This is a genomic window from Sphaerisporangium sp. B11E5 (assembly GCF_039871875.1).
Taxonomy (GTDB): Bacteria; Actinomycetota; Actinomycetes; order Streptosporangiales; family Streptosporangiaceae; genus Sphaerisporangium.
Genome location: NZ_JBDPMD010000012.1, coordinates 1 through 57,671 on the forward strand (window position 1 = coordinate 1; position 57,671 = coordinate 57,671).

At 71.7% G+C, this 57,671-nt stretch carries 46 protein-coding genes (1 of these 46 running past the window's edge); 25 read left to right on the top strand and 21 right to left on the bottom strand.

Translation table 11 applies throughout. From position 1 onward, the window contains the following. Positions 1-240: 240 nt before the first annotated feature. Together ABGB17_RS14205 and ABGB17_RS14210 are read right to left on the bottom strand one after the other, a co-directional pair. The gene (locus ABGB17_RS14205; protein WP_347629386.1) at positions 241-1,128 is read right to left on the bottom strand and encodes a serine/threonine-protein kinase; all 888 of its coding nucleotides are present in this window, start codon (positions 1,126-1,128) and stop codon (positions 241-243) included. Positions 1,129-1,252: 124 nt separating this feature from the next. Further along, complete coding sequence (locus tag ABGB17_RS14210; RefSeq protein WP_347629388.1) at positions 1,253-1,666, bottom strand: hypothetical protein; 414 nt, start codon at positions 1,664-1,666, stop codon at positions 1,253-1,255. Positions 1,667-1,925: 259 nt separating this feature from the next. On the opposite strand from ABGB17_RS14210, the gene ABGB17_RS14215 reads away from it, so the two are divergent. Continuing rightward, positions 1,926-2,135, top strand: coding sequence for a ubiquitin-like protein Pup (locus ABGB17_RS14215; protein ID WP_347629390.1), 210 nt, complete (start codon positions 1,926-1,928; stop codon positions 2,133-2,135). Positions 2,136-2,397: 262 nt separating this feature from the next. Here ABGB17_RS14215 and ABGB17_RS14220 read toward each other — a convergent pair whose 3' ends face one another. The 6 genes from ABGB17_RS14220 to ABGB17_RS14245 all read right to left on the bottom strand — a co-directional run bounded on the left by ABGB17_RS14220 (position 2,398) and on the right by ABGB17_RS14245 (position 10,693). Continuing rightward, positions 2,398-5,124 carry an alpha-mannosidase gene (locus ABGB17_RS14220; protein ID WP_347629392.1) on the bottom strand — a complete coding sequence of 909 codons (2,727 nt, stop codon included), beginning with the start codon at positions 5,122-5,124 and terminating at the stop codon, positions 2,398-2,400. A gap of 101 nt (positions 5,125-5,225) precedes the next feature. Next, the gene (locus ABGB17_RS14225) at positions 5,226-6,497 is read right to left on the bottom strand and encodes a CehA/McbA family metallohydrolase (protein WP_347629394.1); all 1,272 of its coding nucleotides are present in this window, start codon (positions 6,495-6,497) and stop codon (positions 5,226-5,228) included. Beyond that, positions 6,494-7,546, bottom strand: coding sequence for an ABC transporter ATP-binding protein (locus ABGB17_RS14230; RefSeq protein WP_347629396.1), 1,053 nt, complete (start codon positions 7,544-7,546; stop codon positions 6,494-6,496). The genes ABGB17_RS14225 and ABGB17_RS14230 overlap by 4 nt, the downstream gene beginning before the upstream one ends. Continuing rightward, positions 7,543-8,415 (bottom strand): carbohydrate ABC transporter permease, encoded by an 873-nt coding sequence (locus tag ABGB17_RS14235; protein ID WP_347629398.1) that lies wholly within the window; start codon positions 8,413-8,415, stop codon positions 7,543-7,545. The genes ABGB17_RS14230 and ABGB17_RS14235 overlap by 4 nt, the downstream gene beginning before the upstream one ends. Then, positions 8,412-9,314 carry a sugar ABC transporter permease gene (locus ABGB17_RS14240; RefSeq protein ID WP_347629400.1) on the bottom strand — a complete coding sequence of 301 codons (903 nt, stop codon included), beginning with the start codon at positions 9,312-9,314 and terminating at the stop codon, positions 8,412-8,414. Before ABGB17_RS14240 ends, ABGB17_RS14235 begins: the two co-directional genes overlap by 4 nt. Continuing rightward, on the bottom strand, positions 9,311-10,693 hold the full coding sequence (locus ABGB17_RS14245; RefSeq protein ID WP_347629402.1) for an extracellular solute-binding protein: 1,383 nt from the start codon (positions 10,691-10,693) through the stop codon (positions 9,311-9,313). Before ABGB17_RS14245 ends, ABGB17_RS14240 begins: the two co-directional genes overlap by 4 nt. A gap of 223 nt (positions 10,694-10,916) precedes the next feature. Here ABGB17_RS14245 and prcB point away from each other — a divergent pair, with 223 nt between their 5' ends. From prcB to ABGB17_RS14265, 4 genes are all read left to right on the top strand, one after another. After that, on the top strand, positions 10,917-11,753 hold the full coding sequence (prcB, locus tag ABGB17_RS14250) for a proteasome subunit beta (protein WP_347629404.1): 837 nt from the start codon (positions 10,917-10,919) through the stop codon (positions 11,751-11,753). A 39-nt stretch (positions 11,754-11,792) separates the two neighbouring features. Then, positions 11,793-12,572 carry a proteasome subunit alpha gene (gene prcA, locus ABGB17_RS14255; RefSeq protein WP_347629666.1) on the top strand — a complete coding sequence of 260 codons (780 nt, stop codon included), beginning with the start codon at positions 11,793-11,795 and terminating at the stop codon, positions 12,570-12,572. 61 nt (positions 12,573-12,633) lie between these two features. Further along, the gene (pafA, locus tag ABGB17_RS14260; RefSeq protein ID WP_347629406.1) at positions 12,634-13,992 is read left to right on the top strand and encodes a Pup--protein ligase; all 1,359 of its coding nucleotides are present in this window, start codon (positions 12,634-12,636) and stop codon (positions 13,990-13,992) included. 247 nt (positions 13,993-14,239) lie between these two features. Continuing rightward, positions 14,240-15,187: an FKBP-type peptidyl-prolyl cis-trans isomerase gene (locus ABGB17_RS14265; protein ID WP_347629408.1), complete on the top strand. Its 948-nt coding sequence runs from the start codon at positions 14,240-14,242 to the stop codon at positions 15,185-15,187. An 832-nt stretch (positions 15,188-16,019) separates the two neighbouring features. On the opposite strand, the gene ABGB17_RS14270 is transcribed toward ABGB17_RS14265, so the two are convergent. Beyond that, positions 16,020-17,087: a DUF3866 family protein gene (locus ABGB17_RS14270; protein ID WP_347629410.1), complete on the bottom strand. Its 1,068-nt coding sequence runs from the start codon at positions 17,085-17,087 to the stop codon at positions 16,020-16,022. 39 nt (positions 17,088-17,126) lie between these two features. On the opposite strand from ABGB17_RS14270, the gene ABGB17_RS14275 reads away from it, so the two are divergent. From ABGB17_RS14275 to ABGB17_RS14305, 7 genes are all read left to right on the top strand, one after another. After that, a complete protein-coding gene (locus ABGB17_RS14275; protein ID WP_347629412.1) occupies positions 17,127-18,071 on the top strand; it encodes a WYL domain-containing protein in 945 nt (314 codons plus the stop codon). Between the two features lie 100 nt (positions 18,072-18,171). Continuing rightward, on the top strand, positions 18,172-19,134 hold the full coding sequence (locus ABGB17_RS14280; RefSeq protein WP_347629414.1) for a WYL domain-containing protein: 963 nt from the start codon (positions 18,172-18,174) through the stop codon (positions 19,132-19,134). Positions 19,135-19,213: 79 nt separating this feature from the next. After that, positions 19,214-19,402, top strand: coding sequence for a hypothetical protein (locus tag ABGB17_RS14285; RefSeq protein ID WP_347629416.1), 189 nt, complete (start codon positions 19,214-19,216; stop codon positions 19,400-19,402). Positions 19,403-19,467: 65 nt separating this feature from the next. Next, positions 19,468-19,809: a Sec-independent protein translocase subunit TatA gene (gene tatA, locus ABGB17_RS14290; RefSeq protein WP_347629418.1), complete on the top strand. Its 342-nt coding sequence runs from the start codon at positions 19,468-19,470 to the stop codon at positions 19,807-19,809. A 43-nt stretch (positions 19,810-19,852) separates the two neighbouring features. Continuing rightward, complete coding sequence (gene tatC, locus ABGB17_RS14295) at positions 19,853-20,716, top strand: twin-arginine translocase subunit TatC (RefSeq protein ID WP_347629420.1); 864 nt, start codon at positions 19,853-19,855, stop codon at positions 20,714-20,716. A gap of 49 nt (positions 20,717-20,765) precedes the next feature. Continuing rightward, entirely contained in the window at positions 20,766-21,653 is an 888-nt protein-coding gene (locus ABGB17_RS14300) for a YegS/Rv2252/BmrU family lipid kinase (RefSeq protein ID WP_347629421.1), read from the top strand. Positions 21,654-21,712: 59 nt separating this feature from the next. Continuing rightward, on the top strand, positions 21,713-24,457 hold the full coding sequence (locus tag ABGB17_RS14305; RefSeq protein ID WP_347629423.1) for a DEAD/DEAH box helicase: 2,745 nt from the start codon (positions 21,713-21,715) through the stop codon (positions 24,455-24,457). On the opposite strand, the gene ABGB17_RS14310 is transcribed toward ABGB17_RS14305, so the two are convergent. After that, entirely contained in the window at positions 24,439-25,860 is a 1,422-nt protein-coding gene (locus tag ABGB17_RS14310; protein WP_347629425.1) for an amidase, read from the bottom strand. The two genes, ABGB17_RS14305 and ABGB17_RS14310, sit on opposite strands and share 19 nt — an antisense overlap. Before the next feature lie 149 nt (positions 25,861-26,009). After that, positions 26,010-26,915: a 5'-3' exonuclease gene (locus tag ABGB17_RS14315; protein ID WP_347629427.1), complete on the bottom strand. Its 906-nt coding sequence runs from the start codon at positions 26,913-26,915 to the stop codon at positions 26,010-26,012. A gap of 88 nt (positions 26,916-27,003) precedes the next feature. Here ABGB17_RS14315 and ABGB17_RS14320 point away from each other — a divergent pair, with 88 nt between their 5' ends. From ABGB17_RS14320 to ABGB17_RS14330, 3 genes are all read left to right on the top strand, one after another. Beyond that, positions 27,004-28,116: a Xaa-Pro peptidase family protein gene (locus tag ABGB17_RS14320; protein WP_347629429.1), complete on the top strand. Its 1,113-nt coding sequence runs from the start codon at positions 27,004-27,006 to the stop codon at positions 28,114-28,116. A 123-nt stretch (positions 28,117-28,239) separates the two neighbouring features. Next, entirely contained in the window at positions 28,240-29,397 is a 1,158-nt protein-coding gene (locus ABGB17_RS14325) for an acyl-CoA dehydrogenase family protein (protein ID WP_347629431.1), read from the top strand. Then, a complete protein-coding gene (locus ABGB17_RS14330) occupies positions 29,394-31,547 on the top strand; it encodes a hypothetical protein (protein ID WP_347629433.1) in 2,154 nt (717 codons plus the stop codon). Before ABGB17_RS14325 ends, ABGB17_RS14330 begins: the two co-directional genes overlap by 4 nt. Here the strand turns inward: ABGB17_RS14330 and ABGB17_RS14335 are convergent. The 3 genes from ABGB17_RS14335 to fxsA form a co-directional block, all read right to left on the bottom strand. Continuing rightward, positions 31,526-31,987, bottom strand: coding sequence for a protein tyrosine phosphatase (locus tag ABGB17_RS14335; RefSeq protein WP_347629435.1), 462 nt, complete (start codon positions 31,985-31,987; stop codon positions 31,526-31,528). The two genes, ABGB17_RS14330 and ABGB17_RS14335, sit on opposite strands and share 22 nt — an antisense overlap. An 80-nt stretch (positions 31,988-32,067) precedes the next feature. Continuing rightward, the gene (locus ABGB17_RS14340) at positions 32,068-34,101 is read right to left on the bottom strand and encodes a hypothetical protein (protein ID WP_347629437.1); all 2,034 of its coding nucleotides are present in this window, start codon (positions 34,099-34,101) and stop codon (positions 32,068-32,070) included. An 84-nt stretch (positions 34,102-34,185) separates the two neighbouring features. Next, positions 34,186-34,371, bottom strand: coding sequence for an FxSxx-COOH cyclophane-containing RiPP peptide (gene fxsA / locus ABGB17_RS14345; RefSeq protein WP_347629439.1), 186 nt, complete (start codon positions 34,369-34,371; stop codon positions 34,186-34,188). A 335-nt stretch (positions 34,372-34,706) separates the two neighbouring features. On the opposite strand from fxsA, the gene fxsT (ABGB17_RS14350) reads away from it, so the two are divergent. After that, the gene (fxsT, locus tag ABGB17_RS14350) at positions 34,707-37,229 is read left to right on the top strand and encodes an FxSxx-COOH system tetratricopeptide repeat protein (RefSeq protein WP_347629441.1); all 2,523 of its coding nucleotides are present in this window, start codon (positions 34,707-34,709) and stop codon (positions 37,227-37,229) included. Between the two features lie 436 nt (positions 37,230-37,665). Next, entirely contained in the window at positions 37,666-40,197 is a 2,532-nt protein-coding gene (fxsT, locus tag ABGB17_RS14355; protein WP_347629443.1) for an FxSxx-COOH system tetratricopeptide repeat protein, read from the top strand. Here fxsT (ABGB17_RS14355) and ABGB17_RS14360 read toward each other — a convergent pair. Both ABGB17_RS14360 and ABGB17_RS14365 read right to left on the bottom strand, forming a co-directional pair. After that, entirely contained in the window at positions 40,157-41,509 is a 1,353-nt protein-coding gene (locus ABGB17_RS14360) for an HEXXH motif domain-containing protein (RefSeq protein ID WP_347629445.1), read from the bottom strand. The two genes, fxsT (ABGB17_RS14355) and ABGB17_RS14360, sit on opposite strands and share 41 nt — an antisense overlap. Next, positions 41,506-42,699 carry an FxsB family cyclophane-forming radical SAM/SPASM peptide maturase gene (locus tag ABGB17_RS14365; protein WP_347629667.1) on the bottom strand — a complete coding sequence of 398 codons (1,194 nt, stop codon included), beginning with the start codon at positions 42,697-42,699 and terminating at the stop codon, positions 41,506-41,508. Before ABGB17_RS14365 ends, ABGB17_RS14360 begins: the two co-directional genes overlap by 4 nt. 250 nt (positions 42,700-42,949) lie before the next feature. On the opposite strand from ABGB17_RS14365, the gene ABGB17_RS14370 reads away from it, so the two are divergent. After that, positions 42,950-43,267 (top strand): metalloregulator ArsR/SmtB family transcription factor, encoded by a 318-nt coding sequence (locus ABGB17_RS14370; RefSeq protein ID WP_347629447.1) that lies wholly within the window; start codon positions 42,950-42,952, stop codon positions 43,265-43,267. Between the two features lie 3 nt (positions 43,268-43,270). Then, the gene (locus tag ABGB17_RS14375; protein ID WP_347629449.1) at positions 43,271-43,780 is read left to right on the top strand and encodes an SRPBCC family protein; all 510 of its coding nucleotides are present in this window, start codon (positions 43,271-43,273) and stop codon (positions 43,778-43,780) included. A 199-nt stretch (positions 43,781-43,979) separates the two neighbouring features. On the opposite strand, the gene ABGB17_RS14380 is transcribed toward ABGB17_RS14375, so the two are convergent. From ABGB17_RS14380 to ABGB17_RS14395, 4 genes are all read right to left on the bottom strand, one after another. Continuing rightward, the gene (locus tag ABGB17_RS14380) at positions 43,980-44,969 is read right to left on the bottom strand and encodes a lytic transglycosylase domain-containing protein (RefSeq protein ID WP_347629451.1); all 990 of its coding nucleotides are present in this window, start codon (positions 44,967-44,969) and stop codon (positions 43,980-43,982) included. Positions 44,970-45,087: 118 nt separating this feature from the next. Then, positions 45,088-46,260: an ROK family protein gene (locus ABGB17_RS14385; protein ID WP_347629454.1), complete on the bottom strand. Its 1,173-nt coding sequence runs from the start codon at positions 46,258-46,260 to the stop codon at positions 45,088-45,090. 109 nt (positions 46,261-46,369) lie between these two features. Beyond that, on the bottom strand, positions 46,370-47,758 hold the full coding sequence (locus tag ABGB17_RS14390; RefSeq protein ID WP_347629456.1) for a ricin-type beta-trefoil lectin domain protein: 1,389 nt from the start codon (positions 47,756-47,758) through the stop codon (positions 46,370-46,372). Positions 47,759-47,953: 195 nt separating this feature from the next. After that, positions 47,954-49,741: a ricin-type beta-trefoil lectin domain protein gene (locus ABGB17_RS14395; protein WP_347629458.1), complete on the bottom strand. Its 1,788-nt coding sequence runs from the start codon at positions 49,739-49,741 to the stop codon at positions 47,954-47,956. Positions 49,742-50,095: 354 nt separating this feature from the next. Between ABGB17_RS14395 and ABGB17_RS14400 the strand changes: the two genes are divergently transcribed. The 4 genes from ABGB17_RS14400 (at position 50,096) to ABGB17_RS14415 (ending at position 54,738) form a co-directional block, all read left to right on the top strand. Further along, the gene (locus ABGB17_RS14400) at positions 50,096-51,655 is read left to right on the top strand and encodes a M28 family metallopeptidase (protein ID WP_347629460.1); all 1,560 of its coding nucleotides are present in this window, start codon (positions 50,096-50,098) and stop codon (positions 51,653-51,655) included. 33 nt (positions 51,656-51,688) lie between these two features. After that, positions 51,689-53,071 (top strand): VCBS repeat-containing protein, encoded by a 1,383-nt coding sequence (locus tag ABGB17_RS14405; RefSeq protein ID WP_347629462.1) that lies wholly within the window; start codon positions 51,689-51,691, stop codon positions 53,069-53,071. A 100-nt stretch (positions 53,072-53,171) separates the two neighbouring features. Then, positions 53,172-53,507 carry a YciI family protein gene (locus ABGB17_RS14410; protein ID WP_347629464.1) on the top strand — a complete coding sequence of 112 codons (336 nt, stop codon included), beginning with the start codon at positions 53,172-53,174 and terminating at the stop codon, positions 53,505-53,507. Next, the gene (locus ABGB17_RS14415) at positions 53,500-54,738 is read left to right on the top strand and encodes a sigma-70 family RNA polymerase sigma factor (RefSeq protein ID WP_347629466.1); all 1,239 of its coding nucleotides are present in this window, start codon (positions 53,500-53,502) and stop codon (positions 54,736-54,738) included. The genes ABGB17_RS14410 and ABGB17_RS14415 overlap by 8 nt, the downstream gene beginning before the upstream one ends. A gap of 4 nt (positions 54,739-54,742) precedes the next feature. Here the strand turns inward: ABGB17_RS14415 and ABGB17_RS14420 are convergent, their stop codons facing one another. Beyond that, the gene (locus tag ABGB17_RS14420; RefSeq protein WP_347629468.1) at positions 54,743-55,339 is read right to left on the bottom strand and encodes a TetR/AcrR family transcriptional regulator; all 597 of its coding nucleotides are present in this window, start codon (positions 55,337-55,339) and stop codon (positions 54,743-54,745) included. A 60-nt stretch (positions 55,340-55,399) separates the two neighbouring features. Here ABGB17_RS14420 and ABGB17_RS14425 point away from each other — a divergent pair, with 60 nt between their 5' ends. Together ABGB17_RS14425 and ABGB17_RS14430 are read left to right on the top strand one after the other, a co-directional pair. Then, positions 55,400-56,287, top strand: a complete 888-nt coding sequence (locus ABGB17_RS14425) for an alpha/beta fold hydrolase (protein ID WP_347629470.1) — start codon at positions 55,400-55,402, stop codon at positions 56,285-56,287. Positions 56,288-56,921: 634 nt separating this feature from the next. Further along, on the top strand, positions 56,922-57,671 hold the 5' portion of the coding sequence (locus ABGB17_RS14430) for an extracellular solute-binding protein (protein WP_347629472.1). 519 nt of this gene lie beyond the right edge of the window; 750 of the gene's 1,269 nt are visible here — the first part of the coding sequence; it begins with the start codon at positions 56,922-56,924; its stop codon lies beyond the right edge, outside the window.

The following is a 57,671-nucleotide window of genomic DNA, read 5'->3' on the forward strand; positions in this document are numbered from 1 at the left end:
GAGCCCGGGGGACACCGAGCCCGGGGGACACCGAGCCCGGGGGACACCGAGCCCGGGGGACACCGAGCCCGGGGGACACCGAGCCCGGGGGACACCGAGCCCGGGGGACACCGAGCCCGGGGGACACCGAGCCCGGGGGACACTGAACGCTGGGATGCCGAGCCCCTGGGGACGCCGAGCGCTGGGGTGCCGAGACCTGGGGACGCCGAGCTCGGCGTCCCCTGGGCCCATCGGCCTGATCTACATTGTAAAGGCGCCGGGCGGGAACAGCCCGCTGCCCGTCAATCGCATGGGCGGGACGGCGATGCCCTCCTTGCGGAGGATCTCCGACAGGAGCATCGCCGCCTGGTCGCTGGTGAGGCGTTCGGCCGGGTCGGGACGCAGCAGGCCCTCGATGAGCAGGCGCAGCGCGCCGGCGCGGCGGGGGGAGGGGGTGCCCTTCGAGGGGCGGGAGGAGAGCACGTCGCCGTCCTCCACGGCCGGAGGCCTGCCCTCCACCGAGAAGTAGAGGGTGGCGCCGAACGACCACAGGTCGGCCGCCGGGGTGGCGGGGCGTCCGCGCAGGCGCTCGGGGGCGATGTAGCCGGGCGAGCCGACGATGGGCATGGTGGCGGTGTGCGCGGTCTGGTCGTCGCTCTGGAGCACCGCGATGCCGAAGTCGCTGAGCACCACGCGGTCACCGGTGAGCAGCACGTTGCCGGGCTTGATGTCGCGGTGCAGCACCCCGGCGGCGTGGGCGTGCCGCAGGCCGCTGAGCAGGTGGAAGCCGATCCACGCCGTCCAGTGCACCGGCAGGCGGCCGAGGTGCCAGGCGGTGGCCTGCAGGGTCAGGGCCTCCACGAGCTCCATGACGATCCACAGCCTGCCGTCCTCCTCCAGCAGGTCGTGCACGGTGACGATCGCCGGGTGGCTGAGCCGGGCGGCGGAACGGGCCTCGCGCAGCGCGTGGCGGCGGGCGACGCGGACGTCACGCTCGTCGTCGCGGCGGGCCGGCCGCAACTCCTTGATCGCGACGTCGCGGGCCAGGCGTCTGTCGTGCGCGCGCCAGACGATCCCCATGCCTCCCTGCCCCAGCGGCGAGATCAGCCGATAGCGATCGCCGAGCAGTTGTGCGTGGTCCGCTCTCATTTCACCCGTTCACATGTCGGCATCGTGCCCCTGCCCCCATGACCGCTCCATTTTTCCCCCTGGAGCGGGATGCCTATGGGCGGATCACCACAGAATGCCACATGGCCCGGTATAACGATCTGATTTATGCCACTTGGATCAGGGCGATACCGAGGATCAGCGTACCGGCCGCCAGGCACAGGCCGCCCAGGGTGGTCAGCCAGATGAGCCGGTTCGGCCGGGTGTCGCCGGGTCTGACCACCGACAGGAAGAATCCCAGCGGCATCAGGACGGGTGCGGCGACGAAGAGCAGGCGCACCAGCGCCGCCGTGCCGTCCGCGAGGCGGGCCTGGTCGACATAGGTGAGGGCCACCAAGGCGAACAGCACGAGCACGCCCGCGTGGGCGTGGCCGGCCCGCCACAGGCCCCGCCGGACCGGGTTGTCGAGGTAGCCGGGGGTGCGGCGGCCGATGAGCGTCAGCAGCGACGCGCCGCCGATCGCGATGGTGGGGACGGTGACGAGCACCACTCCTGCGGTGCCGAGGGACGCGGGGGACATGGGACCCTTCCTCCGGTGGATAGTCCCTCTATCCAATCATTGGATAGTGACGCTGTCCAGCGTGGCGGATAGTGACCCTCCCCAGTTGTCAGGAATGAAGCTATTAAGGCTGATTTGCTATGCCGTGCAGGGGGGAGGTTGTCTGGCAGGAGAGGCCTCCTCCAGCCGGTCTCGCGTAGATCACCGGACGATCCGCGCGAATTGTCGTCCGGTTCGGGGAAGATATGAGTCAGATGCGTCCCCCAAGCGGAGGTACCACATGGCGACGAAGGACACCGGCGGGCAGAAGCACACCAGCCGGCAGGACAGCGAGGTCGAAGAGGCCGAGGCTCAGGGCGGTGCCGACGTCCAGGAGCGTCAGGACAAGCTGACGGACGACGTCGACAACATCCTGGACGAGATCGACGAGGTCCTCGAGGAGAACGCGGAGGAGTTCGTCCGCAGCTACGTGCAGAAGGGCGGCGAGTAAGGGGCGGAACGAAGGCTCCGCCCCGGGCGGCGCGCACCGGCGGTACACGGGTGCGGCGTCGCCCCACGGGCGGGACGCGGACGGTCGTCGCCGACACCCGCGTCCCGCACGGAGACCAGCGAAGGCCACGCCGCCGCCGTCCCGTGCGGCGGCCAGGAGCAGACCGGGCCGTACCCGCCCCGCGCGGCGGCCGGTGGAGTACCGGGTGGCATCCGATCCCGGTCCGACGCACGGAGCCGTGCCGGCCTGGTCGGCGCGGCGGTCAGGACAGGTGGAGGGTCGCCACCTCGAAGGGGCGCAGGGACACGCGCACGGTGCCGTCCGCGGCGGGGAGCGGGCGCAGGCGGCGGCCGAGACCGTCCGCGAGGCGGGCCTCGGTGAAGCGTCCCGCCACCACGGCCTCGGTGGCCGTGGGGCACTCGGCCACCAGACGCACCTCCAGCCATCCCTCGCGCTCGCGTAGCGCGCCGAGCACCACGCCCGCACCGCCGATCTCCAGCCGGGGCTCCGGAGGCGGCAGCGGGGCGGGCAGGGCGGCGGGAGCGGCACCGGGGACCGCGAGCAGGTCCAGCCGGTGGTCCTCGGCCAGGCGCGGCAGCCCCGCGCCGTCCCAGGTTCCCTCGTACAGGTGCACCGCGAACCGTGTGGTGAGCGGGCCGGGGCACTGAGCGTCCGGCGTGGCGATCTGCGGCCCGGCCGGTTCGTCCCGCAGGGGGTTGTCGTTGCGGGACAGGAACCCCACCGCGCGCAGCAGTGTCAGCGCCATCTCCCCGGCGGCCCCGCCGCCCGGCGGCGCGACCAGTTCGTACTCCATGACGTGGCCGAGCAGCACCGCCAGCCCTCCCGCTGCGGCGAAGCCCTCGGCGGGGAACGTGGGCAGCGGCTCCTCCCCGCCCCCGCCCTCCGCCGCCGTCCCGCGCCGCACCACCGCGTACTGCCCCTCGGCGAACGACTCCTCCGCCGCCCGCGGCAGCCCCGCGTGCCACCGCACCCGGTGGTCCCGGCACGGGTTGTCCACCGTCACGGCGAGCCGCACGTACGGCTCCCCGGCCCGCGACTCGACCCGTGTCGTCACGACCGCCACAGCGGTCTCCACCGCACGCCCGCGCCCGCCGGAGACCGCCCCAGGGATCCCCGGTGCCTGACGCCGGTCCTCGGCCCGCACCGGCCAGTCGTAGGTCCGGGTGACCTCGAGCACCCCCACGAGGGGGCCTTCCGCCGTGCGGGTCACCGTGACCGACGACGGGGTGGAGATCAGCCGGTCCTCGGCGGGTGGCGCGTGGTTGTAGGTGTCGCCGACGTCGCCGCCGTCCACGATCCGCCCCACCCCGCCGGCCCGCAGGCCGCCCGCGGTCGTCAGCTCCAGCGTCCCGTCCGCCATGACCTCCGCCCGCAGCAGGCCGTTGTCCAGTATGTGTCCCTCCACCCGGACCGGGGGGACGTCCGCGGTCGTGGGCGGTTCCTCCGGGACCGCGGCGAGGATCGTGCGGCCGAAGGCGGGGACCTCGACGCGGGCGGCGACGGTGACGACCGGCTCGGCGACCGTGCGGACCCGCCAGGGGCCGGGGCGGTTGGCGGCGGCGTCCAGGACGGCGGTCCTCAGGTCGGCGTACCGGTAGCCCGTGGTGGCGTGCCTGCTGACCACGACGGTGAACAGGTCGCCCTCGGCGTACCAGGACACGATCTCGTGGCCGAACAGCTCCCGCTCGTGCACCCGCCCGAGCAGCCGCGTGAGGTCGTCGAGCACCGACTCGTCCAGCAGCGTGGGCGCCCGCCCGAGCACCTGCGACGGCACCGCCCGCCCGTCGTGCCCCGCGAGCCGCCCGCGCGCCTCCGGCAGGTCGATCAGGACCAGCCCGGCCCGCGGGTACGGCGAGGGGTTGACCACGACGAGCCGGTCCCGCCCCGCCTCCCGGGCCAGCGAGGCGCTCACCATGTCCACCACCGCCTGCCCGATCTGCCCGGCCTCGGCGATCCGTGCCGCCACCTGCCGCGCCGTCTCGTCCGCCCCGCACCCGGTCACCGAGTCGTGCCCGCTGCACGCGATCACCCCCCGCCACGCCAGCTCGATCATCCGCCGCGCCGCCCCGTCGTCCGGCGCCCACAGGGCCGACAGGGGCTCGGCGTAGCGGGTGAGGGTGCGTTCGGCGTGCCCCATGGCGTGTTTGAGCGGGACGCGGGCGGACACCACGCCGGGGAGGATGTTGGCGCGGGCGTGGGACCGCAGTTCGCCCTCCACCACGGGAAGCCCCGCGGGCGGCGCGCCGGAGCGCAGGAACTCGTGCAGGGTCGCCAGCGGCAGGCCGGCCGCGGTGATGTCCGCCGCCGGCGCGGAGTGGTCGGCGCCGTACATCGCGAGCAGAGGCCCCTCCGGGCGCCAGGGGCGCATGGCGGCGGTGAAGGCCGCCACCCGCTCGGGAAGGGCCTCCGGGGGGCCGCTGAACAGGCCTACGGCGTTGCCGTAGCCGTCCGGGAGGTAGCGGGTGGGGATCACCGTGCCGTCGGCGCCCCTCCAGGCGAACATGTCCCGCCGGACGGACGCCGGGACACCCCGCCACAGGCACGCGACCGTGAGGCCCGCGAGGGTGAGGATCTGCGGCATCTGGGCGCAGTGGCCGAACTGGTCGGGCAGGTAGCCGACCTCCATGGCGCCGCCGAGGGCCCGCGCGCCGCGCAGGCCGTACTCCAGGTTGCGCATCAGGGTCTCGCCCGAGCAGAGGAACTCGTCGGACAGGATGAGCCACGGCCCGGCGGCGAAGCGGCCCTCGGTGACGAAGCGCTCGATGTCCGCCCGCCGCTCGGGGCGAATCTCCAGGTAGTCCTCGATCGCGGCGAGCTGCCCATCCATGGTGAAGCGGTACGCGGGGTCGGCCGCCATGGTGTCGAGCACCTCGTCCAGCATGCGGACCAGCCCCATGCGGAACCGCTGGAACGGCAGGTACCACTCGCGGTCCCAGTGGGTGTGCGGCACGACGACGATCTCAGTCAACGCGGACGCCTCCGATCGGGGTGCGCAGGGTCATCTCGCTCAACGGGCCCCTCCCGGACGGGTGCCGCAGGGTCAACTCGCTCAACGGGGACGCCTCCGATCTAGGTGCACAGGGCCATGACCTCGTTGCGGGTGGTCTCCAGGCGGTGCGGCCCCGGGGCGGCGGGTACGGTCACCCGGTCGCCGCGGATGACGCGGCGCGTGTCAGGGCCCCACAGGATCAGGCCGTCGGCGTCCACCGCGAGGAACTCGCCGCCGTGCCGCAGCAGCAGCGGCGCGTCCGGCCCGGCCGACACCGCGGTGCGCCCGGCCCTGATCCCGTCCAGCACGCCCCCGCCGCCCGGGTCGCCCGCGCCCTCGGGCGCCGCCGACAGCACCCACGTCGTCGGCGCGCCCGGCGGGTGGCCGCCGTCCGGCGAGTGGTAGTCGCCGCCGCCCACCAGCACCAGGTCGTCCCGCCAGGCCTGCGCCCAGGACAGCGGGGCGCCCCACGTGCGGTCCCACCAGCCCGAGTGCCAGACCTCGGCGACGGGCGGCCGCTCGGCCAGGGGGTGCCGCCACGCGCAGTCGGCGCCGAGGGGGTGGTTGACCGACAACACGCCGCCCCGCCCGGCCACGGCCCGCACCCAGGCGTCGGCGGGTTCGCGGAAGTCGATCCACCCGACGGGGCCGAACGCGTTGGCGTGCCCGAGGTCGGTGGTCACCTCCTGCCCCGGGATCAGCGTGAGCCCGGTGGCCGCCGACACCCCGGGCAGCCCGGCGTGGTGGCTGACGGTGTTGTGGTCGGTGACGGCAAGGAAGTCCAGCCCCTGGTCCCGGGCGAGCAGCGCCAGAGCGGCCACGGTGAGTGCCCCGTCGGAGTGCACGGTGTGCGCGTGCAGCTCCCCGGCCCGCCACCGCATCCCGTCCAGGCCCGGCAGCCCCCGCCGTACGGCGGCCGGCGGCGGGGCGGGCGCGGCGGCCGGCGGGTCGTCCGCGGGAGGCGGCGGCGGGGGAGCGGCGTGCGGCGTGACCGTGATCTCGTACGCCAGCCCCTCCAGCGGCACCCGGTACAGCCCCGTCAGCACCCGCCACACCCCGGGCTCGATCTCCCCGGGCAGGTACCCCGGCGTCGCCCACCGCGGCCCGATCGTGAAGGAGGCCCGCGCCCCGCCCGACCACCCGCGGAACCCGCCAGGCCCCGCGCACCCGAGGTCGAGCACCCCCGCCGCGCGGTCGTAGGCCAGCTCCACCGTCAGCGCCCGCGTCCCGGCGGGCGGCTCCACCGCCACCTCGTGCACCTGCCGCTCAAGGCGGTCCTCGATGGTCCAACGTCCCCGCAGCCGTATCGGCCCCGCCACGCTCACCGGGTCACGGTACCCTCCGGCGCTCATGCGCCCACCAGGAGGCCGTCGCGGTAGAACAGCGCGCGGGAGTGCCGGGGGACCGCCCACATCGGGGTGCCGGGGGAGGGTTCGGCGTCCTCGGGGACGACCGCCTGGAACTGCTGGTCGTCGTTCTCCAGGGTCACCAGGAAGGACGTGCCCAGGTTCTCCACCACCGATACGCGGCCGGGGAAGGCGTCCTCGCGGGCGGTGGGGGACAGGTCCATGTACTCGGGGCGCAGGCCGTACACGATCTGCGCGCCTTCCGGCAGGGACGCGGGGGCGGGCAGGGCCGCGCCGGCGACGCGGGCGGTGCCGTCCTCGACGACGCCGGGGAGCAGGTTCATGGGGGTGGAGCCGATGAAGGACGCGACGAAGGTGTCGGCGGGGCGCTGGAACACCTCGGCCGGGGTGCCGACCTGCCTGATGCGGCCGGCGGACATCACGGCGATCCGGTCGGCCATGGCGAGGGCCTCGCCCTGGTCGTGGGTGACGAACACCGTGGTGACGGCCAGCTCCCGTTGCAGCCGCTTGAGGAACGTCCGGGCCTCGAGCCGCATCCGGGCGTCCAGGTTGGACAGCGGCTCGTCGAACAGGAACGCCGCGGGGTGGCAGGCGATGGCCCGGGCCAGCGCGACCCGCTGCTGCTGCCCGCCGGACAGTTGCCCGGGGCGCCGCGCCAGCAGCTCCGCCAGGCCGAGCCGGGCCGCGGTCCCGGCCGCCTTGGCCTCCCGTTCCGCCCGGCCGACCTTCTTGATCCGCAGGGGGTAGGCGATGTTGCCCGTGACGTCCATGTGGGGGAACAGGGCGTAGTCCTGGAACACCATGGCCACGTCCCTGCGCCCGGGCGGCAGCGCGGTGACGTCCGCCGAGCCGATGACGACGCGCCCGGACGTCGCCGTCTCCAGGCCCGCGACGGTGCGCAGCAACGTCGTCTTGCCGCACCCGGACGGCCCGAGCAGCGCGAAGAACTCGCCGGCGGCGATGTCCAGGTCCAGGGCGTCCACCGCCCGGACGCCGCCGGGGAACTCCTTGGTGAGCCCGCGCAGGGAGATCATCGTTTGATCCCGCCGTGGAAGCGGAACCCGTACCTGCGGCTGACGAAGACGTACATGAGGACCACCGGGAGGGAGTAGAGCAGCGAGAACGTCGAGATGAGGTCCAGCCGGGGCGAGCCGCCCTCGGTGTACAGCGTGTAGAGGATCACCGCGCCCGGCGCCTTGCCCGGGTCGCGCAGCAGGATGAACGGCGTCAGGAAGCTGCCCCACACCGAGGCCACCGACCAGACCGCGATGGTGGCGAGGCCGGGCCGGACGACCGGCACCACGATGTGCCACAGGATCTGCAGGGGGGACGCGCCGAACACCCGGGCCGACTCCTCGTACGAGGTCGGGGTGCCGTCCATGAAGTCCTTCAGGATGAAGATCGCGGCCGGCAGCAGGCCGCCGGACAGGGTGAGGACCACCCCGAGGTGGGTGTCGATCAGGTTGAGCCGGGTCGCCAGCTCGAAGATCGGCACCATCGCCGCCGTCCCTGTCACCACCGAGGACAGCAGGAGCAGCACGTACAGCAGCGCGTCGCGCCCCGGCACCCGCACCCGCGACAACGCGTACGCCGCCAGCGCGGCCAGCACCACCACCAGCGCCGCGCTGGCGCCCGCCTGGAGCACCGAGTTGCCGAGCGAGCTGAGCACGTAGGGATTGTCGAGCAGCGCCTGGAAGTTGCGGTGCGTGAACTCCGGCATCGACGTGGTGATGGTCGGGTGGGCGTCGAACGGCGCGGCGGCCAGCCACAGCAGCGGCAGCGCGAAGAACCCCGCGACCAGCGCCAGGAACGTCGCCCGCCCCAGGGCGGCCACCGCGTGCCGGGCCCGTGCCGCGCCGGCGGGGGCGGCGGGGCGGGCCGGCGGGGCCGTGTCCGGGGTCACGGCGCCACCGCCCTTCGCTCCCGCAGCAGCCGCAGGTACACCAGCGCCAGCACCAGGTTGATCAGCAGCACCAGGAACGACACCGCCGCCCCGAAGCCGAGCCGCCCCCCGGTGAGCGCGACGTTGTAGATGTAGACCGGCAGGATCTCCGAGCGCCCCTCGGGACCGCCCGCGGTGATCTGGAACGTCGTGAAGTCGTTGAACGTCCACAGGCTGATCAGCAGCAGGTTGGTCAGCACGTGCCCGCGGATGCGGGGGAACACCACGTCGCGCAGTTGCTGGAACGTCGAGGCGCCGGCCAGGCGGGCGGTCTCCAGGTGGGACGGCGGCACGTTCGAAAGCGCCGCGCCGTACAGCATCATCGAGAACGCGGTGCCGCGCCACACGTTGAACACGATGATCGACAACATCGGGTGGTCGAGCAGCCAGGCGAACCCCGGGGTGTGCAGCAGCGCGTTCAGCGTGCCCGCGTCCCGGTCCAGCAGCGCGATCCACAGGAACGCCACCACCGAGGACGGCAGGATCCACGCCAGCAGCACCAGCCCCTCCACGACCCGCTTCACCGGCCCGGCGCGCCCGCGCAGCGCCCACGCGATGGCGAACCCCAGGCCCGCCTGCCCGGCGATCGCCGAGCCGAGCACGAACTGCACGGTGAGCCACAGCGAGATGTGGAAACGTTCGTCGCCGAGCGCGGTGGTGTAGTTCTCCAGCCCCACCACCTTCGGATCGGCGGCGGCGAGCCCGGTGAGCCGGAAGTCGGTGAGCCCGAGGTACACCGTCCACAGCGCCGGGAAGATCAGGAACACCCCGATCAGCACCAGCGCGGGCAGCACGAACCCGGCCGCCCTGCCCCGCCCGAGCCCCGCCGCGTCGGTGTCGTAAGGAGCCGTGGCCGTCATTGCGTGACGTTGGCGGCGCCGCCCACCAGGGCTTCCAGTTTCTTCTGGTACGCGGCGGCGGCCTCGTCCACGGACCTGCCGGAGACGATGTCGGCGGTGGCCTCCTGCAGTGCCACCGACACCTGCGGGTACACGGCCAGGCCGGGACGGAAGGAGGTGATGGGCAGCACCTTCTCCGCCATGAAGCCGAGCATCGGGTCGCCGCTCAGCACCTTGTCGTTGACGTCGGTGCGCGAGGTGATGCGGGCCTCCCCGGCGAGACCCCGCTCGGTGGCCGGCGCCGAATGCATGAACGCCAGCAGTTCCCAGGCCAGCGCCGCGTTCTCCGAGTGGGGGTTGAGCACGCGCACCGCCCCGCCGGACATGCTGACGAAGTCCTGCCCGCGCACGCCCGCGCCGGGCTGCTTGGCCGGGATGAGCGCGTACCCGACCTCGGCGTCGCGGTTTCTCATCGGCGCAACCCCGGCCGTGGGCTCGATCACCGAGCGCCAGAAGTAGTCGCCCTCGGCCAGCACGCCGATGCGGCCCTCGGCGAACTCCTGGAACGCCTTGTCACGCCCCTGGGCCTCCTGCTGGAGCTTGGGGTCGCCGAGGCCGCCGCTGTAGATCTGCCGGTAGAAATCGAGCACGTCCTTCAGGCCCTGCGCGGCCCCGGTCCACTTGCCGTCGGCGTACACGCCGAGGCCGGTGCCCGCGAGCAGCGGCAGCACCCCCTGCATGGTGGTGGCCTCGCCCATGGCGGTGCCCGCGTTGATCTGCAGCGGTGCCGGCACCCCCGCCTTCTTCAGCGCCGCGCCCGCGTCCAGGATGTCCTGCCAGCTCGTGGGCTGCCAGTCCGTGGGCAGGCCGGCCTTGGCGAACAGGGTCTTGTTGAAGTACAGCACGCGGCCGTCGGTGCCCTGCGGCAGGCCGTACTTCTTGTCCTCGAAGATGCCGAGGCCCTGCACGGCCTCGGGGATCTGGCTCCAGCCCTCCCACCGGTCGACCTGCGCGCCCGCGGTCTCCGTCAGGGGCTTGATGTAGCCGGCCTGGGCGAACTCGCCGACCCAGATGCCGTCGAGGTCGATCACGTCGGCCCCGGCGCCGGACTTCAGGTCCAGGGCGATCTTGGTCTTGTACTGCTCGTCGTCCACGCCGTTCGGCTGGAACAGCACGTGGACGGTCTTCCCCTTGGCCTTCTGCGCCTTCTCGAACTCGGGGATCAGCCAGTTCTTCGTCCAGTCGGCGGTCGCGGAGTTCTTGCCGCCGGAGATGGCGTTGGCGGTGATGGTCAGGGTGGTCTCGCCGGGGGCGGAGGATCCTCCCGAGCCGCAGGCGGCGAGTGTGGCGAGTGACAGCGCGGTGGCGGTGAGCGAGGTGAGCGTGCGCCCCGGTTTCATGGACGACCTCCTGGGGGGACGGTGGAGGGCATGCCTGTTGTCATGTCACGACAACTCGACAATTACACGCCCGCTGTTCCCGGTAAAGATGCTTTATGGGAGGGATGAGACGTGATGGGCGAAAGTGGTTCGCGCTGAGCTGATCGTGGGAAGTGCAGACACCACAGCACCACGAGTAGGGTCGGGGCGTAGGAGTCCGAAGAGGCGTTTGGGAGGGAGTCGCGTGTCAGCACAGCGGGACCGGTCGGACCAGTTGTTGTTCCTGGACACGGGATCGACGTCGTTCACCGAGTTCGTCCAGTCCTACGCGCCTGGCCTGCTGCCGGCCAGGTTCGAGACGACGGGTTCGATCGGAGATCTGATCCCGCACGCGACCACCATCGTCGCGGCGACGTTCGCCGGCGGTGTCGTGATGGCGGGCGACCGGCGGGCCACCGCGGGCAATTACATCTCGCAGAAGGACATGGACAAGGTCTTCCGGACCGACGAGTACTCCTGCATGGGCATCGCGGGCACCGCCAGCACCGGCATCGAGATGGCCCGGCTCTACTGCGTGGAGCTCGAGCACTACGAGAAGCGCGAGGGCCGCACCCTCTCGGTGGAGGGCAAGGCCAACCGGCTGGCCACCATGATCCGCGGCAACCTGCCGCTGGCGATGCAGGGCATCGTCGTGGTGCCGCTGTTCGCCGCCTACGACACCGAGGGCGGCGCCGGCCGCATCTTCTCCTACGACGTCGGCGGCGGCCCGTACGAGCAGAAGAGGTTCGCCGCCATCGGCTCGGGGTCGATCTTCGCCCGCGGCGCGCTGAAGAAGCTGTACCGCGACGGCGCCACCGCCGAGGAGACCGTGCTGGCCTGCGTGCAGGCGCTGTACGACGCCGCCGACGACGACTCGGCCACCGGCGGTCCCGACGTCACCCGTAAGATCTGGCCGGCCGTCGCCGTGATCGACGACGAGGGGTTCCGCCGCCTGCCCGACACCGAGGTCGAAAGCCACGTGCGCCAGGTGCTCGACGCCCGCATGGCCGACCCGGACGGCCCCACCGCCCCGCTGCGCTAGTCACAACCCACGGCCACGAGAGGATCACCACCGGTGTCCATGCCCTTTGGATATGTGTCCCCAGAACAGGAGATGCGGGACAAGGCCGATTTCGCGCGGAAGGGCATCGCGCGCGGCCGCAGTGTCGTGGTGCTGCAGTACGAGAACGGCATCCTGTTCGTCGCGCCCAACGCGTCGCGGGCCCTGCACAAGATCAGCGAGATCTACGACCGCATCGGCTTCGCCGCGGTCGGCAAGTACAACGAGTTCGAGGCGCTGCGGCTCGGCGGCATCCGCTACGCCGACATCAACGGCTACACCTACGACCGCGGCGACGTCACCGCCCGCGGCCTCGCCAACCTCTACGCCCAGTCGCTCGGCATGGTGTTCACCGAGTCGCGCAAGCCGTACGAGGTCGAGCTGGTCGTCGCCGAGGTGGGCGACTCCAGCGCCGACGACCAGATCTACCGGCTCACCTTCGACGGCTCGGTCACCGACGAGCACGGCTTCGTGGTCATGGGCGGCGTGGCCGACACGGTGGCCGGCCGCCTCAAGGACCGCTACCAGTCGGAGATGAGCCTGGAGGACGCGCTGGACGCCGCGCTCGCCGCGCTCACCGAGCCGGGCGGCGAGCGCCCGCCGGTGTCCCAGCTCGAGGTCGCGGTGCTGGACCGCAACCGCGAGCACCGCAAGTTCCTGCGCCTCGCGGGCCCGCGACTTGAGCGGCTGATCGGCGGCGCCACGTCCCCCGCGGGCGAGGAGGAACCGGGCGCGCAGGCGGAGAACGGCCCGGCCACGGCACCCCCCGAAGGAGAGATCGACACCGGCTCCGGAGAGTGACCTGCAGGAAACCAGGGGAAGATCTCTCCCGTCCGGCGCCGCAGGGGCATAGTGTGATGTGATGGATCGTCGCATATTCGGCTTGGAGAACGAGTACGGCGTCACCTGCACGTTCCGGGGACAGCGCAGGCTGTCCCCCGACGAGGTGGCGCGGTACCTGTTCCGCAGAGTCGTGTCCTGGGGCCGATCGAGCAACGTCTTCCTCCGCAACGGCGCCCGGCTGTATCTCGACGTGGGCAGCCATCCCGAGTACGCCACCCCCGAGTGTGACAACGTCGTGGAGCTGGTCACCCACGACAAGGCGGGTGAGCGCATCCTGGAGGGTCTCCTCGTGGACGCCGAGAAGCGGCTGCGTGAGGAAGGCATCGCCGGAGACATCTACCTCTTCAAGAACAACACCGACTCGGCGGGCAACTCCTACGGCTGCCACGAGAACTACCTCGTGGGCCGGCACGGGGAGTTCGGGCGGCTCGCCGACGTCCTCATCCCGTTCCTGGTCACCCGGCAGATCATCTGCGGGGCCGGCAAGGTGCTGCAGACGCCGCGCGGCGCGGTCTACTGCGTGTCCCAGCGTGCCGAGCACATCTGGGAGGGCGTCTCCAGCGCCACCACCCGGTCCCGCCCGATCATCAACACCCGCGACGAGCCGCACGCCGACGCCGAGCGGTTCCGCCGGCTGCACGTCATCGTCGGCGACTCCAACATGAGCGAGGCCACCATGCTGCTCAAGGTCGGCGCCACCGACCTCGTGCTGCGCATGGTCGAGGCCGGCACGGTGATGCGTGACCTCAGCCTGGAGAACCCGATCAGGGCGATCCGTGAGGTGTCCCACGACATGACCGGCCGCCGCCGGGTGCGCCTCGCCAACGGGCGCGAGGCGTCCTCGCTGGAGATCCAGCAGGAGTACCTCTCCAAGGCGCGCGACTTCGTGGAGCGCCGCGGCGGCGACGCCATCACCCGGCGGGTGCTGGAGTTGTGGGAGCGCACGCTGCGGGCCGTGGAGACCGGCGACCTCGACCTCGTGGCCCGCGAGATCGACTGGGTGACCAAGTTCCAGTTGATCGAGCGGTACCGCGAGAAGTACGACCTGCCGCTGTCCTCGCCCCGCATCGCCCAGCTCGACCTCGCCTACCACGACGTCCACCGCAAGCGGGGGCTGTTCTACCTGCTGCAGCGGCGCGGCGCCGTGGAGCGGGTGGCGTCCGACCTGAAGATCTTCGAGGCCAAGTCGGTGCCGCCGCAGACGACCCGGGCCCGGCTGCGCGGCGAGTTCATCCGCAAGGCCCAGGAGAAGCGGCGCGACTTCACCGTCGACTGGGTGCACCTGAAGCTCAACGACCAGGCGCAGCGCACCGTGCTGTGCAAGGACCCGTTCCGCAGCGTGGACGAGCGGGTGGACAAGCTCATCGCCGGCATGTGAGCCGGCCCCGATGGCGCCCGGTGGTGAAAGTTTCACCTGTTCACCGGCGGGCGCCACAGGGGCGCGGTGACGTCCCGCGGGGCTCCTGCCTGCGGTGATGTCATGTCCGTGTGCCTGATGGCGACCGGAACGCGAGATGTTGACAAGGCGGGGTCAGGCTTCGGCAAGATCACTCGCGGCGGCGGTCTTGGTGGGCACGGCGTTCGGGTAGTGTGACGCGGACGTGTCGTCTTCCCGAGGGATACCCATGCGCCGACTGGCCGTACTCGCCGCCGCAGTGCCCTTGCTTCTCGCCGCCGCCTGTGGATCCGGCGGCGGTACGGCGGCCAAGCCGACCACTCCGGTGTCCGGGGTGAAGGTGGCCGGCGACTTCGGCAAGAAGCCTCAGGTGACGTTCCCCTCCGGCAAGCCGCCCGGCACCTCCTCCTCCGAGACGATCAAGGAGGGCCAGGGAGACCCGGTCAAGGCCGGCGACCTGGTGGTCACCAACCTGACGGCGTGGAACTGGGACGGCACGAAGAACGCCGCCACCGGCTCCACCTACGACGACGGCGCCCCGCAGCTCATCAAGGTCGACCAGAAGCTGCCCTCGGTGATCCACAAGGCCTTCCAGGACGCCAAGCCCGGCGGCCGCTTCCTCGCCGTCGTCGCCAAGGACAGCCTCTCCCCGCAGCAGGCCCAGCAGGCCCAGTCGCAGGGCGCCGACACCTCCGCCGCCAGCGTCTTCGTCGTGGACGTCATGAGCGTCGCCACCGCCAAGGCCGCCCAGGGCCAGGCCGTCGACCCCGGCCTGGCCGGCGTGAAACTGGAGAACCCCGGCGGCGACAAGGCCCCCACCCTCACCACCAAGACCTCCCTCCCCGCCCCCAAGACCCTGGTCAACAAGACCGTCATCAAGGGCACCGGCCCGCTCGTGAAGTCCGGCCAGACCATCCTCGTCCAGTACACCGGCAAGATCTGGGGCACCGACCTCCAGTTCGACAGCTCCTGGGAACGCGGCGAGCCGGTGATGTTCCCCATCGGCGCAGGCAAGGTCATCAAGGGCTGGGACCAGTCCCTGGTAGGCGCCACCGTAGGCAGCCGAGTCCTGGTCTCCATCCCCCCGGCCCTCGGCTACGGCAAGAACGGCTCCGGCGAAAAAATCAAGGGCACCGACACCCTGGTCTTCGTAATCGACGTCCTCGGCGTCTACTGACCCACCCCACCGGAGCGGAAGGTCCCCCACCCGCCCCGCTGACCCACTCCGCAGGGACGGGTGGCTCCCGCCCGTCCCACTCCGCACGGCGGTAGGCCCCTCCCGTCCCGGTGACCAGCTCCGCAGGGGCGGGTGGCTCCCGCCCGTCCCACTCCGCACGGCGGGAGGCCCCTCCCGTCCCGGTGAACGGCCCTCGATCGGCGCCGCGTCGGCGGGATCCACGTACGGCGAATCCGGCGCCCTGTACGGGGGTGCGCCCGTCTGTCGTCACTGCCCGGCGGGATCGCCCCGGCCTCGGTGAACGGCCCCCTGATCGGCGCCGCGTCGGCGGGGTCCACGTACGGCGAATCCGGCGCCCTGTACGGGGGTGCGCCCGTCTGTCATCACTGCCCGGCGGGATCGCCCCGGCCTCGGTGAACGGCCCCCTGATCGGCGCCGCGTCGGTGGGGTCCACGTACGGTGAATCCGGCGCCTTGTGCGGGGGTGCGCCCGTCTGTCGTCACTGCCCGGCGGGATCGCCCCGGCCTCGGTGAACGGCCCCCTGATCGGCGCCGCGTCGGTGGGGTCCACGTACGGTGAATCCGGCGCCTTGTGCGGGGGTGCGCCCGTCTGTCGTCACTGCCCGGCGGGATCGCCCCGGCCTCGGTGAACGGCCCCCTGATCGGCGCCGCGTCGGTGGGGTCCACGTACGGTGAATCCGGCGCCTTGTGCGGGGGTGCGCCCGTCTGTCGTCACCGCCTGGGCGGGATCGCCCCCGTCCCGGTGAACGGCCACCGATCGGCGCCGCGTCGGCGGGGTTCACGTACGGCGAATCCGGCGCCTCGTACGGGGGTCAGGGCAGGAGGGACGCGGTGTGGCGGCCCGCGGCGGCGGCGGTGAGGAAGGATGCGGGGTCCTGGGGCAGGCTGCGGCCCATCGTGGACAGGCGTACCGGGGACTTCTCCAGTGCCTCGTACAGTCCGTCGACGGGCACGTGGACGAGTTCGTGGCGGGAGCCGAGCGGGGCGGCGGCTTCGATGACGCGCTTCCCGAAGGGGCCGGGCAACTCGGGGACCACGACCTGGGCGGGGGCGAGCGCCACGCGGCCGTAAGCCGTGAGCGAGTGGTGGGAGACCCCCACGTGCCGCTCCCGGGCGTCGCCTTCACTCACCCGGAGAGACGCCACGGGGCGCCCGGAGAGCACAGAGGCGGCGTTGACGGCCTCCCCGGCGGCGACGCCGGAGAACCCCCACCGCGTCCCCGTCCCGAGATTCCCGGGGCCCTGGGCGACGACGGCGACCTCGGCGGACAGGACGTGCCGGGCGGCGAGCAACCCGGTGTGCAGGGTCACCGCCTCCACGTCCCCCCCGAACGCCTGGCCGGTGGACACGACCCCGCACAACCACCCGATCTCCCGCAGCCGCGCGGCGGCCATGGAGAACCACGCGGGCAGCGCGCCACCGTCCGTCATGACGTAAGCCACCCGCACCCCGGGCCGTGCGGCGAACAGCCCGCACAGGACGGCGGGCAGGGCCGAGTGCAGGTCGGCCACCACGACGGGCATCCCGTGAAGGGAATCGGCCTCCCGCAGGACCTCGTGATGGGGCGACCCCTGCTCGTCCGCCCCGAGGACCGTCGCCTGCAACGGCGTGTACCGCGCCTTGACCAGGTGCCCCGGACCGGATGGATCTTCCGGCAAACGCTCCGGAATCGCCACGACCATGGCGTACCCTCCCGTACCAAGGCCCATGGCGAGCGCGGTGGTGTTGAGCAGCACCGTGTCGCCGGGCTCCGGGCGGCCCACCAGAGGGGGGTAGGCCAGCGCCCGGCAGTCCCCCTCGGGCAGGGTCACGTCCAGTTCCACCGCCCCCGGCCACTCACGCCGGATCGCGATCACCTCGCCCTTGCGCCATCTGATCACGCCGGAAAGGGTAGCGTTTTCCCCGGGAAAGGAGGCCCGATGTCCCGCCGGAAGACCGAGCGGCTGCTGAACCTCGTCATCTGCCTGCTCGCCACCCGGCGCCCGCTCAGCGCCGAGCAGATCCGTCACGCCGTGCCGGGCTACGACTCCGGCAACGACGAGGCCTTCCAGCGCATGTTCGAGCGCGACAAGAACGAGCTCCGTGAGATCGGCATCCCGATCGAGGTGCACCGCGACCCCTGGGAGGACGAGCCGGGGTACCGCATCGTGCGCCAGTCGTACGAGCTGCCGGAGATCACCCTTGAGCCGGACGAGGCCGCGGTGCTGGGCCTCGCCGCCCAGGTGTGGCAGCGCGCCACCCTGGCCGAGGCCGCGAGCGGGGCGCTGCTGAAGCTGCGGGCCGCCGGTGTGCAGACCGACGAGGAGGCCGCGGGCCCGCTGGAGCTGCGCGTCGACACCCGCGACCCGGCGTTCCCCGCCCTGTGGGAGGCGGTGCGCGACCGCCGGGCCGTCCGGTTCGACTACCGCACGGCGGGCAGTGAGGTCGTGCTGACCCGCACCGTGGAGCCGTGGGGCGTGGTCAGCCGCCGCGGCCGCTGGTACGTCGTCGGCCACGACCACGAGCGCAGGGCCCCCCGGGTGTTCCGGCTGAGCCGCATCTGCGGGCCGGTCACCCCGGTGGGCCGCCCCGGCGTGGTGACCGTGCCCGCCGGGGTGGACATCAGGTCCATGGTCGGGTACCGCGACAGCCTCCTGCCGGAGCGCACGGCCACCGTGCGGGTCCGCGAGGGCACCTGCCAGTGGCTGCGCCAGGCGGGCGACGTCGCCCCGGGCAAGGAGGGCTGGGACACCGTCTCGCTCGTGTTCTCCGACCCCGAGTGGCTGGCCGGCTCTGTGGTCGGCTTCGGCGCCGACGCCGAGGTCGTGGACCCCCCGGACGCCCGCGACGCGGTGATCCGCCGCTTGAAGGGAGCCATGGCGTGACCGTACGCCGGCGAGGGGCGGTCACCCGGCGGCGTGGAGACGCCGGTGTGACCGCGGGACGAGACGGCGCGGACGTCCGCCGCCGAGGGAAGGTGCGGTCGTGAGCACCGCCGACCGGCTGCCGCGCCTGCTGGCGCTGGTGCCGTACCTCATGTCGCACCCGGGGGCACAGGTGCCCGAGGTGGCCAAGCTGTTCGGCCTGACCGAGAAGCAGCTCGTCGACGACCTGCAGCTCGTGTGGATGTGCGGCCTGCCGGGCCACACCCCGGGCGACCTCATCGACGTCTCGTGGGACGGCGGCGAGATCCTGATCGACAACGCCGACACCATCGCCCGGCCGCTGCGCCTCGGCGTGGACGAGGCCAGCGCGCTGCTGGTGGCGCTGCGCATGTTGTCGGAGCTGCCGGAGTTCGCCGAGGGCGACGCGCTGGCCCGTGTGATCGCCAAGCTGGAGCAGGCGGCGGGCGAGGGCGCGGCGGCGGTGAGCAGCCAGGTCGCGTTCCAGCCGGACGCCACCGTGGACGCCACGGCCGCGGCGACCGTCACCGACGCGCTGCGCAGGGGCCGCCGCCTGTCGCTGCGCTACTACGTGCCGGGCCGCGACGAGATCACCCCGCGCGAGGTGGACCCCACCCGGCTGATGATGGTGGACGGCCGCTCCTACCTGGAGGGCTGGTGCTACCGCGCCGACGGCATGCGGCTGTTCCGGCTGGACCGGGTGATCGGCGTCACGATGCTGGACGTCGCGGCCGACCCGCCGGCGGAGGCCGAGCCGATCGACGTCACCGACGGCGTGTTCCGCCCGTCGCCCACCGACGAGCTGGTGGAGCTCGAGCTGACCGCCGGGGGCCGCTGGGTCGCCGAGTACTACCCGTGCGAGGAGGTCACCGAGCTCGGCGAGGGCCGCCTGCGGGTCACGCTGCGCGCCCGCGACCAGGGCTGGCTCGTGCGCCTGGCGCTGCGCCTCGGCGACAGCGGCCGGGTGGTCTCCCCGGCGTCGCTGGCCGCCCGCGTGCGCGACCAGGCCAAGAGCGCCCTGTCCCGCTACGAGTCCGTCGGCTGAACCCCGCGGGTGTCCCCGGGCCACGGCCTCCCGGGTTCCGCCGCTCACCCGGCGGCGGGTTTCGGTACAGTGCCGGGTCATGACGTGGATCTACGCCGCGGTGGCCCTCGGCGTCGCCGGCCTGGTGCCGCTGGTGGTCCTGACCGCCCGTCTGCTGGTGTCCGCCCGGCGGCTTGCCGGTGAAATCGAGCGGGCCGCCTCCCGTCTTGAGCCTGTACGGGACCGTCTGCGGGCCGCGATCGCCGCCTCAGGACGGCAGGAGGGGTGAAGGAAGTCGCCTCGGGAGCGTACGATCGTTGCTGAGACGCACGTCGCCCGGCATAAGGAAGTGTCATGCCCACTCTTGGCCCTATGGAATGGATCCTCATTCTTCTGGTCCTCATCCTCCTGTTCGGCGCGAAGAAGCTGCCCGACACCGCCAAGGCGCTCGGCCAGTCGCTCCGGCTGTTCAAGAAGGAGACGACCAAGCTGAACGAGGACGACGACGCCAAGCAGGCGCAGACGCCGGCCCCGGCGCAGGCGACCGTCCAGCAGCAGCCGTCCCTGCCGCCGGCGGGCCCCTCGGTCGAGGATCGCCTGCGCACGCTGGAGGAGGAGAACGCCCGCCTGCGCACCACGGCCCAGACCCCGAGCGCCCCGAGCTCCCCGGCTCCCAAGGACCAGGGCTCCGCCTGATCCGTCCCCCCGCCCGACCGCTCGCGAGATCAGGACGCCCTTCATGGCACTGCTGAAACGGTCACGCCCGGCCGATGACGGCCAGGCCACTCCACCGGACTCCGACGGCCGCATGCCCTTGATGGAGCACCTGCGCGAGCTGCGCAACCGGCTCGCCAAGGCCGTGCTCGGCCTGGTCGCGGGCACCGTGGTGGGGTTCCTGTTCTTCGACCGCCTGTGGGTCTTCATGACCGGCCCGTACTGCCGGCTGCCCCAGGCCCACGAGCTCAAGGCGGGGGAGTGCACCCTGGTGGTCCAGGGTGTCTTCGAGGGGTTCATGGTGAACCTCCAGGTCGCCCTGATGTTCGGCGTGGTGGTCTCCGCCCCGATCTGGCTGTACCAGTTGTGGGCTTTCGTGACCCCCGGCCTGTACCGCAACGAGCGGCTCTACTCCCTGAGCTTCCTCGGGTTGTCGGTGCCGCTGTTCGTCGCGGGCGCCGCCCTGGCGTACCTCACGATGGACAAGGGCCTGGCGCTGCTGCTCGGCTTCGCGCCGGGCAACGTCATCCCGCTGATCAGCATGGACCAGTACGTCGGCTTCCTCATGGCGATGCTCGTGATCTTCGGGTTGTCGTTCGAGCTGCCGCTGCTGCTGGTCTTCCTGAACCTCGTCGGGGTGCTGCGCTTCCAGATGGTGAAGAAGCACCAGCGCCTGGTGATCTTCCTGATGTTCGTGTTCGCCGCGGTGGCCACGCCCAGCCAGGACCCCGTGACCATGCTGGCCCTGGCGTTGCCCATGGTCGGCATGTTCCTGATCGCCGAGGTCATCATGTTCGCGCACGACCGTAAGGCCGACCGCCTGGAGGCCGAGCGGCAGCGCGCGCTGGAAGAGGAACTGGACGGCACGGCCACCTCCGGTACCGACTGACCCGGTCGTACCTCTGGATTTGCCCGGCTTAGCTGGATATGTTCCGGCTGTGGCTGGTGAGCTGGTCGTCCTGGTGAATCCCGCGGCGCGTGGCGGGCGCACGCTGCGCATGCTCGACCCGGTGGTGCGCCGCCTGCGGGAGGGCGAGCTGCCGGTCTCGGTGATCATGGGCACGACCCCCGAGGACGCGCTGGAGCGTGCCTGCACGGCCGTCGCCGAGGGCCCCGAGGCGCTGGTCGCGTTCGGCGGGGACGGTCTCGTGCACCTCGCCGTGCAGGCCGTGGCCGGCACCGACGTGCCGCTCGGCATCATCCCGGCCGGCACCGGCAACGACATCGCCGACGCCCTCGGCATCCCGAAGCGGGACCCGCTGGCCGCCGCCGGCATCGTGGTCGCGGGCGCGACCCGCGTCGTGGACGCCGCCCGCGTCGGCGGGGAGGAGTGGTTCGCCGGCGTGATGGCGTGCGGCTTCGACTCCCGGGTGAACGAGCGGGCCAACCAGATGACCCGCCCGCCGGGGATGGCCAAGTACCTGCTCGCCATGGCCCAGGAGCTGCGCTCGTTCCGCGCGCTGCCCTTCCGGATCACCGTGGACGGCGAGGTGGTGGAGCGCGACGCCATGCTGGTGGCCGTCGCCAACACCCGCTCCTACGGCGCCGGCATGCGCGTCTGCCCGCACGCCCGGCCCGACGACGGGCTGCTCGACGTGACGGTGGTCGGCGACATGTCCACGCCGGCGTTCCTGCGGATCTTCCCCCGCGTGTACCGGGGCGGCCACCTCGGCCACCCGGGGATCGTCACGATGCGCGGCAAGGAGATCACCCTGGAGGCGCGGGGCGTGGTCGCGTACGCCGACGGCGAGCGCATCGGGTCCCTGCCGCTGACCTGCGCGGTGCATCCCGGCGCGCTGCGCGTGCTGGCCCCGGCGGGGTTCTGATCGCCGGAGGCGGACGACGCGGACCGGAGCCGGAGGGGGTTGTCGGTAGGCTGAAACGCATGACGACGCCTGCGGAACGCTACGCCGCATTCCGGGAGAAGCACGCCGGCAGCGGGCCCGCGCTCACGTCCTTCCGCAAGCTGTACGACTTCGACCTGGACGAGTTCCAGGTCGACGCCTGCCAGGCGCTGGAGGCGGGCGACGGCGTGCTGGTGGCGGCGCCCACCGGCTCGGGCAAGACGGTCGTCGGCGAGTTCGCCGTGCACCTGGCCCTGGAGCAGGGCAGCAAGTGCTTCTACACCACCCCCATCAAGGCGCTGTCCAACCAGAAGTACAACGACCTGGTGCGCCGGTACGGCGCCGCCAAGGTCGGCCTCCTCACCGGCGACAACAGCGTCAACGGCGACGCGCCGATCGTCGTCATGACCACCGAGGTGCTGCGCAACATGCTCTACGCGGGGTCCTCCACCCTCGCGGGGCTCAGCCACGTGGTCATGGACGAGGTCCACTACCTCGCCGACCGGTTCCGCGGCGCCGTCTGGGAGGAAGTGATCATCCACCTGCCCGGGTCGGTGCACGTGGTCGCCCTGTCGGCCACGGTCAGCAACGCCGAGGAGTTCGGCGAGTGGCTGGGCGAGGTCCGCGGCGACACCACGGTGATCGTGGACGAGCACCGGCCGGTTCCGCTGTGGCAGCACATGATGGTCGGCGACCAGCTCTACGACCTGTTCGTGGACGAGGACAACCGGCCGCGCATCAACCCGTCCCTGATGCGCATCTCCCGCGACGAGCAGCGCCTGGCGCAGGCCCGCGGGCGGCGCGGCTACACCCGCCCGCGGCGGTCCGCCCAGATCTCGGGGCGCTCGGACGTCATCGAGCGGCTGGACTCCGAAGGGCTGCTGCCCTCGATCACGTTCATCTTCTCCCGCGCCGGCTGCGACGCCGCCGTGCTGCAGTGCCTGCACGCCGGGATCCGGCTCACCACCGACAGCGAGCGCCACGAGATCCGCCAGATCGTGGACGAGCGCACCGCCCACCTGCCCGACGAGGACCTCGCGGTGCTCGGCTACCTGGAGTGGCGCGACTGCCTGGAGCGGGGTCTCGCGGCCCACCACGCCGGCATGCTGCCGGCGTTCAAGGAGGTCGTCGAGGAGCTGTTCACGCAGGGGCTGGTCAAGGCGGTGTTCGCCACCGAGACCCTGGCGCTCGGCATCAACATGCCCGCGCGTTCCGTGGTGATCGAGAAGCTCGACAAGTGGAACGGCGAGACCCACGCCGACCTGACGCCGGGGGAGTACACCCAGCTCACCGGGCGGGCCGGGCGGCGCGGCATCGACGTCGAGGGCCACGCGGTGGTGCTGTGGCAGCCGGGCACCGACCCGATCGCGGTCGCCGGGCTGGCCAGCACGCGTACGTACCCGCTGCGCTCCAGCTTCCGGCCGTCGTACAACATGGCGGTCAACCTCGTGGGCCAGGTGGGGCGCGAGCGGGCCCGCACGCTGCTGGAGTCGTCGTTCGCGCAGTTCCAGGCCGACCGTGCCGTGGTCGGCATCGCCAAGCAGGTGCGCCGGTCCGAGGAGGCGCTGGACGGCTACGCCGAGGCGATGACGTGCCACCTCGGCGACTTCCAGGAGTACGCCCGCATGCGCAGGGAGCTGTCGGACCGCGAGTCGGAGCTGTCGCGCCAGCGCGGCACCGCGCGGCGGGCCCAGGCCATGCGGTCGCTGGAGGCCCTGCGCCCCGGCGACGTGATCCGCGTGCCCGGCGGGCGGCGGGCCGGTCTGGCGGTGATCCTGGACCCCGGGCTCACCATGCGCACCGAGGGCCCGTCGCCGCTGGTGCTGACCATCGGCAAGCAGGTCAAGCGCCTGTCCGCGGCCGACTTCCCGGTGCCCGTCGAGCCCTTGGAGCGCCTGCGCATCCCGAAGGGCTTCAACCCCCGCGCCCCCAAGGATCGCGCCAACCTGGTGGCCACCCTGCACGCCAAGATCGGCGACCGCGACCTCGGCCGGCCGGTGCGCGTCCGCGACCACGACGCCGGCGACGCCCCGGGCGCCGCCCCCGGCACCCCCGAGTGGGAGATCGCCGACCTGCGCCGCCGGCTGCGCGCCCACGCCTGCCACGGCTGCGACGAGCGTGAGGACCACGCCCGCTGGGCCGAGCGCTACCACAAGCTGCTGCGTGAGACCGAGGGCCTGCGGCGCCGCATGGAGAGCCGCTCCCACGTCATCGCCCGCACCTTCGACCGCGTCTGCGGCGTGCTGGACGAACTGGGCTACCTGGAGGGCGAGACCGTGACCCCCCAGGGCCGCAGGCTCGCCCAGCTCTACACCGAGCTGGACCTGCTGACCGCCGAATGCCTGCGCGGCGGCGTCTGGGACGACCTGGACCCCGCCGAGCTGGCCGCGTGCGTCTCGTCGCTGGTCTACGAGTCCCGCCAGGCCGACGACGCCCGCCAGCCGAAGATCCCCGCGGGCCGCACCAAGGACGCCCTGGCCGCCATGGTCCGCATCTTCGCCGACCTGGAGAACATCGAACGCGACCACGCCCTGTCCTTCGTCCGCGAGCCCGACCTCGGCTTCGCCTGGGCCACCTACCGCTGGGCCCGCGGCCACAACCTGGACGCCGTCCTCACCGAGAACGACCTGGCCGCGGGCGACTTCGTGCGCTGGACCAAACAGCTCCTCGACCTGCTGGACCAGATCGCCAAGGCGTCCCCCCAGGGCTCCAAGGTCCGCCAGAACGCCACGAAGGCCACGGAGGCCCTCCGCCGCGGCGTCGTCGCCTACTCCTCCGTCGGCTGACCTGGACGGCCCTCTCGCGGGGTGACGGGCGTGAGGGGCGGGATCGCCGACTCGACGGCAGCGGCGGCGTCCAGGCACAGGTCCTCGCGGAAACGGGGGCCGATGATCTGGACGGCCTCGGGCAGGTCGCCGGAGCGGCCGGTGGGGACCGTGACGGCGGGCAGGCCGAGGAGGTTGGCGGCCACCGTGACGCGCAGCGCGGCGGGCCAGCCGGCGAGCCACTCCGGGTCCAGGTCGGCGCCGATCCGGAACGGGGGGCGGCCGCAGACGGGGGCGAGGATCAGCGGGGTCTCGGCCATCCAGGCGGCCCAGGCGCTGACCAGGGCGGCGCGTTCCATCATGGGGTCGAACGCCCGCTCGCCGGCGGCCCGGGTCCAGGGCTCCTCGAAGGCCGCCCAGAACCGGGCGAACTCCTCGGACGCGACGGTCTCGACGGGAGGCTGTTCCTCGTGCACCCGGCCCCACGCGGACATGATCTGGGTGTGCAACGCGCCGGCCCGGGCCGGCGCGGGCGGCGTGCGGTCCTCGGTCTCGTACCCGGCGCCGGTGAGCAGCTCGGCGGCCCGCCGCACGGCGTCCCGGGCCGCCTCGTCCTCGCCGGCGCCGGTCACCACGGCCACCCGCAGGGGCGCCGCCGGGCGGGGACCCCGCAGCGGCACCGGGGCGTACCACGGGTCGCCGTCACCGGGCCCGCACATGTGGGCGAACGCCAGCCGCAGATCGTCCACCCTCCGCGCGATCGGCCCGTGCACGCTCAGCAGCTGGAAGGCGAACGGCGCCGGCCGCGACCCCGGGCCCATCAGGGCGACCCGGCCGAGGGACGGCTTCAGCGCCGCCACCCCGCAGCACCGGGCGGGCCACCGCAGCGACCCCGCCCCGTCGTTCCCCATGCCGAGCGGCGCCATGCCCGCCGCCACCGCCGCCGCGTCGCCACCGCTGGAGCCGCCCGCCGTGTGCTCCGCCGACCACGGGTTGCGCGTGACGCCCCGCAGGTCGTTGCCGGTGTGCCACCGCATCCCGAACTCCGGCATGTTGCCCCGCCCGATCGGTATGGCCCCCGCCGCCCGCAGCTCCGCGATGTGCGGAGCGTCCCGCTCGGCCACGGCGTCCCGCAGCGCCACGATCCCGAGCGTCGTCGCCGACCCCGCGACGTCGATGTTCTCCTTCACCGTCATCGGCACCCCGGCCAGCGGCCCGGCGGCCTCCCCGCGCCGCAGGGCCCGGTCGGTCCGGTCCGCCGCCGCCAGCGCCGCGTCCCCCAGCACCACGGTGACCGCGTTCACCCGCCCGTTCACCTCGTCGATCCGCCGCAGATGCGCCTCCACGACCTCCCGGCACGACACCTGCCCGGACCGCACCAGCTCCGCGAGCTCCCCGGCCCCGGACTCCCACAGCTCCGCCATCACGCGCCTCCTCTGGATTCGCTGAGGAATCTAGAAGGCCCGGCGGAAAATCATCAGTCTTGTTCTTTCCGGCCGCCTCAGCCGCCCGGCCCGTGCGGCTCACGCGGGGAACGGGAGGACGGCCTCGACGGGTGAGCGGGGTAGCGGCGCTAGCCGGACAGGACGGCGAGCAGGCGGTTCAGGGGCCCGCCGAGGTCGTAGCGGTCGGACAGGGCCACCAGGGCGGCGGGGTCGCGGGGCTTGGTGGGCAGGGTGAGGTCGGCGTCGGGCAGGGGGGCGTCGTGGGCGACCTTGACGACGGCGGGGGCGACCGTCAGGTAGTCGCGGGCGGCGAGGAGGCGGTTGCGGCTGCCGGCGGGGAAGCCGTCGGTCTCGCCCGCGTCGAGGGCCGCCAGCAGGACGTCCAGGGAGCCGAAGCGGGTGATCAGGGCGGCGGCGGTCTTCTCGCCGACGCCGGGCACGCCGGGGAGGCCGTCACTGGGGTCGCCGCGCAGGGTCGCGAAGTCGGCGTAGGTGCGGCCGGGGATGCCGTACTTGGCGGTGACGGCGGCCTCGTCGATCACCTGGAGGTTGCGTATCCCCTTTATCGTGTAAAGGACGCGGCACGGTTTCACGTCGTCCACGAGCTGGAACAGGTCACGGTCGCCGGTCACGATGTCCACCGCGCCGGTGGCACGGGCCGCGCAGGTGCCGATGACGTCGTCGGCCTCGTACCCGGGCACCCCGATGCGGGCCACGCCGAGGGCGTCGAGGACCTGCTCGATCACGGGGACCTGCGGCGCGAGGGTGTCGGGCACCTGTTCCTCGTCGCCGGTCGCCACCCGGTGCAGCTTGTAGCTCGGGATCGCCGCGACGCGGAACGCGGGGCGCCAGTCGGCGTCCATGCACGCGACCAGCTCGCCGGGGGAGTGGGCCCGCACCAGCGTGGCCATCATGTCGATCAGGCCGCGGACGGCGTTGACCGGCATGCCGTCCGGAGCCTTCATCGACTCAGGGACGCCGTAGTAGGCCCGGAAGTACAACGACGGCGTGTCGAGAAGCATCAGCCCTGCCATGCGCCTCATCCTCGCAGCCTGGACCGACAATCGGCGACCCGGCGGCCGGGTTGAGCCGGGACGGCGGGGGTGCAATACATTGGGCCCTGTGACGACGACCTCTGACCTGTTCCCCGTGACCCGCGTGGCGGCGCTGCGCGAGGCCGCCGCCGCGGCCGGCGTCGACGCGCTGCTGCTCACCCCCGGGCCGGACCTGCGGTACGCCACCGGCTACGACGCCATGCCGCTCGAGCGGCTCACCTGCCTGGTGGTGCGCGCCGGCGGCGAGCCGTTCATGGTGGTGCCGCGGCTGGAGCTGCCCGCCGCCGAGCACTCCCCGGCCGGGCGTCTCGGGCTGGAGTTCGTCTCCTGGGAGGAGACCGACGACCCGTTCGCCCTGGTGGCCCGCCGCCTCGGCGAGGTGGGCACGGTCGGGCTGGCCGACACCATGTGGGCCATGCAGTCGCTGCGCTTCCGCGACGCCCTGCCGGGCGCCCGCCAGGTGCTCGCCGGCCCGGTGATCGGCACGCTGCGCACCCGCAAGAGCCCCGCCGAGGTCGCGGCGCTGCGCGAGGCGGGTGCCGCCATCGACGCCGTGCACGCCCAGGTGCCGTCCTTCCTGAAGGCGGGCCGCACCGAGCGCGAGGTGGGCCGCGACATCGCCGCCGCGATCATCGCCGCCGGGCACGTCACCGCCGACTTCGTCATCGTGGGCTCCGGCCCGAACGGCGCGAGCCCCCACCACGAGCTGTCCGACCGGGTGATCCAGCACGGCGACCCCGTGGTGGTGGACATCGGCGGCCACATGCCGAGCGGCTACTGCTCCGACTCCACCCGCACCTACTGCGTCGGCGAGCCGCCCGCCGACTTCGCCGCCTACTACGAGGTGCTGCGGCGTGCCCAGGAGGCCGCCTGCGCGGCGGTGCGGCCCGGCGTGACGTGCGAGTCGGTGGACGCCGCCGCCCGCGAGGTGATCGAGGACGCCGGGTACGGCGACCGCTTCATCCACCGCACCGGGCACGGCATCGGCCTGGAGACCCACGAGGACCCCTACATCGTGTCCGGCAACACCGAGCCGCTGGCCCCCGGCCACGCCTTCTCCGTCGAGCCCGGCATCTACCTCGCCGGCCGCCACGGCGCCCGCATCGAGGACATCGTGGTGTGCACCGAGACCGGCGCCGAACGTCTCAACGACCGCCCCCGCGACCTCATCGTGGTCTGACCATGCCCGCGACGGCGCCGCCACCCGGCCCCGCCCCCGCCCCCCGGCGAGGTGCGGCGATGCCCGCGGCGGCGCCGCCACCCGGGGCCGCCCCCGGCGCCCCCACGTGACCTGGAGCCCGCCATGCCGGTCGACCGCACTCTGCCCACCCCCGAGGCCCACGACCTGATCGACCTCGTGCGCGACCTGATCGCCAAGGAGGTCGCCCCGCGTGCCGCCGCCGACGAGGCCGAGGGCCGGTTCCCGCGCGAGGTGTTCACCACGCTCGGCCGCTCGGGGCTGCTCGGCCTGCCCTACCCGGAGGAGTACGGCGGCGCGGCACAGCCGTACGAGGTGTACCTCCAGGTGGTCGAGGAGCTGGCCGGGGCGTTCCTCGCCGTCGGCCTGGGCCTGTCGGTGCACACGCTGTCGTGCTTCCCGATCGCCGCGTACGGCACCGCGGAGCGGCGCGCCGAGCTGCTGCCGGGCCTGCTCGGCGGCGAGACGCTCGGCGCGTACTGCCTGTCGGAGCCGCAGTCCGGCTCCGACGCCGCCGCGCTCACCACCAAGGCCGTGCCGGACCCCGAGGGCGGCTACGTCGTGGACGGCGTGAAGGCCTGGACCACCCACGGCGGCGTGGCGGACTTCTACACCCTGATGGCCCGCACCTCCGGCGACGGCGCCCGCGGCATCTCCTGCTTCCACGTCCCGGCCGACACCCCCGGCCTGTCGTTCGGCCGTCCCGAGCGCAAGATGGGCATGCGCTCCTCCCCGACCGCGCAGGTCCGCCTGGACGGGGTGCGCCTGCCGCCCGAGGCCCTGACCGGTGCCGAGGGCGAGGGGTTCCGCATCGCGATGGCGGCCCTGGACGGCGGCCGCCTCGGCATCGCCGCGTGCGCCGTCGGCGTCGCCCAGGCCGCCCTGGACCTCGCCGTGGCGTACGCGGGCGAGCGCCGCCAGTTCGGCTCGCGCATCGCCGACTTCCAGGGCCTCGGCTTCATGCTCGCCGACATGGCCACCCAGGTCGCCGCCGCCCGCGCCCTGTACCTGGACACCGCGCGCCTGCGCGACGCCGGCCGCCCGTACGGCACGCAGGCCGCCATGGCCAAGCTGTTGGCCAGCGACACCGCCATGAAGGTCACCACCGACGCCGTGCAGGTCCTCGGCGGCTACGGCTACGTCGAGGACTTCCCCGCCGAGCGCCTGATGCGCGAGGCCAAGGTCCTGCAGATCGTCGAGGGCACCAACCAGATCCAGCGCCTCGTCATCTCCCGCGCCCTCACCAAGCCCGCCACGTCATGACCTGGCCCGGCTCGCGCAAGGAGAGCCGGAAACGCCTGCGTAAGCTCCTCGGCCGCTTCGCGGGCGCCGACTCGTGGGGCGAGTCCCGCCGGATCGTGGAGCGGCACCCGGAGCTGCTGTCCGGCACGGCCGACGAGGTGCTGGCGGAGTGGATCGCCGCCGAGGACGACCCGCACACCGTGCGGGTACTGATCTACCACCGCGACCTGCTGCGCGACGCCAGGCGGCACGGCCTCGACGCGGCGTTCGCGGCGGTCCTCGCCGAGGGGGTGCCCGAGGGGCTGCGTGAGGCGTGGCTGGCCGCGGTGGCGGCGCGGGAGGCCGTGGAGGACGGCGGCGGCGACGAGGCCAGGGACCGGGCGATCGAGCTGCTGTCCGCGCTGGTGACGCACCCGCTGTTCCACGAGGCACCCGCGTCCGGCCGCGCCACGATGACGTACGTGCTGGGCCTGGCGGCGGCCGAGCGTTTCCTCGTCCGCTCCGACGACGACACGCTCGACCTGTCGATCACGGCGTTCCAGGTCTGCGTGGCGGCCACCCCGGAGGACTCCCCCGACCGCCCCGACCACCTCACCGCCCTCGGCAACGTGCTCGGCTTCCGCTACGAACGTCACGGCCGCCCCGAGGACCTGCGCGCCGCCACCGAGACCATCGCCACCGCCGTCCGCCTCCTCGGCCCGCGAGCCGCCAGCCCGGTCATCCTGCACGACCTCGCCGTACACCTCGGCATGCTGTACGAACTCGACGGCGACCCCACCCGCCTTGACGAGGCCATCAACGCCTGCCGCCGCGCCGTCGCAGCCGGCTCCCCGGCCCATGGAGCGGGTCACCCGGCTCCCGGGATGGATCCAGCGGCCCGCATCCCGGGTTCCGCGGCTCCCGGGATGGACCCCGCGGCCCGTGGAGTGGATGACCCGGCCCCCGCGACGGTCTCCGCGGCCCGTGGAGCGGCCGCCGACGATCCGGCCGACACCGACACCGACACCGACACCGACACCGAGACCGACACCGAGACCGAGACCGAGACCGACACCGAGACCGACACCGAGACCGACATCGGCGTCGTTGTCGGTGAGGCTCCGCCTGTCTTTCTCAGCACCCTCGTCAACTGCCTGACCACCCGGTACGAGCGCGCGGGCGCCCTGGCCGACCTCGACGACGCGCTGGAGATCGCCGAGCGGGCCCTCGCGGCCGGTGAGGGGTCGCCCGAGGCGCCGGCCATGCGCGCCTCCCTCGGCCGTGTCCTGCAACTGCGTCACACCCGCGACCGCACCCGCGCCACGCTGGACCGTGCCCTGCGCGTCCTGGAACGCGCCGCCGCCGAGCTGCCGCCCGACTCGCCGTACCTGCCGGTCTGCCTGGGCAACCTCGGCACCGCCCACCTGAGCCGCTTCGAGGACGGCGACGACCTCGAAGCCCTGGAGGCCGCCGAGGAGGCCTTCACCCGCGCCGTCACCCTCTGCCCCGCCCGCTCCCCCCAGGCCGCGCTGCTGTGGAACGGCCTCGGCCTCACCCTGCTGTCCCGCAACGCCCCCGAGTGGGCCGCCCCCGGCGACCTCGACGGCGCCGTCCACGCCTTCACCCGGGCCGTGCGCAGCACCCCGCCCGGCGGCCACATCCGCCCCCTCGTCCGCGCCCACCTGGCCTGGGCCTACAGCCGCTCCTACGACGCCGGCGGCCACTGGACCGACCTCGTCGCCGCCGTGGACACCTACCGCCAGGCCTGCGCCGAAGCCCTGGCCCGCCAGTCCGAGATCGCCCTGGAGACCTCCCGCCGCTGGGCGACGTGGGCCGCCACCCGCGCCGCCTGGCCCGAGTCCGCCGAGGCCTACCGCATCACCCTCGACGCCGCCCACCAGCTCTTCCGCCGCCAGCACACCCGCCCCCACCGCGAGACCTGGCTCCACGCCGGCACCGGCGTCTCGACGGAGGCCGCCCACGCCCTGCTCAAAGCCGCCACCCCCCAGGAAGCCGTCACCGCCCTGGAGTCCGGCCGCGCCCAGCTCCTCACCCAGGCCCTGACCGACCCCTCCCGCCTCCACGACCGCCTCGGCGCCCTCGCCGCCCGCTACGAGGCCGCCGCCGCACGTGTCCACGCCCTCGAACACGGCCCCTTCGCCACGCTCCGTCAGGCGCCGTCCCGCCCATAGGACGACCCGGCGAACCAGGCCACCCACCTGCGCTGCCACGGCGTCTCCACGGCCCGGCGATGATGCCGTTCCCGCACCCACGCGACGGCCTCGTCCGGCGCGAGGCCCGCGCGCGCGGCCAGACAGGCCAGCACGGTCCCGGTACGGCCGACCCCTCCGCCACAGGCCACCTCGACGGCCTCACCGGCCAGCGCCCGCAGATGCAGTCCCACGACGGCCCGCGCCGCGGTGTCCCGGTCGACGGGCAGCAGGAAATCCGGCCACACGAGCCACTCGTGCGGCCACGACAGCACCCCGTCATGTCGCTGCCGCAACCGCCCCGACCCGAGATAAAGCCCGAACTCCGGCATCGGCCCAACCGGAGCCGCCCGTCGCAGCCCGCGCCCACGCACCCAGGCCCCGTCGGGCAGCCGTACCCCACCGGTCAGAGGTGTCTGCATGGGCCCCTCTCCTGAAGCCGACGCTGCGCGCATGCCGTGCATCTTCCTCGCTGATGCCGGCATGGGACTGCTCTGCCGGCTCAGAGCAGCGTCGCCAGCCTACGGTGTTGCACCTCGGTCAGCGGCGGGTTCGCCGCACCGGCCGCCTGCCGGGCGATCGTCATGGCGCGTTCTTGATCCCCCAGAGCGTCGACGGCCCGCGCGGCGAAGTAGGCCACGAGACCATGGTCCGGTGCCATGGCGAGTGCCGCGTCCACTTCCTCCAGAGACTGCCGTCGTTCCCCGAGGAGCGCCAGCGTCAGTGCGCGGGCCGCGACGGTCGTGGCGTCCGGCTGACGGCCGCGGATCCGGTCCAGATCCCGCAGCGCCTCGGCCGCCCTGCCGAGGTCGGCCAGCAACTCTCCGCGCACCCGTAAGGCGAGTGTCACGTCACCGCCCAGCTCCAGCACCTCGGTGACGATGGGCAGGGCGGCACGGTGATCCCCGTTGTTCCACAGCGCCCAGCTGAGCTGTGTCTTGACCATCAGATCATGCGGCACGCGCGCCACCGCGGCCCGTAGATGGTCTATCGCCTCGGCCGTGCGCCCCTGAAGCAGCCGCAGCCGGCCGATCGCGGCGAGCTGTACTCCCACCGCGGCCGTGTCACCCAGCGCCTCGTACAGGTGCGCGGCTTGGCGATGCCTCTCCACGGCTTCCGCCCACCTCACCTCGGCTTCCGCCCATTCGGCCCGGGAGAGAGCGACGTTGCCGAGAAACGACTCGATCTCCGCGCGGACTCGCAGGTCGCCGTCCCCGCACAGGCTCCGTGCCGTCTTGGCGTGCGCTTCCGCCAGATCGAGCTCGCCCTCCGCCAGTGCCTGACCCGCGACATGGAGGTACTGTGACGCACTCGCCGGCCCACTGTCCGCGTTCCACGAGACCACCGGCTGCTCGACCGAACGCTCCACCGGCTGTAACAGCCGGTCGTGCTGCAACTCGCACCATCGCGACCCCGACCGCACCTCGGTCTTGAGAACATGCCTGTCGATCAGCGACTTCACGACGCTGTTCCTCATTCCCGCCGTCTGTGTCGTGCCCCCGTACGCACTCGCCCGGGTGCCCAGTTCGGTGATGAAAGTGGCGCGGAGCCACCTCCGGAGTTCCTCGACCGGGATGTCGTGGTCACCGGCCACCTCAGTGAGGGCCCGGTCGAGGAACTCGCTGAGCGACCGATCCACGTCGGTGTGCCGGTCCACGTGCTCAGGAGTGATCACCGACAGGTCCTGGGGACACGACCGCCACAAGCTTGAGCAGACCACCTGCAATGCGACGGGTTCTATGGTGTCGGTCAGTATCCTTGTCGGTCCGCCGGGCCCGAGGATCTCGACCGTCCGCAGATCCCGCACCAGCCGCTCGGCCGCCCCGGGCGCGAACGACCGTCCGGTTCCCTCCAGCGGTGCGCGGATCGCCGTCAGCGCCCGCCGCTCGTCGAAAGGGCCCAGGGAGACCTTTCCGGGCTCCCCCTGGCTCAGCCGCTGCTCGTACGGCAACAGCCGAGCCAGATAGTCCTCACGGATCGTCAGCAACAGCCGCAGATCCTTGTTCCGCTCCAGTGCCTCGACGAGCTGCCGGATGAACAGATCACGGTGCCCTGTCCGGTGCGGGAAATCGTAGAAGAGTTCCTCTGCTTGATCGATGGCGACGAGCAACGGCATGGGATCGCCGTATCGATCCCGCCGGGTGCCGAGGCGATGGAGGAAGTCGCCGACCGTCAGGCCGGACAGCCGCATCGGGGACTCCTCGGGAGCCCATGACGACAACAACGCGAAAGTGAACGGATTGCGCTGCGGCACCGCGGCCATCGGGAAGGCCGACCCATGGGAGAGCCTGCCGATCGGCAGCACACTGACCCGTTCCCCTTCCAGGCGGGGTAGCACACCGGCATGCAGCAACGACGTCTTTCCCACGCCGGAAGGCCCGTACAGAACGGTCAGGCGATGCGCCGGCCAGCGCACGGCGATCTCGATCGTCTCGCTGTCCCTGCCGTAGAAGCGCTCGTGGTCGTGCCGGGTGTAGGACCGCAGACCGACGTACGGCTCCAGGGGAAAGTCATCGGAGGCGGCCGCGGCTGTCACTGCCTCGCCTCACCGCGGGCCGGCCAACTCCTGATCGCGGGAACGATGTGATGTGATGCTCTGCCACAGCCCTCCCGTCGCCGGTCAGATGCCGTTCGGGGAGTCGATGCTCTGATTGAAGCCCGCGATCGGCCCCATTTCATCCTCGTCGACCTCGAGCAGGCGGTGCAGGGCACGCAGAAGGGGCGCGGACTCGATCTTGTCGAGATCCTCCAGAGTGATCCCCGTGACATCGATGAGCCGGCAGGTCTCAGTGAGGCCGTCATCCATATGCACTCCTTGACGTTCTGGGTGGCGCCCCGAGCGGCAGGCCGAGGGATGACTTGCCCTGGCGCTCGTGCTCACATGCGGCTTATGTGCAGACGCGAGACGGGGATCGCGTGGTGAACCTGTGCTGGACCTGCCAAATATCACGACAAACCGAACTTCGGTTTTGGGCCACCCAGAACAGTTTACCGGCCTCTCCGGAAGTCGGCACGACGATAGTTCTAGTGTTTGGTAACCATATGACAGCGAAAGCGAGGTTATCCAAGTACTGTTCGATCGGGAAAGAGTATCTAAGATGTCGATTAGGCGGCGTTAGTTGACGACTGCGGAGGTACCACGTGACGGGTACGCGGTCCGATCCGGCGCGGGGGACACGAGCGCCGCAGGTCTGGGGCAAGGTCCCGGTCAGGAATGTGAACTTCACGGGTCGTGACGAGCTGCTGGAGCGGCTTCACGCGGGGATCGTCACCGATGTGACCGCCGTGGTCCCGCACGCTCTGCACGGGTTCGGTGGAGTCGGCAAGACCCAGGTCTCCGTCGAATATGCGCATCGGTATCAGTCGGAGTATGACGTCGTGTGGTGGATTCCCGCGGATCAGCCCGATCTGGTGAAGTCCTCGCTGGCCGGTCTGGCGCCGCGTCTCGGCATTCCCGCCGTAGCGGGAGGTGGTACGGAGGAGGCGGCGGCCGCGGTGCTCGACGCGCTGCGTCGCGGCGAGCCGTACGATCGCTGGTTGCTGATCTTCGACAACGCCGATCAGCCGGAGGACCTCGCCGACGTCATCCCGCAGGGGCCGGGACACGTGCTCATCACCTCCCGCAACCACCGGTGGCAGGGACGGGTGGAGACCGTCGCGGTCGACGTGTTCAGTCGTGACGAGAGCAAGGAGTTCCTGCGCAAGCGGGCGTCCATATCTCCGGAGGACGCCGAACGTCTCGCTGAGGAACTCGGCGACCTGCCGCTCGCGCTCGAACAAGCCGGCGCATTGCAGGCGGAGAGCGGCATCTCGGTGGACGAGTACCTCCGGTTGCTGAAGGAACGCACGAGCCATCTCCTCGCCGAGAGCAAGCCGTCGGAATACCCTTTGTCCATGACGGCGGCGTGGGCGCTGTCCGTCTCCCAGCTTCATGACAAACTGCCCGAAGCCGTCGACGTATTGCGTTGCTGTGCGTTCTTCGGCCCGGATCCCATCCCGCGTGACGTCTTCCGCAGGTCGGCGGAAAAGGTGGGGGACATCCGGCTGAGGGGCATCCTCGGCAATCCGATACTCCTCAGCAGGGCCATCAGAGAGCTCGGGCGGTTCGCGCTGGCGCACATAGACTCGCAGTCTCGCTCCATCCAGGTGCACCGGCTGGTACAGGCGTTGTTGCGGGATGAATTGAGCGTCGACGAACAGGAGAGGTACCGGCACGAGGTGCACTTACTGCTCGCCGGCGCCGCCCCGGAGGATCCCGATAAGACCGGCAATTGGCGGAGATTCCGGGAGCTTATTCCCCATGTCCGTCCTTCCCGGGTCGCTGATTGCGTCGACGTTCACGTCCGCAAGATGTCCCTCGACATCGTCTACTACCTTTACCGGTCGGGCAACTTCCAGTCCGCCCGGTCGTTCGTCGAGTCGTTCGTCGCGACATGGCAGAAGAACTCAGGAGCGGATCACCCCGATGTGCTGATCGGCAGACGTCACCTGGCCGGCATCGTGCGGGAACTCGGCGCATACGGTACCGCTTACGAGATGGACCGGCTCACGGTGGCGAGGATGACCGACATCCTTGGGAGCGAGAATCGGGAGACCCTCGTCGCCAGCAGCGGCCTGGCGGCCGACCTCCGCGCCGCCGGAGAGTTCCGGAAAGCGCAGGAACTGGACGAGGATCTCCTCGCCCGGCACCGGACCGTGTTCGGCCCGAAGGCTCCGGCCACGCTGCAGATCGTGAATAACCTGGCGGTCGACAACGCGCTGAACAGCGACTACGTCAAAGCCCGGGAGCTTCATCAAGGCGCCCTCAGCGAGCAGAGTTCGAACGACGACGTCAGCGCGTCGGATGTCCTGCATTCATGGAGCGGGCTGGCCCGGGCCGCCCGCCTCTGCGGCGAGGTCGAGGAGGCACGAGACGTGGGGCAGGACGCCCACGCTTACGGCGTGCAGGAACTCGGCCCCGATCACCTGTGGACCCTACGGGCCGCCAAGGACCTGTCCATCGCGGCGCGCAGGGCGGGGAATTTCGAGGTTTCCCTGGAGCGCGCCCGGGACGTGCACGACCGCCTCGAGACGCTCATGGGAATCGACCATCCGGACACGATCGCCGCCGCGAGCAACCTGTCCAACGCGCTCCGCGCGGTCGGTGACGTGGGCGCCGCCTTCCACATCGCGGAGGAGGCGGTGGCCCGATACGAGAGCATCTACGGTGCCGAGCATCCGTACGCCTATGGCTGCGCGACCAACCTCGCGGTGCTGTACCGGCTGAGGGGGGACGCTCCTGGGGCCCGGATCATCAACGAGGCTGCGTTGAGGGGATTGGATACCCGCCTGGGGCGCGATCATCATATTTCGCTCACCTGCGCGGTGAATCTCGCCAGTGATTTGGCCGTTCTCGGAGAAAGCGAAGAGGCGCGGCGGCTGGGCGAGGATACTCTCCGGAGGACCAAGGCGCTTCTCGGGGACGATTACCCCATGACCCTCGCCTGTGCCGCCAATCTCGCCATCGATCTCAGACAACTCGGTGCGGAGGAAGAAGCGTCCAGGCTCATGGAGGAGGCGCGCGCCGGGTATGAGCGGACGCTTACGCTCGGCCATCCCGATGCGAAGATCGCACTCGATTGGGCGCGCCGGATGGATTGCGACTTCGACCCTTTGCCGATCTAGGCCGTCGTCTCCTGGGGGAAGGGGCCAGTCGATCGGCACCCGCAGTGGTGAATGCGCGCGCGAAATCGTGGTACACGCCCGCCCGGTCGGCCTGGCGTACCTTGTCCAAAGTGAGCCGGAGGCCGGCATACAAGATCAGCCAACGGAGCGCGCGCAGCAGGAAAGGGGTCATTGAAAGCAGCAGCCCCAGCCATGGTCCGGCCTGTGTCCACATGACGGCCGCCTTCCTCATTCGATACTGGACCGGCGTTACGAATTCCATGAGACGCACCGTCATGGCGTCCGGCAATGATCTTGATCGACACCGATGCAGATAGGACGGACTCGGTTTACTTTCACGTGGAAAGGCCAGAATGGCCGGAGAATGGCGGACTAGTCCGGACGTTCTCGGACGGGTGTGTGGTGGCGGTCCGTGGTGATCGGAAGGGCGAGGGCGATGCCTTCTGACCAGGAGGAGGAACTCCAGCGCTTCATCGATGACCTGGCCGCGCTGCGTGTCGAAGCCGGAAAGCCGTCGTATCGCGACCTGGAGCGGCACGGACGCGGGCGGTTGATGCGCAGCACGGTGAGCGAGGTGCTGGGGGGCAAACGCAAGTTGCCGCCTTCATGGCCGTTCGTGGAGGCCTTCGTCATGGCCTGCCGTGCCTGTGCCCCGGCGGCCGGTGGTGCCGAGCTCGACGACGAGGAACTGATCGGGTACTGGCGGGAACGCTGGGGAGCGCTTCAGGCGGCCTTGCACGCGAGAGGAGAGGCAGCCGGCAGAGGGGAGGCCGACGCGACCCCGCGGATCCTCGGTGGCGCTCTGCCGGTCAAGGGAATGTTCACCGGACGGGAGCGGCATCTCGACCGGCTCCGGAGGGAGCTCGAAACCCCCGGACGGCGGCCGGTCTGTCTCGTCGGACCCGGTGGGGTAGGGAAGACGCAACTCGCGGCCGAATACGTGGGCCTGTTCGCGTCCTCGTACGAGATCGTGTGGTGGGTCCGTGCCGAGGAAGCGAGTCTCGCCAGGTCGGGTCTGGCCGCTCTCGGCCGGCGGCTCCAGCTCGACATCGAGGATCAGGAGATCATCCCCGGGACGCTGGAAGCCCTGCGTGTCCTCGGCACCGCGACCCCCTGGCTGCTGGTTTTCGACAACGCCGAACAGCCGGAGACACTTCAGGACTTCCTTCCCCACGGGGAGGGACGCGTCCTGGTCACCTCCCGTCACGAACGCTGGGGAGAGGTGGCTTCGACCCTTGAGGTCGGCGTCTTCGAGCGCGAGGACAGCGTCGAACTCCTCCAGCAGCGCGTCCCCGGCATCACGCGCGCGGACGCTGTGCTCGTCGCCGCCGAGATGGGCGATCTGCCGCTCGCCATCGTGCAGGCCGCCGCCTACTTGAAGAAGACCGGATGCCCTCCGGAGGACTACGTCCAGATGGTCCGCTCCTGCACTGCGATGGTGATGGACGACCCTCCGGTGGACTATCCGGTCTCTCTCGCGTCCGCATGGACCATCGCTCTCGACCAGTTGCGCGACACTGCCCCCGACGCCGTCGAACTGCTGTCCCGCTGTGCCTTCTTCGGCCCGGAGTCGATACCACGGCGGTTGCTCCAGGAGGGTGACCTGCCGCTTCCCGGTGATTCGGCTGCCGTCTTCCGCAACCGGCTCCGGGTGAACGGTGCGATCGGGGAGCTCACCAGTTCCGGTCTCATGCGCCTGGACTCCGGCCGGCGTACCTTCCAAGTTCACCGGCTCCTGCAGTCCATGATCCGGCAGAAACTGACGGTGAGTGAAACAACCCGATGCCGGCATGACGTCCATCTCCTGATCGCGGGGTCCGGATGCGGCGATGCGCAGGATTCGGCGAACTGGTCCAAATACGCCGAACTCGTCGGTCACGCGAAGGCATCCGCCATCGCCGAGTGTGACGAGGAAGGGGTGCGCGACTTCGTCTCCGGACTGGTGCGCTATTTCAGTGCGATCGGTGACGAGGAGAGCGTTCGCGACTACGCGAGCACGGTGCCGGAGTCCTCCGAACGGCCCGAGGGGGACGGGCCAGGTGAGCGGGCCGGAGTACGGCCGGACATGTCGCGGGTCGTGCTGGCGCCCCGCGGCAGGCGCATGGTGCACGAAATGGACGAGACGGATTGGGAACGCCTCATCTATCAGGTCACCACGGGTGACTGCACCCCGATCATCGGCGCCCACCTGCATTCCGAGAGGACACGGAGGATGCAGGAGCGAAGCCGTGAGTGGGCACGCGCGCTGGACTTCCCGTTCGCTGATCCCTGGAATTTGGAGGCGGTGCTGGACTTCGCGGTGACCCTCTCCGGCGGTGCGGAGGCGTCGGCCGCCATCATCCATGATCTCCGTCGCGAGTACGAGAGCTGGAACAAGGACGAGATCACCGATCCCCACGCGTTCATGGCCAGCGTTCCCATCTCGGTCTATCTGACGACCGACCACGGTGGGCAGATGACCCGGGCGCTGAGAAGGGTGGGCCGGGAACCCACGACCCGGATCCTTCCCTGGGAGCAGGAGGCGGTGGAGGGAAGCCGTGACGTGTGGCCGACGCCTGAGCGGCCGCTGGTGTGCCATCTGCAGGGTTCCATCGATCAACCCGAGACGCTCATACTCTCGGAGAAGGACAGGATCGACTACACAGGGGAGGTGCGGTGGGGGGAGAACAGGGTCGCTATCGCGGTTCTGGCCGCTCTCACCAGGAACCCGCTGCTCCTGGTCGGCCACAATCCGAGATCCCTCTCTTACCGCCTGCTGCTGTCCTTTCTCCGCTCCCATGAGCCGTCCGTCACGCGGAGGACGCACGTCATGGTTCTGAGCGATCCAGCCCCGGGAGGGATCGGCGCCTCCGCGGCGCGGTATCACCTGGCGCGCATCGAGCAGATGAATCTGCACGCGGCGGTTTTCTGGGGCGACGGCCAGGAGTTCACCCGTGAACTGCTCCGCCGCCTGGAGACGCGCCGTTGACGTCGTCGCTGTTGCGGGCCAGCCAGTGTGTCCTGTGCCCGGCGGCGTCCCGGCGTGCGCGGACGACGGCGGCCGGAGGAACGTCTTCCCGTGCCCAGTCGCGAAGCGTGCGGGTCATGCCGTCGACGAAAATCTTGCCGTGGGCGGTGAGGTGGCCGCTGGAGGCAATGGTGTCGGCGGTCTGCTCGGCGGCCTCACGCCAGCGGCAGAACTCGGCGTTCGCCGCGACGGCCGAGTCGGCGGACTCGTGGTGGCGCTGGCGGCGCCAGAAGCCGCTGACGCCGATGTACGCGTACGCGCCCTGCAACAGGCCGCCGAGAGGCCGCGGGTCTGGGCGCCACGGGGCGTAGTAGCGTCGGCCGGGCGCGGGATGAAGCAGGGGGATGACGTCCAGCAAGGCGGACAGTTTGCCGTGCTGGACCTCATGCGCGAAGGTGAGGGCCATGGTTCTGGCGTCCGGCGGACTGGACAGGGCGATGCTGCCGAACGTCTCGCGGGAGCTTCCGCTGGTCTGATCGTCGGCCAGGGAGTCCAGAGGGGTCAGCACCCGGATGGCCGCGGCGACCTCGTCTGCGATGGTCCAGTGGTGCGTCCGCAGGATCACCCACGCCTCATGGAGCAGTCGCAACCAGCGCTCCACTTCGGAGGCAGGGAGCCGCTCGTTGCTGACGTGGGCTCCGGGCATGCGGTAGGGGTCGAGGTCGTCGATGAGGAGGTGGAGGGAGCGTCCCTTGGCGGTGACGGACAGCCGCCGCAGGCCCTGCCAGCCCGGGGTGTCCTGATGGGGATCGCGGGGCACGAGGACGCGGTATCCGGGCGAGACCACCTCGGCGTCACCGGTGGTGCGGCGGACCAGTGCGGTGGTGCCCGAGGCGGCGGCACGTCCCAGGGAGGGGAGCATGACTCCGCCGTCCTCGACGGGCACCTCGACGGCGAAGGGCTTCCCCGCTCTGACGGCTGCCGCGGCGGCGACCGCGGCCAGACGGGCTGGAGCGTGCGGTGGCGACGGGTCGCCGCGGTCCAGCGCGCGGAAGGTACGCCAAGCCCATGCGCCCACCGCGGGATGGCGGAGTACGGCGTCCGCGGCGGCCGCATGGCATTTCTGCGCGGCGGACAGCAACGTGTAGGCGTCCCGTGCCGCTCCGGCGTCCGGGTGCCTGGCGGTGCGCGCGGCTTCCACCACCCCGCGGAGCAGGAGGAGATGCTTGCTGTACTCGGCACGGGCGAGGAGGCCCACGCTCGCGGCGCCGCCGCCGCCCGCAGCGAGGGCGTGGAAGTGCTCGTCGGGGACGACGTGGTGCGGCGGGCTCATCGACGGCCTTCCGACAGAGTGGCGATGTCGCGCGCGACGGTCTCACGGATGTGGCTGATCAGGCGGAGCAGGTCGGCGCAGTAGACCGAGGGGTTCGCGAATCCGTTGCGGGGGTCGTACCGGTGTGTGTACAGGCCACCACCGCAGGCACGCTTGACGGGGCAGGCCCGGCATTCCGCCGCGAGGGCCTCTTCCCCGATCTGGCGCGCCATGATGGCGGGGTGCTGGAACAGGGCGTCGAACGGGTCACGCGCGACGTGGAAGCCGGTGGCGGGCGCGCCCGGATAGGCGGACTTCAGCGTATCGGTCTGCTCGATGCTGCCGTCGGTCTCGATGACGACCATGCGCGACGGCGCCAGGCCTACCGCCTCGCTGGACGAATCGCCGCCCAGCAGCAGGTGGATGATGTCCGCGAACAGCCGTACCTCGGTCCGGGTGCCTTTGGACCGGTACCAGCGGTCGAAGATGGGGATGAGCCAGTCGGCGTACGGTGTGGCGCGGGGATCCGCGGTCCTGCCCGGCGGTGGAGAGGCCCAATTTCCATGCGGCAGAAGGAAGTCGACCGCAGGCGGGTCGAAATGCACCAGGGATTCGAATGTGGTGAGGGGGTCGTTGCGCAGGTCGACGGTGCACAGGAGGCCGCCGAACAAATGCTGGTAACGCTCGGTGAGCAGTGTCAGGGCCGACAGGACGGCGGAATGGCTACCTCTTCCGTCGGGGTGGCGGCGGTGGAGATCGTGAGCCGCGGCGTCGCCGTCCAGGCTGACGCCCACTCGCACTCCCAGTTCATGAAAAACCTGGAGAAATCGGTCATCGAGTTTGATGCCGTTCGTTTGCAGGCTGACGCCGACACGCACCGCGGGGCCTGCGGCGTCCGTGGTGGAGGTAACGAGGTGCCGTATGTGCTCGACGCCTGCGAGGAGCGGTTCCCCGCCGTGGAGCACAAGGTGGACCGAATTGAGCCGGTGGCGGTGGGCGTGCTCGGCGATCCGGGCCGCGATGTGCGCGATGACGTCATTGGAGATGCGGCGCGGCCGTTGCTTCCAACTCTGGTCCATAGAGTTATAGACGTAGCAATAGCGACATTTCAGGTCGCATCTGCTGTGCATCTTGACGACGAACTGGCGGAACGGCCGAGGGCGCCATCCCTTTGCCGGGCTGGTCCCGCGTACGGACCGCTGAGGGGACATTCGTTCCGGCGGCTCGATGCCCGCTGTCAAGCCCGATCAGCTCCAGTCGGATTCCATTGTGAATCGGTATACCGGCGGAACTCTATTGGTTCGGCGCAGTAGGTGCCAGCACCGGAATCCACCCATCGCGTGGTGTCGGGCCGCCGCCAGGCTTTCTGTCGGCACGACTTGCGGCCGACTCCGTCCCGCTGGTGTGGCTCTTCCCTTGCATGCCTTGACGGCTATATTCCTTGCTGGGCATACTGCCTGCGTGTCCGATGTGATGTGGGCCGTGCTGACCGACGGGAAGCGGCGGGCGATGCTCGAACTGCTGCGGCGGAGGCCGCGGGCGGTGGGGGAGCTGGTGGAGGAGCTCGGGCTGAGTCAGCCGGCTACGTCCAAGCATCTGCGGGTGCTTCGGGACGCGGGTTTCGTGCGGGTGCGGCAGGAGGCGCAGCGGCGCATCTACGTGCTCGATCCGGGGCCGCTGGCGGAGCTGGACGCGTGGCTGGCGCCGTACCGGCGGTTGTGGAACGAGCGGCTGGACGCGCTCGGGCGGCATCTCGACGAGAACGACGACGAGGAGTGAGACATGGATCGCGGGACCTACACGGAGGATCTGGGGCGGCCGGCGGTGCGGTTCCAGCGGACGTACGCGCATCCGGTGGAGAAGGTGTGGGCGGCGGTCGCCACGCCGGAGGGGCTGGCGCACTGGTTCCCGTCCGCGGTGACGCTGGAGCCGCACGCGGGCGGGAAGATCACCTTCTCGGACGACCCGAACGTGGTGGAGTCCACCGGTGAGGTGCTGGTGTTCGACCCGCCGCACCGGCTGGCGTTCACCTGGGCGGGGGACGAGATGCGCTTCGAGTTGGAGGAGGTGCCCGGCGGCTGCCGCTTCACGATGACCAACGTGCTTGAGGCGCGTGACACGGCGGCACGCAACGCCGCCGGGTGGACGATCTGCCTGGTGGAGCTGGAGAAGGCACTGGCCGGCGGGCCGGCCGCGGGGCCGCACGCGGAGACGGCCGTCCCGTGGCGCCCGATCTACGAGGAGTACGTCGCTTCCGGCATGCCGTCCGGCTCCCCCATCCCGGGGGAGTAGCCGGCGAGAACAGCCGGTCCCGGGACACCGTTGCAGGACGGACGCCGCCCAGCCGTGCCGCCTCGGAGGGCGGCGTCCAGGGCCCCGGAGGCGGGGGGTGCGTGTCGTCCGGCATGGGAACGCAAGGCCGCCCCTCGGAGGCGGGCTGCCTGTCGTCCGGCATGGGGCACGGCGGGGGCGGGTTGTTCCCGGGGGCGGGTCAGGTGGGTCCCGACAGGCGGCGTTCGCCGGTGGTGGTGATGACGAAGACCTGCCAGTTGTAGTAGGCGTAGAAGTTGCGCGGGTCGCGTTCGATCTGGCGGGCGTGCAGCGAGACGGCGTCCACGTACGCGTTGGACGGGTTGTAGGCGTGCAGGGCGCGGCGGCGGTCGCCGGGGGCGCCGGAGGCGCGCAGGTAGTTGGCGGCGCCCATGACGGCGTCGCGGACGTCGTGCACGTCGCCGCCGAGGCCGTAGGCGCGCCAGGTCGCCGGCATGAACTGCATGGGGCCCTGGGCGCCCGCGTGGCTCTTGGAGCGGACGCGGCCGAACTTCGTCTCCACGAACATCACCGCGGCGAGAAGCTCCCACTCGACGCCGAAACGGCGCTCGGCCCGCTTGAAGTGGCCGAGCAGCACGTCCGCGGGCAGCGGCGGCTTGACCACGAACGTCGCCTTGCCCTTGAGGGGCACGGCCAGGGCGAGCAGCTCGCGGATGGCCCTGGTGTTGTCCCTGGCCTCCGCGGCGAGCGCCTTGGGAAGCTTGGCGAACGCCCGGTCCGCGAGGTCCCGGTGCCGTGCGGCGTACCGGTAGATGCGCTGCTGGTACAGCGCCTGCAGCTCCACCGTCTCCGGTGGCCGCCCCCGCGCGGCGCCGCCGCTCCGGGTCCAGGCGTCCACGGCCTCGCGCAGCGCCCGGGTCGTGCTGTGCAGCGCCTCGGCCAGCCGCACCGGGTCGCGCGGCACCTCCTCGTCCGGCGCGGGCAACCCCGCGGCCCGCGACGGCGACGCGCTCTCCTGCGGCGCGGCGGCCGTCCGCGCGGACGACGCGGGGGAGGCGGGGGAGGACGCCGGTGGAGGCCCCGTGCGCGCCGCCGGGTCCGCGCACCCGCAGGCCCCGATGACCGCCGCGACGAGCATCACCGCCAGGCCCGCCGTCCCGCGCCCGCGGCCCGCGGACGACCGGCGTCCGGTTTCCCCGTCATGCCGCACGGGCACGAGCTGGGCGGCCGTGTGCGGCCACGCCGGTCGGGGGCCGCTGCCTGCGGAGAGTCGTGGGCGGGGCGGGGCCGGACGGGGGATCGTGGTCGGTGGCCTCATAGGGGCCAACCTACAAGGGCCGTGCGCCGCCGAGCAGGAACTCCTTCACGACCAGTGTGGCGGCGCCGAGGGCGACCGCGTCGGGGCCGAGGTGGCCGAGCACGATGGAGGCCGTCTGGAACGGCTGCGCCAGCGAGTTCTCCTCGACGGCCTTCTTGACCCGGTCGAGCTCGTGCCGCCCGAGCAGCAGGCCCGCCCAGCCGCCGATGACGATGCGTTCGGGGTTGAACAGGTTGATGAGGTTGGCGAGGCCCGCGCCGAGGTACCCGATGGTCTCCTCGATCACCGGCGCGCCCGAGCGGACCAGCTCGGCCAGCACCGCCTGCTCGCCGTCCGGCTCGGCCGGCACCCCGGCCCGCGCGAGGATGCCCTCGGCCCCGATGTACGCCTCCAGGCAGCCCCGGGCCCCGCACCTGCACAACCGCCCGCCGAGCTCGATCTTGGTGTGGCCCCACTCCCCGGCGCTGCTGTTGGCGCCCCGGTACGTGAGGCCGCCGGTGATGACCGCGGCCCCGGCGCCTGAGCCGATGAGCACCACGATGGCGTGCCGCGCCCCGCGGCCGGAGCCGAACCACAACTCGGCCTGCCCCATGGTCTTGGCGCCGTTGTCGACGTACAGCGGCAGCGTGGTGCCCGCGCGCAGCCGGGCGGCGAGCGGCACGGCGTCCCAGCCGAACGCCTGGGCGTGCACCAGCGCGTCGGGCCCGCCCTCCACGATGCCGGGCACGCCGATGCCGACGCCCAGCACCTGCTCCGGCCCGGTGCCGCCGGACGCCATCACCGCGTCGATGCCCGCGAGGATGTGCCGCACCACCAGGTCCACGTGGTGCCGGCCGGGCCGCAGCGTGTACTCGGCCTTGGCCAGCACCGCCATGTCCAGGTCGAACAGCTCCACCCGCACGTGCGTCTCGCCGACGTCCACCCCGATGGCGTGCCCGTAGCGGGGGTTGACCCGCAGCAGCACCCGGGGCCGCCCGCCGTCGGACTCCACCTGCCCGGCCTCGACGACGACCTTCTCGGCCAGCAGTTCCGCGGTGACGTTGCTGACGGACGCCGCGCTCAGCCCCGTGCGGCCGCTGAGCTCCTGCCGGCTGGTCGGCCCGGAGAAGTACAGGGTGCGCAGCAGCGCCGCGCGGTTCTCCCGCCGCAGGTCGCGCACCGTTCTGCGTCCCGGCCCGCCCATGATCGCCTCCCCGCCCTGCGGCCATGGTAGGCCAGCGCCCGCGGCGAAGTCATCAGCGCGGACCGCGGGGTGCGGCGCCCGGCGAACGGGCCGGACGCCGCATCCGGGGTCAGAAGCCGGCGGTGATGCGGGTGAAGTCCCAGTTGCTCTGCGCGACACCGCTGCAGGTGTCGGTGAGGCCGCCGGAGCAGGGACGGTCGCGGTTGACCGACCAGAACGCGAACCGGGTCAGGCCGCGGGCCTTGGCCCAGTCGCGGATCTGGGTCCAGGTGCCGGTGGTGGTGGTCTCCCGCTGGTCGGACAGGCCGTTCATGCCGGAGATGCCCATGCGGGCGTACGCCTGGGCGTCGGTCCAGCCGAACGCGCTCTTGAGTGCGTTCTTCAGGCCCTCGCCGGCGTTGACGGTGGCCTGGTACATGTTGGCGCCGCCGCCGAAGTTGAACGGCATGATCGTGTAGTTGTCGATCGGCACGGCCAGTGCCCGCGACTGGTTGATCAGCCGCACGCCGGCGGCGTCGGGGCCGGTGGTGGTGGTGCCGAACGTCACCGCGATCTTGACGTTCGGGTTGTTCTGCTTGACGATCTTCAGGCCGTTGAGGATGCGGTCCTGCACGGTGTAGTTGGTGAACTCGTCGGAGTTCTCGATGTCGAAGTCCACCACCGCGGGGCCGACCGCGTTGATGACCTGCTGCACGGCGCCGGCGTAAGCCTGCGGCGTGGAGCAGTTGGGGCCGAGCTTGTTGCCCGACCAGCCGCCGAAGGACACCTGCACGCTGCCGCCGGCCGACTTGATGGACGAGATGGTCTGCGCGTCCACGCCGCCGGACAGCGGGCGCTGGCCGTCCCACATGGGGGTGCAGCCGCCGCCGGACAGGATGAACGCCATGGTGAAGGACCGCACGCCGGTGGCGCTCATCACCGAGGTGGCGCTCGGCGGACTGCCCCAGCCCATGTACAGGTACGGCGCGCCCGCCATCTTGCCCGGCGTGGGCGGGGTGGTGCCCGTGGGCAGCGTCCAGCGCTGGTTGGCGCTGGCGTAACAGTCCCAGATCTGCAGGGGCGTGCCGTCGGCGGAGCTCGGGCCGGTGGCGTCGAGGCACTTGCCGAGGGCGCGCAGCGTGCCGTCGCTCTGGGCGGTCCAGACCTGGGCGGCGGTGCCGTTGCAGTCGTAGAGCTGCACCTTGGTGCCGTTGGCGCTGCTGGCGGCGGCCACGTCCAGGCACTTGCCGAGGGCGCGGATCGTGCCGTCGGAGTTGGTGGTCCAGGACTGCGCCGCGGTGCCGTTGCAGGTGTAGAGCTGGATCTGCGTGCCGTTGGCGCTGCTGGCCGCGGCGACGTCCACGCACTTGCCGCCGTAGCCGGTGATCTGGCCGGTGGCCGCGAACGCGGGGGTGAGGCCGGTGGCGGCCACCACCAGCGCGCCGAGGGCCCCGCCGGCGATCAGGCGGGCGAGCGGCCGGCGGGCTCGGGAGAGGACAGGGGGACGCGAAGCGTTCATCGGGGGGTGTCGCTTTCTCGCGAGGGGGTGAGCTTCGGTGCTTCATCCAAGGCCGGGATTAGAGGGAGACACCTCCGTCCGCCGGTGAGCCGGGGGGGCAGCCCCGACTCATAGGAAAGTTTCCTTTTTATTTGATGCCCTGAATTTAACTCGGACCGGCCACCGGCGGTCAAGGGGATCGGTGGGCCCGCTGATTCAGGGCTGGACGGTCCAGCGCTGGTTGGCGCCGGCGAAGCAGTCCCAGATCTGCAGCGGTGTGCCGTCGGCCGAGCTCGGGCCGGTGGCGTCCAGGCACCTGCCGAGGGCCCGGAAGGTGCCGTCGGCGGGACGCGACCAGTTCTGCGCCGCGCTGCCGTTGCAGTCGTAGATCTGCACCCTGGTGCCGTTGGCGCTGTTCGCGCCGGCCACGTCCAGGCACTTGCCGAGCGCGCGGACCGTGCCGTCCGTGCCGGCCGTCCACTGCTGCGCGGCGCTGCCGTTGCAGGTGTAGAGCTGCACCTGGGTGCCGTTGGCGCTGTTCGCGCCCGCGACGTCCACGCACTTGCCGCCGTACCCGGTGATGGCCTTGCCGCCGGAGCCGCCGCCCGACTGGGTGCCCGACCAGGTGAAGGTGGCCGAGGTGCGCGCGGGCAGCGTGTAGGTGAACGACTGGGCGCCCCAGTTGACCTTGAGCGTCTGGGTGCCGCCGGTGGTGTTGTGCGCGATGAGGGCCTTGGAGCCGTCCGGGTTGCGCCACGCCACGTTCTTGACCGCCGCGTTGGCGCTGGACTCGATGCGGACCGCGCCGGGCCGCACGAACTTGGTGAGGTGGCCCATGGTGTAGTACTCGATGGTGTAGTCGACCTGGCCGTGGCGCCCGTCGCCGTTGTGCACGGTGATCAGGCCGCTGCAGGTGCCGCAGCCGCCGTTGTGCGGGCCGCGGTTCTGGTCCACCGCGAGGCTCCACTTGATCCAGCTACGGTCCCAGTTGCGGGTGTAGTCGATCAGGTTGTTCATGTCCTCGGCGTGCTGGTCGGGGATCCAGGTGCCGCCGGAGTGCTCGGTCATGTAGGCGTTCACGTTGGGGTACTGGTTGCGCACCGCCGTCTGCGTGGCGACGTCGCCGCCGTACCCGTGCCAGGCGATGCCGCCGAACAGCGGGTCGTCGCGGATCGCGGCGTCGGCGAGCAGCGGGGCGGCCCAGACGCCGTAGGCGTCCCAGTTCCAGTCCAGCACCAGCGTCTTGGTGGTGATGCCCGCGGCACGGAAGGCCGGCCACAGCGCGTTCTTGACGAAGTACTGCAGGCCGGAGGTGTTCCAGTTCATCGACGGGTAGCCCGCGCAGCAGGTCGGCTCGTTCTGCGGGGTGACGTAGTCGATGCGCACGCCCTGCGCCTGGTAGGCCTGGATGTACCGGGCGAAGTACTCGCCGTACATGCCGTAGTACCGCGACTCCAGCCAGCCCTGGCTCCAGGCGTCGTTGTCCTTCATCCAGGCCGGGGCGCTCCACGGCGAGGCCATGACCTTCAGCGCCGGGTTCAGCTCCTTGGCGCGCCTGGTGAGCGGCAGCACGTCGGCCATGTCGTGCGCGATGGAGAAGCCGTTCAGGTCGCAGCAGGTGTCGTCGAAGGAGTAGCTGAACCGCGCGAGGTCGGAGGAACCCATCGGGTTGCGCACGAAGCTCAGCCCGATGCCGTTCACCGGGTCGAACAGGTTGCGCATGACGGTCTCGCGGGTGCTCGCGCTGAGCGCGCCGCTGCTGTTCATCAGCCACGCGGCGGTGTCGGTGAACGACGCGCCGCCGCCCTCGAACTGCTGGTAGGTGGTGTTCTCGTTGACCGTGACGGTCTGCGACCCCGCCGGGCTGGACGCGGCGAACGCCACCGGCGCCTGCTGCTGCAGCCCGCGGGTGACGTTGCGCCCGCCGGAGTCGGACGTCGTGGTCAGCCAGACATCGACCGGCTCACCCGCGGCCTCGGCGGCGGGAGCCTGCGCCACGCTCACCGTCGCACCGGCCAGTAACAGGGCCGCGGGCAGCGCGAGTCTTAACTTTCTGGACAGGAAGGACATACGGGGTCTCCCTCGGGGATGCGTGAGGAACCTGCCGTACGGCCCTGCCCGGCCGCGAAAACGGGCGTGAGGCAGTGGTAACACGCCCCCAATCGCCGTGCAACGGCTTCGTGGTCCTATTTCAGTACTTGTATCGCGACGTGTACGAAGTCGCCGTGATCTCCTGATGGGCACCACCGGCCCGCGGGCCCTGACGTCTCATAGTGATGTCAGGGCGCGTTTCGCCCTTCACGGGAGCGGAGAGTGCGGCTACCTTCACCGATCAGTGACTACTTCGAAGGAGAGCCGATGCGCCGCACCTCGCGCCGGTGGCCGGTCATGGCCGCCGTGACGGTCGCCCTGGTCCTTCCCCTGACAGGACCGGCATCACCGGCCGCCGCGGACCCCGACCCCGCCGCGCTGGCCAAGTCGATCACCGCCCCGGGGGTGAAGCAGCACCTGCGCAAGTTCCAGCAGATCGCCGACGCCAACGGCGGCACGCGCGCCTCGGGCCGGCCCGGCTTCGACGCCTCCGTCGACTACGTGGCGGGCAAGCTGCGCAAGGCCGGGTACAAGGTGACGGTGCAGCCGTTCGAGTTCCCCTACTTCGAGCAGCTCTCCGTGCCGGTGCTGGAGCGGGTGTCCCCCTCCCCGCGGGTCTTCACGCCCACGCCGCTGTCGGGCACCCCGATCGGCGAGTTCGACACCATGACGCAGTCCGGTTCCGGCGACGTCACCGGCACCCTCTACAACATCGACCTGACGCTGCCGCCGGCCCCCGCGCCGAGCTCCACCTCCGGCTGCGAGGCGAGCGACTTCGCCGGGTTCCCGGCCGGCGGCATCGCCCTGATGCAGCGCGGCACCTGCAACTTCATCGTCAAGGTGCAGAACGCCGTCGCCGCGGGCGCCGCCGGGGCGATCATCTTCAACGAGGGCCAGCCCGGCCGCACCGCCACCCTGCAGGGCAACCTCGGTGTGCCCGTCGGCATCCCGGTGCTCGGCGCCGGCTTCGACGCCGGCCAGAACCTCGCCGCCACGGCCGGCTCGGTGATCCACATGAAGACCGAGACGATCAGCCAGGTCCGCACCACCTACAACGTCCTCGCCGACTCCCGGTGGGGCGACGGCAACAAGATCGTGCAGCTCGGCGCCCACCTGGACAGCGTGCTGGCCGGGCCCGGCATCAACGACAACGGCTCGGGCACGGCGGGCATCCTCGAGGTCGCCCTCAAGCTCGGCGCGCTGCCGACCCGCAACAAGCTGCGGTTCTCCTTCTGGGGCGCCGAGGAGCTGAACCTGCTCGGCTCCACGCACTACGTCGCCACGCTGCCCCCGGCGGAGCTCGCGAAGATCAAGCTGTACCTCAACTTCGACATGATCGCCTCGCCCAACTACGCCCTGCAGGTCTACGACGGCGACAACTCCGACGCCGTGGGCGCGGGCCCCGGCCCCGAAGGCTCCGCCGAGATCGAGAAGCTCTTCGAGAAGTACTTCGACGTCCTGCGCCAGCCGCACATCGGCACCGACTTCACCGGCCGCTCCGACTACGGCCCGTTCATCGCGGTCGGCATCCCCGCCGGCGGCCTGTTCACCGGCGCGGAGGTCCTCAAGACCCCCGAGCAGGCGGCCCTGTTCGGCGGCACCGCCGGCCAGCCGTTCGACGGCTGCTACCACCAGTCCTGCGACACCATCGCCAACATCAACGACAAGGCCCTGGCCCTGAACACCGGCGCCATCGCCACCGCCGCCGTCGTCTACGCCTACAGCGGCGACCTCCCCGGCCCCGACACCCGCCCCGCCGCCACCGCCCTGCGCACCCAGCCCACCACCGACGACCACCACGACGACCACCACGGCGTACACCACTGAGAACAAAACGGCCGGGCGGGGCGTCTCACGACCATGAGACTCCTCCGCCCGGCCGCCCGCCACGCCGGTGCCGTGCTCGTCTGCGGGCTCGCCCTCACCGCCTGCGGCGCCGTCCCGCCGACCGGCTCCCCGGCGACCGCAGGCCCGTCCGGCGGGTCGAGCCCGTCCGGCACCGTGAGCCCGGCCCACCGGTGGCCGGACACCCTGGTGACGGACCCGGGCGTCGTGTCGGTCGCGGCGCGGGGAGTGCCGAGGGGCGAGGGCGGCACGCTGCCGGACGACGTCAACGGCGACGGCTACCCCGACGCGGTCATCATCTCCGAGCGCGCCGACGCCGACGTCTTCCTCACCGTCCTCTACGGCTCCGCGAACGGTCTGAACCCGGAGCGGCGGACCGTCGTCACCCCCCTGAACTGGGTGGTGTGGCAGGGCGGCACCAGCTGGCGGTACCGGCGGCCGGACACCGCGGACCTCGACGGCGATGGATTCGCCGACATCCCGATCCTGATCGGTGCCCAGGGTGACGTCCCCGCGGTACGCGTGCTCTGGGGCGGCCCCGGCGGACCCGTGGCCGGGGGACTGTCGCCCGCGCTGCCGGTGCCGGACCCCGGAAGGACCACCTACGACTGGCCCGCCACCGGGGACTTCGACGGCGACGGCCGCGCGGACCTGGCGTTCGGGCAACAGGGCGCCACGTCCCAGGCAGACGGCGGGTACGCCGTGCTCCACGGGCCGTTCGGCAGGGACGGAGGGTGGCGCGACACGGTCACCCGCGTTCTCGGGAACGTCTCGTGGGTCGCCGCGGACACGATCGCGCCGGGCCGCGCGACCGGGCTGGTCGCCCACAGGGGTGACGACGGCGAGCAGACCGGCGGTTTCCACCTCCCCACGCTCTCCGGCGGGCAGGCCCACCCGTTCGGCCCCGGGAACGCCGTCGCCTTCGGCGACTTCGACGGCGACGGCCTGCGGGACCTCGCCGTCGGCGACGACGGGGGCCGCAACAACGAGCCGGGGTACGAGACGCTCGGCGCCACGCACGCCGTCACGCTCCACTACGGCCGCGCCCCCGGCGTCCCGGTGCCGATCCCGGTTCCCGGCATCCGCGGCAAGCTCACCGCCGCCGACTTCGACGGCGACGGCCGCGACGACCTGGCGCTCCAGACCGGCGACCACGTCGAGCTCCGCGTGAACGGCCTCACCGAGACCCGCGACCTCGGCACCTTCCGCTGTCCCCGCGGCACGGGCCTGATCTCGCGCGCGGTGGCAGTGCGCGCCGGCGACTACGACCGCGACGGGCGCGCCGAGCTGCTGGTCAACTGCTGGGCCAACTGGACCGGCCAGGACCCCAAGCGGTGGTGGGTGTGGGACCCGGACGGCCCTGGCCTGGCCTTCGACACCACGGGGTTCACGTCCTGACCGCCACACGGGGAGACCGGCGGAATTCGTGTTCCGTTAGTGTCCGGAAGCGGCGCGCCCGTTCGTCATCAGGGTGAGTCCGCGACACAGGGGAGCGAAGATGAAGTACATGATGTTCGTGTGCAGCGACACCGAGCCGGACACCGACACGGCCGACCTGCCCGACATCCATCTGTGGGTGTCCCGGAACGACGCCGCGGGGCGCCGCCTGGACGGCAGTGTGCTGGCGCCGACGTCCGCGTCCACGACGGTCCGGGTCCGTGAGGGGAAGCTGCTGGTCTCGGACGGGCCGTTCGCGGAGAGCAAGGAAGTGATCCTGGGGTACGACCTGCTGGAGTGCGCCGATCTGGACGAGGCGATCGAGGTGGCCCGGAGCCACCCGATGGCCAGGCAGGGGCGTCTGGAACTGCGCCCGCTGGCCGAGCTCGGTGACTGACGGGGTGACCAGGTCGCTCGCCGCCGCGACGGCCGAGGCCGTCGCGGCGGCGAGCGCCGACTCCTGCCCTCGGATCGTCGCCACGCTGATCAGGGTCACCGGCGACTGGACACTGGCAGAAGACTGCGCCCAGGAGGCGCTGGCGCTCGCCCTGCAGCGGTGGCCCCGGGAGGGCGTCCCGGGCAATCCGGGCGGCTGGCTGATGACGGTGGCCCGCAACCGTGCGATCGACGTGCTGCGCCGCGCGTCGGCCGAACGACGCAAACTGGCCGAGCTGGCGGCGCTCGCGGACGCCGGGCCGGCCCAGGCCCCGGAGGAGGGGGAGGTCGTGGACGACCGGCTGCGGCTCGTCTTCACCTGCTGCCACCCCGCGCTCCCCTTGGAGGCGCGTGTGGCGCTGACACTGCGGACCATCTGCGGCGTGCCCACCGCCGACATCGCGCGGGCCTTCCTGGTCACCGAGTCCACCATGACCCGCCGGCTGACCCGGGCCAAGACGAAGATCGCGGACGCGCGCATCCCGTACCGGGTGCCGGCCGGCCGGGCGCTCGCCGAGCGGCTGCCCGGAGTGCTCGCGGTGCTCTACCTGCTGTTCACCCAGGGCTACAACGCCGACGGGGAGCCCGCGTTCGCCGACGAGGCGATCCGCCTGGCCCGGCTCCTCCAGCGGCTCATGCCCGGGGAGAGCGAGGTGTCCGCGCTGCTGGCGCTGTTCCTGTTCCAGCACTCGCGGCGTGCCACCCGGCGCGACGCCCGCGGCGACCTGGTCGCCCTGGACAAGCAGGACCGCAACCGCTGGGACCACGCGGCCGTCGCCGAGGGCCTGCACGTCCTCGCCGGGGTGCGGGAGGACGGACCGTACGCCGTGCAGGCCCGCATCGCCGCCTGCCACGCCACCGCCCCGTCCGCCGGGACGACCGACTGGCCGGCGATCGCCGGATGGTACGACCGGCTCGCCGCGATCCAGCCGTCCCCGGTCGTCGAGCTGAACCGCGCCGTGGCGCACGGTTACGCCCACGGCCCCGAGGCCGGCCTCCGCCTGCTCGACGCGGCACGCGCCGGCGGTGCCCTGGACGGCTACCCGCTCGCCATCGCCGTGGAGGCCGACCTCACCGCCCGCCGCGGCGACCGCGACCGTGCCAGCACCCTGTTCCTGCGCGCCGCCGCCGCCACGCACTCCGTACCCGAGCGCCGCGCCCTGCTGGCCCGCGCCGACGACCCGTTCGCGTAGGGCGCTACACCGGGGAGGCCGGCACGACCATGTCGAGATGGTGGTCGAGGACGCGCAGCGCCTGTGCCGGGGAGTGGTGGCCGAGCAGCAGGTCCGACGCCAGGCCGTCGGTCAGGGCGAGCAGGGTCTCGGCCGTGAGTTCCGCCTCGGCGGGAGCGACGTGGCCGGCCGCGCGGAGCAGGCGGGTCACCGCGGAGGTGAGCCCGGCGCGGCCATGGCGGTACAGGGCGGCCGTCCCGGGGTCGTTGAGCGCGCGGATGAACAGCGCGACCCCGACCAGGGTCTCGTCCCGGCTGCCGGGGTCGAGCGGCAGCAACGCCGTCAGGACGGCGCGCAGCGTGTGCCGGGGGCCGGCGGCCCGGGGGAGGGCGGCGACGCTCTGCCTGACCCGTTCCTCGATGCGTTCGCGCAGGTGCCTGGCCGTGAACGCGAGCATGTCGTCCTTGGCGGCGAAGTAGTGCTGGACCAGGCCGATGGACATGCCGGCCTCCGCCGCGACCTCCCGCATGCTCACCGATTCCAGCCCCCGGGCGGCGGCGATGCGCCACAACGCCAGGGAGATCCGGCGGCGGCGCTCGTCGTGGTCCACCTGTTTGGGCATCGTCCCCCTCCTCGCTCGCCTCATTTTTATCATATGATCGTATGGTGAAAGGAGGTGGCGATGCCTCGTCCACGAGTGGGGCGGTTCGTCACGCCCGCGGCCGAAGCGGAGTACCGGCGGGTCTACCAGGCGGGCCTGGCCGCACTGCCCCCGCCCGCCGAGACACGCGACGTGCCGACACGCTTCGGGCGGGTGCGCGTGTACCGGTTCGGCGACGGCGACGGCCCGCCGCTGGTGCTGCTGCACGGCAGGGCCGCGACCAGCGTCATGTGGCTGCCCAACCTCGCGGCCCTCGCCGAGCGGCGCCGCGTGTACACGCTCGACCTGCTCGGCGAGGGGGGCCTCAGCGAGCAGACGGCGCCCATCGGCGGCCCCGACGACCAGGTCGCCTGGCTCACCGCCGTTCTCGACGGGCTCGGCGTCGGGACGTGCCACCTGGTGGGGGTGTCGATGGGGGGCTGGCTGGCCTGCGCCCAGGCGGTGCGCGCACCCGGGCACCTGGTGTCCCTCACCCTGCTCGACCCGGCCTGCACCCTCGGACGTGTCCCCTTCGAAGTGGTCCTGCGCACCATCCCGGCCGCCCTGCCCTTCACCGCGAGCTGGGGCATACCGAGCTTCGCGCGATGGGTGAACGGGGGCGAGCCGGTGCCGGACGACGACCCGGTGGCCCGGGTCATCAGCGCGAACCTGCGCCACTACCGCATCGCCCTGCCGCCCCCCGCGTACCCGGCGGACGATGATCTCCGCTCCATAACGGTCCCCACGTTGGCGGTGGTGGCCGGCCGCAGTGTCATCCACCACCCCCGCGAAGCCTTCGAACGCGCCCAGGCCCTCATCCCGCGTGTCCAGGCCGAGCTGTGGCCGCACGCCACCCACTCGATCGCGGGCCAGTGCGCCGCGGAGGTCAACGCCCGGGTGCTGGCCTTCACCGCCGGCGTCGACGCGTAAGCCGGACGGCACGGCGCGGATGGCCCGCCTCGTCCGCGGGCTCGGCGACGTCCGCCGGGAACGCCGCGGGTGACGCATGCGTGGCCGGAGTTCTCATCCGGAACGTGAGTGACGCCGCTGGAGCGGGCGCGGCTGGTCCGGCCGTCACGGTGGTCGTGCCGGTCCCGTCAGTCGTGCGTCAGCGCTCACAGCACGCTCCCGCCATCCCACCTCCTGTCGATGCCGTCCGGCTGAGGAACGCCGTCGTGTGACCCCCGCCGATGCCGCACGTGCCGCCGTGCGGCATCGGGGTGCTTCGTCAGGCCCTGCGTCGTCGAAAGTTTCGGATGAGCCGCCGATAGTTATTTGGGACTATAAAGACGCCGTGTTCGCAGGGTCAAGCCCGGTGGTTACGGAGAACACGGATCACGAGGGTTCCGTGCCGGATCGGATCGCCGTCAGCCGTCCACCGGGTGAGGTCACGGTGCGCCACGGTGCGGTGCCGCGCGGTGGCCGGACCGGTGTCTTGACGGATAGTGGTGGTGATCCTAAGGTGAGCGCAAACATGGGATGTTAAGGGCTAGTTACAGGTGTTGTGCCGCCACCAGGTAGCCGTCCGGGGCAATATCGACGACCTCACCTTGGAGCCGACATCATGCTGAGATCCGCACCCCCCGTTTTGCTTGTCCTGGCTCTGGCCCTGACCGGATGTTCCAGCGGTTCCGCCACGCCCGAAGGCCAAGGAACCAACAGCAAGAACTTCGAGTTCTGGTCGTTCACCGGCATCGACCAGAAGAGGGACGTCGAGGACTACGAGAAGGCCAACCCCGGTGTCGACATCAAGCTGACGGAGGTCGGCGGCTCCCAGGAGACCGCGCAGGCGCTCACCACGGCGCTCGCCGGCGGCAAGGTGCCCGACCTCGTCCTCATCCAGGGCGACGACCTCCCGAAGTTCGTGGAGCAGCCGCAGAACTTCCACGATCTGCGGTCGCTGGGCGCGGACAAGATGGCCGGCGACTACCTCGACTGGGTGTGGAGCCAGAGCGTCGGCGCGAACGGCGAGGTCATCGGGGTGCCGACCGACGTCGGTGGCATGGCCATGGCCTACCGCAAGGATCTGTTCGCCGAGGCCGGCCTGCCCACCGACCGCGAGGAGGTGGGCAAGCTGTGGCCGACGTGGGACGCTCTCATCGAGACCGGCAAGAAGTACACGGCCAAGACCGGCAAGGCCTTCCTGGACAACGCGAACACCAGCATCTTCTACCAGGCGTCCAACCAGGGCCCGCAGAAGTTCTACGACAAGGACCGCAAGCTCGTCTACGCGACCAGCAAGCAGGTCAAGGACGCCTTCGACTACTCACTCAAGGCGATACAGGCGGGCATCACCGCCAAGCTGGGCTCGTTC

Coding starts and splice junctions, on each gene's coding strand:
- ABGB17_RS14205 (WP_347629386.1), bottom strand. CDS start 1,128: ATGAGAGCGGACCACGCACAACTGCTCGGCGATCGCTATCGGCTGATC.
- ABGB17_RS14210 (WP_347629388.1), bottom strand. CDS start 1,666: ATGTCCCCCGCGTCCCTCGGCACCGCAGGAGTGGTGCTCGTCACCGTC.
- ABGB17_RS14215 (WP_347629390.1), top strand. CDS start 1,926: ATGGCGACGAAGGACACCGGCGGGCAGAAGCACACCAGCCGGCAGGAC.
- ABGB17_RS14225 (WP_347629394.1), bottom strand. CDS start 6,497: ATGAGCGCCGGAGGGTACCGTGACCCGGTGAGCGTGGCGGGGCCGATA.
- ABGB17_RS14230 (WP_347629396.1), bottom strand. CDS start 7,546: ATGATCTCCCTGCGCGGGCTCACCAAGGAGTTCCCCGGCGGCGTCCGG.
- ABGB17_RS14240 (WP_347629400.1), bottom strand. CDS start 9,314: ATGACGGCCACGGCTCCTTACGACACCGACGCGGCGGGGCTCGGGCGG.
- ABGB17_RS14245 (WP_347629402.1), bottom strand. CDS start 10,693: ATGAAACCGGGGCGCACGCTCACCTCGCTCACCGCCACCGCGCTGTCA.
- prcA (WP_347629666.1), top strand. CDS start 11,793: ATGCCCTTTGGATATGTGTCCCCAGAACAGGAGATGCGGGACAAGGCC.
- pafA (WP_347629406.1), top strand. CDS start 12,634: ATGGATCGTCGCATATTCGGCTTGGAGAACGAGTACGGCGTCACCTGC.
- ABGB17_RS14265 (WP_347629408.1), top strand. CDS start 14,240: ATGCGCCGACTGGCCGTACTCGCCGCCGCAGTGCCCTTGCTTCTCGCC.
- ABGB17_RS14275 (WP_347629412.1), top strand. CDS start 17,127: ATGTCCCGCCGGAAGACCGAGCGGCTGCTGAACCTCGTCATCTGCCTG.
- ABGB17_RS14285 (WP_347629416.1), top strand. CDS start 19,214: ATGACGTGGATCTACGCCGCGGTGGCCCTCGGCGTCGCCGGCCTGGTG.
- tatA (WP_347629418.1), top strand. CDS start 19,468: ATGCCCACTCTTGGCCCTATGGAATGGATCCTCATTCTTCTGGTCCTC.
- tatC (WP_347629420.1), top strand. CDS start 19,853: ATGGCACTGCTGAAACGGTCACGCCCGGCCGATGACGGCCAGGCCACT.
- ABGB17_RS14305 (WP_347629423.1), top strand. CDS start 21,713: ATGACGACGCCTGCGGAACGCTACGCCGCATTCCGGGAGAAGCACGCC.
- ABGB17_RS14310 (WP_347629425.1), bottom strand. CDS start 25,860: ATGGCGGAGCTGTGGGAGTCCGGGGCCGGGGAGCTCGCGGAGCTGGTG.
- ABGB17_RS14315 (WP_347629427.1), bottom strand. CDS start 26,915: ATGGCAGGGCTGATGCTTCTCGACACGCCGTCGTTGTACTTCCGGGCC.
- ABGB17_RS14325 (WP_347629431.1), top strand. CDS start 28,240: ATGCCGGTCGACCGCACTCTGCCCACCCCCGAGGCCCACGACCTGATC.
- ABGB17_RS14330 (WP_347629433.1), top strand. CDS start 29,394: ATGACCTGGCCCGGCTCGCGCAAGGAGAGCCGGAAACGCCTGCGTAAG.
- ABGB17_RS14335 (WP_347629435.1), bottom strand. CDS start 31,987: ATGCAGACACCTCTGACCGGTGGGGTACGGCTGCCCGACGGGGCCTGG.
- fxsA (WP_347629439.1), bottom strand. CDS start 34,371: ATGGATGACGGCCTCACTGAGACCTGCCGGCTCATCGATGTCACGGGG.
- fxsT (WP_347629443.1), top strand. CDS start 37,666: ATGCCTTCTGACCAGGAGGAGGAACTCCAGCGCTTCATCGATGACCTG.
- ABGB17_RS14360 (WP_347629445.1), bottom strand. CDS start 41,509: ATGAGCCCGCCGCACCACGTCGTCCCCGACGAGCACTTCCACGCCCTC.
- ABGB17_RS14365 (WP_347629667.1), bottom strand. CDS start 42,699: ATGTCCCCTCAGCGGTCCGTACGCGGGACCAGCCCGGCAAAGGGATGG.
- ABGB17_RS14375 (WP_347629449.1), top strand. CDS start 43,271: ATGGATCGCGGGACCTACACGGAGGATCTGGGGCGGCCGGCGGTGCGG.
- ABGB17_RS14385 (WP_347629454.1), bottom strand. CDS start 46,260: ATGGGCGGGCCGGGACGCAGAACGGTGCGCGACCTGCGGCGGGAGAAC.
- ABGB17_RS14390 (WP_347629456.1), bottom strand. CDS start 47,758: ATGAACGCTTCGCGTCCCCCTGTCCTCTCCCGAGCCCGCCGGCCGCTC.
- ABGB17_RS14400 (WP_347629460.1), top strand. CDS start 50,096: ATGCGCCGCACCTCGCGCCGGTGGCCGGTCATGGCCGCCGTGACGGTC.
- ABGB17_RS14405 (WP_347629462.1), top strand. CDS start 51,689: ATGAGACTCCTCCGCCCGGCCGCCCGCCACGCCGGTGCCGTGCTCGTC.
- ABGB17_RS14410 (WP_347629464.1), top strand. CDS start 53,172: ATGAAGTACATGATGTTCGTGTGCAGCGACACCGAGCCGGACACCGAC.
- ABGB17_RS14420 (WP_347629468.1), bottom strand. CDS start 55,339: ATGCCCAAACAGGTGGACCACGACGAGCGCCGCCGCCGGATCTCCCTG.
- ABGB17_RS14425 (WP_347629470.1), top strand. CDS start 55,400: ATGCCTCGTCCACGAGTGGGGCGGTTCGTCACGCCCGCGGCCGAAGCG.